Genomic DNA, 57,671 nt, shown 5'->3' with positions numbered 1-57,671 from the left:
ACTGCACCAAAGCAAGACTCCCGCGCCAGGCAGAAAGCGCAAAGGTGCACGTACAAAGCTCACAATCACTCTCCCGAGATCTCCATACACTCAGTGAAAAATTCCGTCAGCTGTCTTCAAAATACCGCAGAGAAGCGACGATGATTGATGAAGCGCGCCACATAAACCAACCAGCAAACGATGCATCAAACTGAAATCACCATTAGATTCTCTCACTCGTTCGACTGGACTTTTCCGATAAATATGCTCAATCCCATTCATAATATTCTAAGAACTCGTTAATCAAAGCTTTATCAATAGGTTGTAAAAGTAATGTGCTATCTATCAACAATGAAGTTCAATTTCCGACCAATGCAAGCGAGTATGTGAGATATTCATCACAAAATAGATTTACAAACGCCAGAAAATTGTTATCATGAATCTTCATATAACTTAATAACAAGAAACATTTTGGCTAGGTAATATGCAAAAGACTATGGCTTTCAACTGCTTGAGTAACACGGAATGGACTGCAGAGATAAGAGGTAAACTTTTATCTGTAGCTAAACACATGGAAGAGTTCGGTTCAGTAAGTGAGCTAGAGCTATGTAAGATATTTGGAGAGACAATTTGGAATGACGGCGTGGATTATCATTCACATGCTTTTTCATTCAGAATTAATGCACAAACTGGGGATTGTTCAATCTCTAACTTTAAGTATCACTAAGTTTTGCACCTATCATATACGGAGTACCTTTCACGAGGTGCTCCGTTTTTTATTGCCTGAAGCCTGACACTTAATGGATGATTTTTGATATTGACCGCGCTTCTACTTCAGGAGTAAACCATTTCGTTTTCAGCTCATTCTGCCTTCGTGTTACTGCTCAGAGTTTGGCTTAATCGGTATAAATTGGCAGTGGTGCATTGCCTTTTACTTGTCTTATCGCAAGGTGGGTATGAATATCTTTCACGTTAGAGAGCCTTTGAAGTTTTCTTGTAAATGCCTCGTAGGCCATCAAGTTCGGGCTAACCACTTCTAGCAAATAGTCATAAGCCCCAGATACAACGTGGCAACTGATCACCTCTTCCATCTCTACAACAGCCGCCTCAAACTTATCTATCGACACTTCTTGGTGGTTGTTTAGGCTCACCTCAACAAACACACTCATTGCGATGCCGACTTGTTCTCGTGACAAGCTCACACGATAACCGTCAATAATGCCCTTTTCTTCTAGCCTTTTGACTCGTCTTGCACAAGGCGAAGGTGATAAACCCACTTCATCAGCAAGTTCAGCCGTGGTTAACCTGCCATCTTTTTGTAGCAGTTCGAGAAGATGCCTATCAATTCTATCCATAGTAAATGCCAAACATTAGTTAAATCCGTTAATTATTTGGTGAATATTAGCAGAAATCATCAACGATAGTTCAAGTTTAGCCAAAACTTGCCAACCTGTGGCACACCAACTGTTCCATAATGAGTCATCACCCACTCTCCTTCTATATTATGAATCTTGGCTACTTATCTATTACTGTCACCCTACTCATTTGGGCGAGCTTTTTTCTTTCTCTTAAAGGCGGCGCAAATTCAGATTTAACACCTGCCGATATCGCTCTCACAAGATTTCTCATACCGGCTTTGGTGTTATTGCCTTTGATGTGGAAAGCACGCAGCGCAATTGCCGTCGTCCCTAAACGGTATCTAACGGGTATGTTCGTAGGTAGCGGATTACCTTATCTGCTTGTTGCCGGAACGGCCATGCAGTTTGTTCCGGTATCTCATGGCAGTGCTCTTGTTCCGGGCACGCTTCCTCTGTTCGTTACAGGAATTGCGGTACTCTTTTTTAAGCAGCCACTCAGCCGACATCGTGTTGTTGGTTTAGGTTTGGTTTTGCTCGGCATACTGTTGTTTTTAGGGAGTAGCTTAAGCAGCTTCAACTTCGAATACACCAAAGGTCATTTGTTGTTTTTATGCGGAAGCTTAATGTGGGCGATGTTCACCATCTCAGCCCGTGTCGCTAATCTTAATGCGTTAGTCAGTGCCGGTTTTATTTCTCTCTGTTCTACTTTGCTTTTACTCGTCCTAATCCTGACTGGAACCCTCCCAAGCCACCTAATGGACACACCAATCGCTAATTGGCCCTTCACGGAGCTTGCCGTTCATTCAACAGTGCAAGGCGTTGGGGCGGGTTTAATCGCTGCGTTCACTTACCTTTATGCGGTGAATACCTTAGGGGCTGAACGCTCTGCCGCTTTTGGCAGTGCAACACCCGCAGTGGCGACCTTGTTGGCGATCCCACTATTCAACGAGATTCCTGATGCGATGACTTGGCTCGCCCTTGGTTCTATTTGCATCGGCAGTTTGGTCGCGAGCAACATATTCATGAGAAACGACCAGTCGATGCAGTACCAACCGCCAAGCCATAGCAAAGCCTGATACTGCGTTCAAACCTAAATACAGTTCCCCTAAGCATCGATTTTAGGGCTTGTAGTACACAGATAAGCCTGCCAACGCAGGCTTATCTAAAATCTGCTTTTTCTAAACTCGCTTCTCCATTAAACTGTCCGACCTTTTTGCAGATCCAAGAGAACACCATGCAACGCGACTACACCTTAAATTGCTTAATCACCATGCCTCGCCATGAACTAGAAGAATTTAGTTTAAGAATGATTCATCGCCTTGTACCTGAAGATGCAATGACGGAATTGTTTACGTTCGAGCAAGAAGAAGTCACCAGCGAAGAACGCATGCAATCAGCGAAATTTGACGCAATGCTTCGAATGACAGCTATCGCGCTTGGTGAAGTAAACCTAGCCTTCTCAGAGTCGGATAACTCGCAACAGAACATCGAGCGAATGACTCGCCTACTGCTTTGGCACTTCTACTCAATTTCTTTCAACCTTGAAGAAGCAATCGCAATCGAAGTGCACTGTGAGAAAGTAGAAAAGATCTTAAAGAATGCACCTAAAGATGCGTTTGGCTGGGTTAAAGAATTAACTGAGCTACTTCACTTCTACGCGAAAGTGAACGAAGGCAACGAAGACAGAAAAGACGCTTAACGTTAGTTCTACGTAAGTATACATCGAGCTAAACGAAGGCAGACAGAGCTATACCGAAGGCAAATAAAAGCTTTGCTGAAAGGAGTTCTCTGCCTTTGTTGTTTCTAGCACGCTGTGATGTAACATCAGTATCGACTGCGCGATCTTGGTTCCTATTCCCAAAGAACCATTCGGCGCTTCCAGTTCAACCTCATTATGAATCACCACCTTCACCCGTTTGGAATCCGCTTCAAAACCAACATCTAACGACACCACAGTGCCACTTGGGCTATGCCTCAATGCATTATCTAACAGATTCAAAATCAACCTCTCAAGCAGATCACTGTCACCCACAGCCTTGATTCCAATAGGCATATTAATGTTCAACTCAACATTTTTATGGCGATATTTGCTTTGTATCGTTTCTAAGCATTCGCTCATCAGCCCATTGAAATCGATTGAAGCGTATTGATGTGTGGGTACCGGGTTATCTTTCTTGGCGCTATCTAACAGCGAATGGAGCTGTTCAGATAACTTGTTGCCATTGCGATATGCCACATCTATGAGTGGATCCGAATGTGGGTTTTGAATCCTCCACGTTTCTAGATACCCCAATACACTCGACAATGGCGTTTTCAAATCATGACTGAGCTGTAATAAGCTTTGTCTTCGATGTGACGACTGATATTCAAGTTGCAAAAATTGCTGTTGAATGTGCTTCGCCATCAACTGATACGAGCGTGCAATCGGCACCAATTCTGGTACTTGATGAATGAAGTTCGGGTCCAATCGAAAATCTTGCTCTGCTTGTTGTTGCAGCTTGTTTGTAACTTCTTCGATAGGGTTTAAGAGGCTGCGCTTCACGAGCAGGTAAGCCCCAATCGCAAAACCTAAGATAGAGATCAGCATAAGTCCTGCTAGCGCCATATAAGGTGTGTCGACTTGCGAATTAGCAATCACGGTATGGCGATTACTGCCAATCAACACATACAGATAGCCAACGGTCGAACCTAGCTCTTCAATCGCTGCCACGGAAAATACCTTGCGAGCCCCCGGATTTATCGGATCTTCCCCCAGAATGGGATAAGGCTCGTCGTTTAAAAACTGTTGAATGGGTGCTAAGTCTATCTGGTTGGCTAACACAGTGCCTTCTGGCGCAGCGTGCGTCGTGATATTTCCTTGGCTGTCGAGAAAATAAATGTCGAAATCGGGACCAATCAACATCAAGGTATGAAATATGGATTTAAGGGCTTTGGGGTTGTAGTCAGTCCCTATCATCAGAGGGTTATCATCGCGCATATGAACCGCGAGCTCTTTGTGTAAGCTCTGCTTAGTTCTTTGTTCTATGGTCTCTTTTTGCCAATTATAGGTATAAGCAATCACCACACTCACGAGCAGAAACCACAAACTGGTGAACAACACTAAACGCGATTTGAAACTCATGTTCTCTCCTCGATGGCTCTTAGGTCTTACTGGCCTTTTAGTAAACTTCGGACGCGACACATAGGCCTAAGCTTTCGACTCAAACTTATAACCAACACCCCAAACGGTTTTAATGAAATCATCATCACTATTCGGCATCGCAAGCTTGGTTCTTAGACGGTTGACTGTGCTACACACGGTATGGTGATAGCCAGAGTGATGAGTATTCCAAACATGATCGAGCAGCTCGTCTTTGCTATACACACGCCCCGGGCGGGTTGCTAAGAAATGAAGTAAGGTAAACTCGGTAGCTGTCAGCGGTACGTCTTGGTTATTGAGTGACACCTGATGGCGTTCAGGTTGAATAGTGAGCACACCAAAATTCATAATCGATTCTGCTGTCACAACCTCTTGAGTCGCTGATTCGACATGGCTTAAACGGCGAAGCACGTTCCTCACTCTTGCTTGAAACTCGAGAACGCTGAAAGGTTTCGTTATGTAGTCATCAACACCGGCTTCTAAGCCTGACACCTTATCTAACTCAGCGTCTCTTGCGGTTAGCATGAGTACTGGCGTCCAATCCTCTTGCTGACGCAACATTCGACAGAAATCGAGTCCGTCACCGTCTGGTAAGCCACGATCCAGTACGATCAAATCGAAATGACCCTCTTTATAGAGCGCCTGAGCCTTTTCAATCACATTAGCTCTGATTACGTTATGCCCTTGGAACTTAAGATGCATCTGCACCAGTTCAGCCAAGTCATCATCGTCTTCAACCAACAATATGTTTGCCATCAAATTTACCGCAGCACTATTCATGATCCCTGCTCTATTCTGAGTCTGCCCACCTTTCAATTGACCGGAACAGAGCAGGAATTCTTTCATCGTACTTTGACCCTGTTACTCAGTTCGAGTAATGGTGATTCTTGCTCCGGGGTTAAGGAAACGATGATTGGCACTTAAAGTAGAAGTCGTAAGGCCGTCATCTTGGCTAATTACGCCAGAGTGGAAACTCACTACATCTGTGTCGTCTCGTGTGGTATTAAAACCTTCACCACCGCCTGCTGGTCCCGGAATGGTTGCAGCAAGCTCATCGTTCAGCTCAGTTCCCGAATCCCAAACATTCATGTTCATGGTAAAGGTATCACCCACCGCTAATGACTTGAGTGATAATCCGGATTCGCCGACAAACGCATCATTGGTGTTCACCAACATCGAAGCAACTGAGATATACCCTTCTTGATTTGGGTCGACACGAATCGACACCGTGTCTTGCTCACCTGAAAGAATCAGTCCATTGCCTGAGATGCCTTGATAAACATTGGCGTCACTGTCACTGAGCGCAAGCAATTGTGCATTACTACCCCCTTCCGCCAAGTATTCCAGATCGACAGAGGCACTTTGCCCAACTTCAAACAGATCAAAATTCGTATTGTGAGTCAACACCGCGAGTGGTGACATTGGTTGATTGGGGGTGAGGTTAGTAACACTCACATCATAGCGATAGTAATCGTCGTCATCGTCCGGACAACCCGCTAACACAGCTACTGATGCAGCGATAAATAGAATTCTAGCTTTCATACATCCCCCTTACTTCACAACAATGGTGATAGTTGCAACAGGGTTTAACCATCGATGGCTACTGCTATCGAGGTCACTGATGCCGCCCGCCGCATCACCATCACCAATGTTACCTGGATGAATATGAACCTTAGCGTTTGATACTGCCGTTTCTACACCTGTGCCACCAGCGCCAAAGGTAATGAATGGAGAGTTCGGCATACTGCCCGCCAGCTCATCATTGGCTTCTGTGCCTGCGTCATAACCATTTAGAGTCGCTTTGTAGGTGCCCGCTTGAGTTGGGATCTTCCAGCTATCTAGACCAACAAAGCCGTCGTTTGTCGGCAGCAACATTGCACCCAATGATAGGTACTCTAAATCACCAGTACTGATATCAAACGTAGTTGCGACGCCTGGATTGAGGATGCCGGCCGCTGGGTTCTCAACCACCACGCCTCCCGCGTTGGCAATGACACCAGATAAACCTGAAATATCGCCACCTTCGGCCATGGACTCTAGTTCCGAAGAAGCCGTTTCACCCGTTCTAAACATGAACAAGCTTGAGTCATGAGCCGCCGCTAAGATAGGCGTAAAGTAGATCCCTTTCGTTGCATTAGTGACAGTGACTTCAAGCTCAGCAGCCTGAACTTGAGCCGCTCCGAAGGCCAACATAGCCGAGCTGATCACTAAGCTGATTTGAGTACGTTTATTCATTTTGATTCCATCCTTTATCGAGTCCTATCGTTGCCAACAAAACGAATAACAGCGATATACCGTTACCTTTGCCAGAACGAACTGTGGTGTTGTTGACTCTAAGAATGACGATCAAATCTATCAGCAACTTCATTGAATTCTCATAAAACTCTCACAAGTTTATCCAAACTTATTACTGCAAATAAAAATAGCGATAAAGTACTAATATTTAATCGAAAAATATCAATTTATCATTTACGTCAGAAGGGATAGAAAAGAAGATAAAGAATAGAAATGGAACGAATAAAACGCAAAAAGGCCGAATCGATTTAACGATTCGGCCTTTATTCTAGCGTACTGTTGTTACTCTTTCCTAAGCCGTATTTGGCCTTTCAATCGAGCTAACAACACAACATCAAATTAGAACGCGTAGTTTGCGTCAATCAGTTCGCTAACTTCCACTTTGCTTACTTCAGCACGAGCTTCAAGCCATTGAGCAACTTGCAGTTGTTCTGCTTCTGTTACTGAACGGTAGCGCTCAATCGAGCATAAGAAACCTTCAAACAGCTCAAGGCCGCCGCCACCAAAGCACAGACCGATGCTGTCGATGAAATCAATGAACTCATCAATGAACACATCGTATTGATCAAAATCAGTAATCGATGTCTTGCAGCTTACTTCAAAACCCAGAATCGCGAATTCACCTAGGTATAGCTTTTTGCGTAGGCGACGATTTTTGTTTTCGATTTTATCTAATTTCATAACTGCCTCTCTTTTCGTTTGATAAAGCATTTATACACAGTTCCACATCAATCCCCAAGAGTTTTGTATTACACAAGGGTGTTAATGGCAAAAATCGTGCTACAGAAACAAAACCTTAATCAAATCTATAAAAATCTGTCACTTAACTGCTTCACGATTAGTCACACATTGACCCAACTTATTAACCAATTAGTTAGTAGGTGGGTAAGTCATGAATAACGCATAATAAAATCAGCCAATAGGAAGCAGTAAAGATGAGCAAGGAAACATTTGATAGCACTCGTTTTAATAAGAGCAAAAACAAACCCTTCGAAGAAGTTTTAGATGCGAACCTTTCAAGAAGAAATGTTCTCAAAGGCGGTTTAGGCATCAGTGCAATGACGGCGTTTGGTGCTTTTGGTTTAGCAGGCCACAGCACAGCGCACGCGGCGACAGCATCATCTAGCGCACCGCAAAAAAGCACTGCTACACTTGCATTCGAATCGGTTAAAGGTTCACTGACAGACAGTGTCGTTGTGCCAAAAGGCTATACAGCACAAGTATTGGTTCCTTGGGGTACTCCACTTAACAAGCAAGGCAATGCTTGGTTAAAAGATGGAACCAACAACGCACAAGATCAAGCAAACTCACTGGGCATGCACCACGACGGCATGCACTTCTTCCCGCTTAATGGCAACAGCAACGACGGTTTGTTGGTGATTAATCACGAATACATCGACCAAAAAGCACTGCACGCTAATGGTCCTACATACGATGAAGGCAACCGCCCTAGCCTTGATGAAGTACGTAAAGAGATCAACGCACACGGCGTGAGTGTGGTTCGTGTAAAACTTGAAGGCAACCAATGGGTGATGGTCGATAACGATCCACTTAACCGCCGCTACACAGGCGCGACCGTAATGGATCTGTCTGGTCCTGTTGCACACAGTGAATTTACCAAAACCAAGTTCTCACAAGACGGCAGCCAAGCTCGTGGCACGTTGAACAACTGTGGTAATGGCTACACACCATGGGGCACTTACCTAACGTGTGAAGAAAACTGGCCGGGTTATTTCGTTAACAAAGGCGAGACAACACCAGCGCAAGAACGTATTGGTATCGCTACCGACAAAACACGTTACGGTTGGGACACGCTTTCTGGTGACAAACAAGAACGCCTAGACGAATTTGCTCGCTTTGACGTAACACCAACAGGTGAGTCAGCAATGGACGATTACCGTAACGAAGCACACGGTCACGGCTACATTGTTGAAATCGACCCATACACAGCAAACTCTCGCGCTAAGAAACGTTCTGCACTGGGTTGTTTCCGTCACGAAGGCTGTACGTTTGGTAAGTTGACCGAAGGCGAGCCGATCGTATTCTACTCTGGTCACGATTCTCGCTTTGAATACCTATACAAATTCGTTTCTGAAGAGAAATGGGACCCGCGTGACGCAGAGCCGAGTAATCGCCTAAGTGCGGGTGACAAGTACATGGATAAAGGCACGCTGTATGTGGCTAAGTTCAACGATGACGGTTCAGGTACGTGGCTACCACTAACGTTGGGCAGCAAGACTACAAACGGCGGCAAGCTAGGTGATTCATTTGACTCTCAAGCAGCGCTTATCATCAATACAGCGGGCGCTGCCGACCTTGTTGGTGCAACGCCAATGGATCGCCCTGAATGGTGCTCTGTTGACCCAATGACGGGTACGGCTTACCTAACGCTGACTAATAACAACAAGCGTAAAGAAGCGAACTCTGCAAACCCTCGCGTAGACAACAAGTTCGGTCATGTTATCCGTTGGGATGAAGGCAAAACGGCAGGCGAGTTCGATTGGGATATCTTCGTATTTGGTTCACCAGCAGTGGAAGACAAGTCTATTAACCGCTCTGGTCTAACAGACATGAACCAGTTCGCGAGCCCTGACGGCTTAGCGTTTGATGCTCGTGGTATTTTATGGATTCAGACAGATAATGGCGCAGACGAAGTCACTGGCTACACCAATGACCAAATGCTGGCAGTGGTTCCATCTCAATTAACGGATGACCAAGGCAACAGCGCGGTAATTGATGCAAACAATCAAGCGCAGCTAAAGCGTTTCTTTGTGGGACCAAACGGATGTGAAGTAACAGGCTTTACCATCAGCCCAGATTTCAAGTCACTGTTTGTGAACATTCAACACCCGGCAAACTGGCCATCGTCTGAAGATGCAACCGCACAAACTCAAGGCAAAGTCCGCCCAAGAGCATCTACGGTTGTGATTCGTCGAGAAGACGGCGGTGAAATCGCGGTTTAAATATACAACGCAGGCTAATCAGAAACATTTCTGTTATCTAGTCTCTGTTCGCTAGCTAAGTAAAATCAAAAAGAGCGATAAGGCCAAATGCCCTATCGCTCTTTTTATATTCTATGCATTCTTCGGTTTAAGTAAGAATCCGAATTTTCAAAACTCACCGTAATCCTAAGTCGTCATCATCCCACGTACGCGTCACCCTCGAGAAGGAGGAACGACTGAGTCGGGGATCTCTGCTCGTTGTAGGCTAACCAGAATTAGCTCACGAACAACCAAACACCAACGCCCATCATCAACGTACCTGCAATGCGGTTCATCAACTTAACATTGTCGGCTTTGCCCAGCATATGCTTTAAGCTCTTTCCGCCTGTCGCGTATAAGGTCATGCAAACAAACTCAGAAACCAGAATGATTGACACGAGAATGAACAACTGCGGTGCTAAGTCTTTATTGCTGTTAATAAAAGGAGGCAGCAAAGAAATCATAAACGCCCAGCCTTTTGGGTTCGCAATTGCAGTGACAAAACCTTGAACCACCAAGTCCCAATCATTGCTGACTTTTGTTGTTTGGTTGTCAGTACTGATCGCCAGTTTGCCTCTCGAACGCCACATCTGAACGCCTAAATAAAACAGGTAACCCGCACCAACAAATTTAAAGCCCGTAAATAGCCATGGGTAATTCAACATGATCGAAGCGATACCCAATACCGCGGCAATAGAAACCACAGCGACACCAGCCAGTTCACCGATCATCATCCATAATGTACGCTTGTATCCAACACTCATTCCAAGTGTCAACGCCAAAGTCATACACATACCGGGCGTGATTGACACGAAGAAAAACGTGGGAATAAAAGCCCAAAGTAGTGCGCTATCCATATTATTACCTTATCGACTTATTTTTATTTAATAGTTCTTGTTTCTTGATCGGGCTTGAAATGAAGCGAGGTTGAAACGAAGCAGTAATGACAATAAACAATATTGCGATCAATACAAACAAAAAGAGCCACATAACAGTGGCTCTTTTTCATTACCAACCGTAATTTTACTTACGACGGTTTTTAATTCGCTTCATCATAGTCAAACGACGTTCAGCGCTTGCTTGATCTTGCGTCTCTTCGTTCGCGTTGTTCTTACGACCTTGGCGGTTTTTGTAAGCCGATTTAGTGTTCAGCTTCTCGATGTAAGCATCACGTTTCTTCGGTTCATAACCCGGTTGTTCAACACGACGAATGCGCTGTTGAATCAGTTTTTCAACTTGAACGACAGTCAACTCTTCTTCGCGGTTAACGAAAGAGACAGCGTGACCTTGCTTACCGGCACGACCTGTACGGCCAATACGGTGAACATAGTCTTCCGCTAGGAAAGGCATGTCGTAGTTAATTACGTGTGGTAAGTCTTCGATATCAAGACCACGAGCCGCAACGTCGGTTGCTACCATTACACGCGCTTTACCTTCTTTAAAATCGTCTAGAGCACGACGACGAGCACTTTGCGCTTTATCACCGTGACACAATACTGCTTTAATGCCGTCTAGCTTAAGCTCTTTAACTACATCGTTCGCTGTTTCTTTGTAGTTAACAAAAACAAGCACTTGGCGCCAGTTTTTACGACCAATCAGCTCAGAAAGCAGTTCTGTTTTACGCTCTTGATCCACTGGGTAAACCACGTGGCCGACAGTAGCAGCCGTTGAGTTTTCGCGCTCAACACTAATACGTTTTGGTTTACGCAGAATATCAACAGACAGTTGGTTTAACTGAGTAGAAGTCGTTGCAGAGAACATCATGATTTGCGGTGATGTTTCTACATCCAACATGATCTTACGAACGGCATTGATAAAGCCCATATCAAGGATACGGTCAGCTTCATCAAATACTAGAAATTCTAGGTTAGCAATAGACACGTTACCCGCTTCTAAGTGCTCTTCTAAACGGCCAGGTGTTGCAACCAAAATATCCACACCCAGTTCTAGTTGACGAACTTGTGAAGACATCTTGTTACCACCGTAAACCGCAGAAACACTTAGATCTGTGTATTTAACGTAGTCTTTAATGTTTTGAGCGATCTGCGCAGCAAGCTCACGAGTTGGAGCAAGAATAAGGCCGCGAGCCGTTCCTCTAGACGCCTTTTTACCGCTGTTCAAAAGGTGTTGGATAACAGGCAATGAAAATGCCGCTGTTTTACCCGTACCGGTTTGAGCAGTAGCAAAAATATCATGGCCTTTACGAGCCATTGGAATCGCTTTTTGTTGAATTGGAGTGAGTTTTTCATAACCACACTCAGTCAACGCTTTGACTAATTCAGGAGCAAAACCTTGAGAGGAAAATGACATTGTTACGGGTTCCTTAAGCAGACAGCCTACATTCTTATTTCAGCCGAGCACTATAAAGTAATTAGAGTGATTTATCTCACATTTATCGTGATATAACGCAAACTTTCTCATTTAATCTGGTGTTTATCCCGCCTTCAACGAGGTAAACACCAAGATCCTTGGTTCAAACAGCAAAAACAGGGCTATTTGATGCCACACAGCTTGAGTAGAATCTGCTCGAGATCGCCCCATGGCATGAGCTGCGAGTCGATCACTTCCAGTCGAGATTCAAAGCCATCAAGCGTAATTTCGTTCACAGACACGACTTGATTCGCCACATTGAATGCGTAGCAACCTTGGTCGGTGTTCACGACAGCTTTTACACGCTCGGCCGTTAGATCTGACAACATAGAGAATAGCGCATCGAAGTCGAACTTATGCTCTGCGCCAAACAACCAACCACAACTGAAATAGCCCTGTCCTTTATTCTCTTTACGGATGAAAGCTTCACCAGGAGGAAGTTGGAATTGAGGCTCTTGTTCAGCGTGATCGTGATGATGCGCTTCAATATGAGATGAAGCACTGCCGTATACTCTTTCAATGTCTAACACTTCCAATGGCACTTCACCATCGTGAATTAGCCTATGGAAGACTTTTGCTGGCGTTTGATCCGTCACCCAATCATTGAACACATCGATGTCTTCAGAATGAACAAGGTCAACCTTAGTACCAAGAATCACATCTGCACTATTTAGTTGATCATTAAAATTCTGATTCGAGGTGTACTTTTCATTAGACAGATTTCGTGGGTCAACCAAACCAAGCGTCGCTTTTAAATCGACATATGGCGTGTACTGATCGGAAGTCAGTGTCGCTATAACCTGTTTAGGGTGACCAAGCCCTGTCGGCTCAATCAATAAACGGTCTGGCTTTTGGCGAAGTAAGGCATTAATACCCACTGACATAGGCACGCCCGCAGTACAGCACATGCATCCACCCGGCACTTCTTTAATCAAAGCGCCTTGATCTGTCATTAATGCACCGTCAATACCGATTTCCCCGAACTCATTAACCAGAACAGCCCAGTTTTCATTCTCAGGTTTATTATTTAGCAGGTTCAAGATGGCTGTCGTTTTACCAACACCCAAGAAACCCGTAATGATGTTCGTAGGAACTTTTTTAGTCATATCAGTTCTCCTTTTTAAGGGAGTATATACTCAATCACCAAAAAGTTGACCCCAATCGATTGTTTACACTGAGATTCGTTAATAGAGGTTGGCGCGAAAATAATCAGAAGAGATAAACAGTAGAGGCAGAATGTGGAAATGGGATGCTCCAGACGAACTAAAGGCGTACTTACTCAGTACGCCTCACCCTCGTTACTCAATCGTGAGTTCGCGAATCAGGAAGCCTTAAATATCGACCTGAACATTTAACGAGGAACTAAAACTTTGTTTCTGAATCCATCCAAATTGTGTGTAAAACCTCACTTCTCCTTGCGGTTCGTTATGTTGCTTTACGATTTAACTATGGTTCATTTTTGGGGATATTCAAGCCGCCGCCAGAGAATCGATCAAAACTGTGACGGTGATTCCACTATTGACCATAGATTCCATTTATGTAACACGCACATTCCATAAATGAAATTCAACTTTTCATCTTTGTTGCTATAGGATATGCAGAGGAAGCGTATAATTTAATGCAACCCCGCCTTAACTCATTCAGGAAACTTATTTCTATGACCAGAAGAGAGAAAATTAAGCAGTCCTTACTAGCAAAAATGCCAAGGGATGCTATCAATCAATTTCTCTCAAGAGATAAGACCCCAGCCTCCGTTCTCTTTCTTTCTTGTATTGTGGGTGTACTTGCGGGCGTTGTGGGTACTTATTTCGAAGTTGCGGTTCATTTCATCACAGAAACTCGTACCGATTGGCTGAAAGATGAAATCGGTAGCCATTTACCATTGTGGCTTGCTGCTTTCCTTATTAGTGCGGCATTTGCCTTTATTGGCTATTTCCTCGTTCACCGATTTGCTCCAGAAGCTGCTGGCTCAGGTATCCCTGAAATCGAAGGTGCAATGGACGGCATGCGTCCTGTTCGATGGTGGAGAGTATTACCCGTAAAATTCTTTGGCGGCATGGGCGCGTTAGGCTCTGGTATGGTTTTAGGCCGCGAAGGGCCAACCGTTCAAATGGGCGGCAGTATCGGTCGTATGGTCACTGATATCTTTCGAGTCAAAGATGATGACACTCGCCACTCACTGTTGGCTTCAGGTGCCGCTGGTGGCTTAGCCGCCGCATTCAACGCACCACTGGCAGGCATCATGTTTGTAGTCGAGGAGATGAGACCGCAGTTTCGCTACTCACTCATATCAATCAAAGCCGTCATCATCTCAGCAGTTTCAGCCAACATTGTATTTCGTTCTATCAATGGCCAATCTGCCGTTATCACAATGCCTCAGTACCAGCCGCCTGAACTCGACGCACTTTGGTTATTCTTATTATTAGGTGTGTTGTTCGGCCTGTTTGGTGTGATTTTCAATAAACTGATTACGCTTTCCCAAGACCTGTTTGTGGCGATCCACAAGAATGACCGTAAACGCTACTTGATGACAGGCACCCTACTTGGCGGTTGCTTTGGCTTGTTGCTCCTTTATATACCTGAATTAACTGGTGGTGGTATTGGTATCATCCCGAACATCACGAATGGCAGCTACAGCGCCAATGTGTTGTTGTTGATTTTCTTAGGCCGAGTCCTCACTACCCTGCTTTGTTTCGGCTCTGGTGCGCCAGGCGGTATCTTTGCACCAATGCTTGCGCTAGGAACACTCTTTGGTTATGCGTTCGGGCTTATCGCAGCGGCATTCTTTCCCGAACTGAATATTGAACCGGGTATGTTTGCAATTGCTGGCATGGGAGCATTATTTGCCGCCACCGTGCGAGCGCCTATCACTGGCATACTGTTGGTTATCGAAATGACCAATAACTACTACCTGATCCTGCCGTTGATCATCACCTGCTTAGGTGCGGTAATCATTGCTCAAATGTTAGGTGGGCAGCCAATTTACAGTCAACTGCTTAACCGTACGCTGAAAAACGAAAAACTAAGACAACAAGATCTCCCTCAACAAGAGGAAGTACGTTAATTACAAATGACTCATGAAACAAAAGCACACATTCAACGTGCTTAATCTCCCGATTCCGTATCAAAATCAAAAAAGCAAACGTTAAACTTGGTATCATCCACTAAAAATTAGTTGAGTGCCCTCAAAATATATTGATGGAAGACCTACACACTCTAACTAAGGCAAATAGTCCAATATTCTGTAATTAACTAAGTCGGAGCAAGTCGTTGAACTGGAGAAGATTAACCCAAGTAAAAAATGTGCCGCCATCTCAGGCGTCTTTAGCACTTGGCGTTATTGGGTTAGGACAAGCTTGGGCGTTATATATCCCGGGCATTGGTGAGATAATTCGTCCCTACCTCGCTGCATTCGGCGCGCTATTATTGCTGCCTGTTTTACTGCGCTATTTAACGAGCTTTAATACCTTCCTTAATGATATTCGCCACCCGTTAAGCGGAAGCTTGATGGCACCAATGAGCATGGCTTTACTGATTCTGTGCGACTATTTAGCCGAGATATCGCCAGCTATCGCCTACCCAGTTTGGTTCTGCGCGCTATTGCTTCACTTTACCATGATGGTGTTGTTCTTCAGTTTTCAGATCATCAACTTCAAAATGTCGAACATTGTACCGAGTTGGTTTCTGTATCCGGTCGGTTTGATCAGCAGTTCCTTAGCTGGCACACAGTTCGGGCACACCGTATTTTCAGAAACACTTGCGGTCACTTGTATTGGTATCTATTTCCTTATGTTGCCAGTGGTGTTGTACCGCTTGGTGTTCGAAGGCAATCTTCCTCGCCGAGCAAGACCAACACTCGCTATCATGGCAGCTCCGGTTAACTTATCTTTAGCCGCTTACTTGGTTAACTTCGACAACCCAGACCCGATTCTAACAGGTGCATTGGCGGGCATTGCCATCACCATGACTTTGTTGATTTACTTGTGTTACATCCGCCTGATGCGTTTGAAGTTCCAACCTTCGATTGCTGCCGTCACCTTCCCATCTGTGATCAGCGCTATTGCCATGCATCGTCTAACTACATTTTTCGGCGCGGAATACCCACAATGGTATTGGCTACACAAGTTTGGTTTCTTTGAGCTAACCATCGCCACCATTCTAGTGATTTGGGTTGCCGGTGGTTACGTAAAAATGTACTGGCCTGAGTTTTTCGATTCCGACTACATGTCCAAGAAGATGAAACGTTCTTAGATAGAAGCGAAAAGATCTTAGCTGAACCATCGTGTTCTGCAGTAGTCGATGATGTCAGACAAAACCAACCAAACCCAAAAAGGCCTCACACTGTGAGGCCTTTGAATAGGCAAGGTATTAATAGTTCAGGCGAGTGTTACTAGAAATGCCGAGACCTATTAGAAGTTAGCGTGAGGGCCGAATACTTCGTAGTGAACGCGTGAACGGTCAACTTTCATTGCATCTAGCTGCTCTACGATGTTCTTCATGAAACCAACAGGACCACAGATGTAGAAATCGCTCTCTTCAAAGCCTTTAGTATCAGAGATAGACGCTAGATCCATTTGACCTTGATGCGTGTTTTCACATGCAGATTCATCTTTGTTCATGTACCACGTTTTCGCTTCCCAACCTTTGTCGGCAACAATATCTTTAACACGAGTCGTGAAAGAGTGTTGGCCTACGTTCTCACAAGCGTGAAGGTAAAGTACTGGCTCGTTTTTATCTTCCGTGTTTAGGAACTCAAGCATAGACTGCATTGGCGTTACACCAACACCTGCAGAGATAAGTGTTACTGGCTTGCTGCGCTCTTGATACATGAAGTCACCCGCTGGTGCGTATAGGCTAACCTCATCACCAACAGCAACCGTATCGTGTAGGTGGTTAGATACAACGCCTTGTGTCTCTTGGCCTTGTCCTTCACGTTTAACAGAAATACGGTATTGCTTGCCATTTGGCTTATCAGACAGTGAGTATTGACGAATCTCGCTGTATTGAGAGCCTTCTGGTTTCACTTCGATACCGATGTATTGACCTGGTGTGTAATCCAGAACTTCACCGCCGTCTTTTGGCTGAAGGATAAAGCTTGTTACTAGCGCTGACTCTTCGATTTTGTCTGCAATCACAAACGCACGCGCTGCTTCCCAACCACCAACAGCTTGCTTACGCTGTAGGTAAAGTTCAGCTTCACGATCGATGAATACTTGCGCCAAGAATAGGTAAGCGGCTGTCCATGCTTCTTCCACTTCTGGAGTAAAGGCGTCAGCAGCTAGTTCACGTAATGTCTCAATCAGGTGCAAACCAACAATTTGGTAGTGCTCTGGTTGAATGTTAAAGCTTGTGTGTTTCTGAGCAATACGTTCAACGGCAGTTGTTAACGCTGCTAGATTTTCAATGTTCTTTGCATATGCCGCGATAGCTTCAAACAGTGCTACGCCTTGGCGACCTGTTCTTTGGTGAGTCATATTGAAGATATCTTTCAACTCAGGGTTATGCGTGAACATACGTTGATAAAAATGCTGAGTTAAAGCTGGGCCTGCGCTCTCAAGTAGAGGAATAGTAGATTTGATGATTTCGATATGTGCATTGTTAAGCATGAATTTACTCCGAACACTGAGCCTTATGACCTATATGTCATTTTGACTACTAAAAATTAAGAATGACTTATCGATTTTCTGAAACCTTAGTTATTTTTAGAAACTGAGTTATTTTGACTCGTTTTCATTTCAAAAAATCGCGAAACCTGATTAATGCAACCTGATTGATTGAAATCAAGAATAGTCTGTTTAATCAGCGCTATAATTGGGCTTCTCTGTATCTTCTGCACAATCAGTGCCAACTTTATCAATCCCCGTCATTACTGGTTTTCTTCTCAAAACTCATCTTATAAAAATGTCAAAAAGACCTTTTTTTTAAGTCAATAAGACTCTATTATGTAGATAAACACACACAGTTAGAGTTTTTTATGCAAGATATCTCCGCATCTACCCTCATGGAAATGACCATTGGCCTCGCAAGTGGTGTCAACGATCAAGATCGTTTCAATCGCCTAATCGATGCCATTCGCAAAACCATAACGTGTGATTGTGTCGCGCTTTTAAGCCTTCAAGGCGACACGCTAGTACCTATCGCAATGCAAGGGCTCAGCCGAGATACGTTCGGTCGTCGCTTTATCATTTCAGAACACCCACGGTTTGAAGAGATCTGCGCGTCTCGCTCTCCTGTTCGTTTCGATGCTGACAGCTCCTTACCCGATCCTTTCGATGGTTTGCTTATTGACCATGATGGCGATTTACCAATGCATGCTTGTATGGGCTTGCCTTTGCTATTTGGCGATAAGCTCTTAGGTATTCTGACTCTAGACAGCTTGAAACCTGATGTCTTCGCGAATATTCCGGCGCGTAACCTTGAAGTACTGGCAGCTATTGCAGCCTCAACCATGCAGATGGCACTGACCTTCTCGCAACTTGAGCATCAAGCAAAACAGTCAAAGCAATTACTCGAAGAATTGAACGTAGAAGCGTGGGAACGTGACGGCGGCGAGTTGATTGGTAACAGTGACACCATGGTCGCACTTAAGAACGACATCGCTGTTGTCGCGCCGTCTGAATTCAACATCCTGATTCATGGTGACACCGGGGTTGGTAAAGAGCTCGTGGCTCGCACCCTGCACCACCAATCTCAACGTAAACGTAACCCACTCGTCTACGTAAACTGTGCTGCAATTCCTGAAAACTTAGTAGAGAGTGAACTGTTTGGTCACGTTCGTGGCGCGTTCACTGGCGCAGACAAAAACCGCTTAGGTAAGTTTGCTTTAGCCGATGGTGGCACACTGTTCCTTGATGAGATTGGTGAGTTGCCTTTGGCTGCTCAAAGTAAGCTCCTACGTGCGCTGCAAAACAACGAAATCCAACCTGTTGGCCAAGACAACATTCAAACTATTGATGTTCGAGTATTGGCAGCGACAAACCGAGATCTAAAACAAGAAGTTGAAGACGGTCGATTCAGAGCCGATTTGTACCACCGATTGAGTGTATACCCTATCGCGGTGCCAGCACTGAAAGATCGTGGTGACGACATCAGCCTATTAGCGGGTTTCTTCTTAGAACAAGCACGTCGTAAGCTTGGTATCAACCAAGTTAAGTTCCGCTCCGACGTTCTTTCTTTCCTAAACCGTTATGGTTGGCCGGGTAACGTGCGTGAACTTGAGCATGTGATCAGTCGTTCAGCATTGAAAGCGTTAGCGCGCAGCACCAATAAAAACCTGGTGACAATTACCAAGGAAGATTGTGGTCCACTCGACCAAGATCAGCCTATTGCGACGACACAGGTGAAGAACACACCGTTATCGACACCAACGATCGACCTTTCTGCAGGGCTACGTGGTGCAACGGACGATTTTCAACGCAGTATCATTACTGAGGTGTTGGAAGATGCCAACTTTAACTGGGCACAAGCAGGGCGAGTTCTGAAAACAGACCGAGCAAACCTGACTCGACTGTCTAAGCGTTTAGGGCTAAATGTGGCTAAGTCTCACACGATCGAACGGACAAAATAGATATTAGCGGTTTGTTGCGAGCATCTGACAAAACTTGTGTATATAATGCTGCAAATTGTAACGCTAATTTTAAATATGTAGAGAGAGTTATGAAGTTTATCCGTTGGTTCTTAGGTCGTGTCATCTTGTTATTGAATTTTGTTTTCAGCCCACGTGGTGTGAAGCGTTCTCAAGAAGAACAAAGCAAAGTAAATGAGCAAGCAAAAACGCACACGTTATACCAATTCGAAGCGTGCCCATTTTGTGTGAAAGTGCGCCGCGCGATGAAACGTCAGTCGGTTCAATTTGAACTTCGTGATGCAAAAAACAACGAGCAACACCGTGCTGAGCTTGAAGCTGGCGGCGGTCGTGTGAAAGTGCCTTGTCTACGTATCGAAAAAGACGGTAAAACTGAGTGGATGTACGAATCTTCAGATATCGTGACTTACTTAGAAAAGCAGTTTGCATAAGCAATAAAGCAACAAAAGTCAGATACAAAAAATCCCTCGAATGTGAGGGATTTTTTATGTCTGTTATTTGGCGTTAATCGCTTCAAATTGGGCGCGAAAGTTCAAACGACTACTTCGTGACAATCAGCATCAATTCAACACGGCGGTTACACGCCTTGCCTTGCGCAGAAGCGTTCGTACAAGCTGGAACATACTCACCGAAGCCACGAGTATAGATGGAACGACTTGATACGTAGTTACTCTCTAATCGAGCCTTCACTTCTTTTGCTCGCTGCTCTGAAAGCGGATCATTGATTCGATCTGTGCCCGTGTTATCGGTGTGCCCTTCAATCACCACATCAATATCTTGGCGTTGAGCAAGGTAGCTGCCTAGCGTATCTAGCCATTGATTATACGCTGGCTCAGGGAATGCTGAACCTGTTTTAAAGTTCACGTGCTGCTCAAGCTTTACCATCACATGGTTACCCGGCAACACTTCAAAATCGATGCGGTTTTGTCTTAAAAAGACTTCCAGTGGGTCGTTAGTCGAAACGCCACGTCCGTAGTTGGTCGTGATGGTTCTGTGTTGATGAGTGCTACTCTGGATAGAGTACCCACGATTGCTTGCTACATGAGTCGTTTGAACCACACCCCATTCAGGATGCATCAAGTCGTAATCGGTTTGTGGTGCAGTCTCTAGCATGTCACCGCCAAGTAAGTCAGTTGGTGACGTGGCTTCACACCCAGCCAAAGCTATGCTTAACATTATCGCTAAATATCTCATTACTTCACCAACCACTCATGCAGATAAACCATTCACTAATGTCTATATCGGCACCGAGGGAAAAACTTTAGACGAAAAGAAAGCAGAACCCAAAAAAGTGCTGTTGATCACAGTTAACCGTCTACTAGCTTGTGTTCAGCCGCTAGTTCGAACTGTTTGCATTTATTTACCTTATAATTGTTTTCCAATTCGTACTAAATAGTTAGAATCTCACGACTTCTCAACGCTAGAGCAAACATTATGTTTAAACCATTTACTAAATTCATCACAGCACTCGCTGCCGTACTCATTATCGCGGGTTGTAGTGAAACAGACGAGCCACAAAAAGGCGTTCAATACGAAGCGCTTCCTACTGCTCTAACAGAATTTAACTTGTCTCCGATCACTGAAATCTTCTCTCTTAACTGTGGTCACTGCCGTCAAATGGAAAGTGCCATTCCAGAGATTGAATCTCTAACAGACCAAACTATTGGCAAGATGCACGTGACGTTCAACGAAAGCGCTCAAATCAGCGCAATGATCTACTACACAGCAGTGATGCAGCTTGATGCGACGCCTGACCACGCATTCATGGACGACCTATTTGGTGCCGTTCAAATGGGTGCAGATGCAACACCTGAACAGCGTCAACAAGCACTAGAGACAGCGTTTACTTCTCGTGGTTTGGTTAGCCCATACCAGCTGAATAAAGAACAGCAAGTCGCTCTTTTCGACTACGTTAAGCAAGCAGAAGAGATCTCAGTAAAAGGTCAGATCAACTCAGTACCAACCTTTATCATCAACGGTAAATACCAAGTACTAACAGCAGGTCACCAAGACGTTGCTGGCATTGCAAAAACGATCAACTACCTTTTGACTCAACCATAATCACGGCTTTAGTCAACTGATTAACACATTTTGTATTAACTACGAAATTCAGCACTCAATATAAATAGGTTTTACTATGTCTAAATTTGTCATCCCGGTCATTGTCTTTCTTTTGGCGGGTTTCATGATTTACCGTACTTGGACGAATCATAAGTCTGGCGGAGAAAACTTCGAACAAGGCCAACAATTTCTAATTGAAAACGGCACTAAAGAAGGCGTGATTACGACTGAAAGCGGTCTTCAATACCTTGTTCTTGAAGAAGGTACAGGCACAGAGCACCCAACTAAGAACAGCAAAGTAACGGTTCACTACCACGGTACGCTAATCGACGGCACTGTTTTCGACAGCTCTGTTGAGCGCGGCGAGCCAATCTCATTTGCTCTTAAGCAAGTAATTAAAGGCTGGCAAGAAGGTTTGACTTACATGGTTGAAGGCCAAAAAGTTCGTCTATTTATTCCAAGCACTCTAGCTTACGGTAAAGGCGGTTCAGGCCCTATCCCACCATCATCGACTCTGATTTTTGATGTAGAACTCATCTCTATCAAATAATCGAAGTTACTGATTTAAGCCCCAACATACGCGCTATGTCGGGGCTTTTTTATATCTGAACATTTGAAGCCTCTTTAGATATTGAGCTATTTAGCTACTGTAACAACGACCAAATATACCCTCGAAAACCGACCACTAGACGACTGGTCTAATTTAACTTATAGTACCGCCCATGAACGAAAAAACGAATGACACACGCCTGCATGTTTTAGATGTTGGCTACCAATTAATAGTGAACAACGGCTTTAACGGCGTTGGCTTATCGCAATTGCTTAAAGAAGCGGACGTGCCGAAAGGGTCGTTTTACCACTACTTTAAATCGAAAGAGCAATTTGGCGAGGCTCTGATCCAGCACTATTTTGAGACCTACATCAGCAGAGTTGAAACTATTTTGGTTCATGGTGAAGGCAACCATTACCAGAGAATTGTCAGTTATTTCACTCGATGGTCACAGATTGAAAACGGCACCTGCAATGCTCATAAATGCTTGGTCGTTAAACTCAGCGCGGAAGTTTCTGATCTTTCTGATCCTATGCGCCAAGCGCTATTAAAGGGTGCAGAAAAAGTGACGAATACCATCGAACAGTGCATTGTCGGCGGTATTGAAGATGGCTCCATAAAGGTTGAAGAGAGCCAAGAAGCAGCTCAGAACCTATACTCAATGTGGTTAGGCGCCAGCTTATTGAGCAAGCTGAGCCAAAGCTCACATAGCTTACAGTCAGTTTTGAGCCTTACCGAACGAATTTTAAAAGGTGAAAGCTAATAACGCGCAGCGCGCTTTATTGGCTTTAACTTAAAAAAATCACCCGCCCTCTTATCAATTTGATGACGGCGGGATTTTTAGACAACAAGACTAGACGACTGGTCTAATTCTAAATGTATAAAATACACAATTAAGGACATCCAATGACTCAACAAGACAATCGCCGAATCGTATTGGCTTCTCGCCCAGTTGGCGCACCGACTCAAGACAACTTCCGTTTAGAGACAATAGCTGCGCCAAGCATCAAAGACGGCGAGATGTTACTTCGCTCAGTTTACCTTTCTCTAGACCCATACATGCGTGGTCGTATGAGCGATGCTAAATCCTACGCAGATCCCGTTGCGATTGATGAAGTGATGGTAGGCGCAACCGTATGTCAGGTTGAAGAATCAAACCACGCTGATTACGAAATTGGCGAGTGGGTACTGGCTTACACAGGTTGGCAAGATCTTGGTGTGTCTAACGGTGAAGGCCTTATCAAACTAGGTAAAGAACCAACGCACCCTTCTTACGCGCTTGGCATCATGGGTATGCCTGGTTTTACTGCTTACATGGGCTTGCTTGATATCGGCCAACCTAAAGAAGGCGACACGCTAGTCGTTGCAGCAGCAACAGGTGCTGTAGGCGCAACCGTTGGACAAATCGGCAAACTAAAAGGCTGTCGTGTTATCGGCGTTGCAGGCGGTCAAGAGAAGTGTCAGTACGCGAAAGAGATTCTTGGCTTTGATGAATGCATCGACCACAAAGCTGACGACTTCGCGGAGCAATTGGCTAAAGCGTGTGACAACGGCATCGACGTTTACTTTGAAAACGTTGGCGGCAAGGTATTCGATGCAGTAATGCCTCTGCTTAACACAGGTGCTCGTATTCCTGTGTGTGGCCTTATCTCTCAATACAATGCGACTTCACTGCCTGAAGGACCAGATCGTATGTCTAGCCTGATGGGTATGCTGCTTGTTAAAAGAATTAAGATGCAAGGTTTCATCATCTTTGATGACTACGCACACCGTTACAACGAATTTGCTGTTCAAATGACAGAATGGTTGTCTCAAGGCAAGATGCACTATCGTGAGCACCTGGTTGAAGGTCTAGAAAATGCGCCACAAGCATTCATGGGCCTATTGGAAGGTCAGAACTTCGGTAAGCTTGTTATCAAAACGAACGAAGCTAAATAAATTCAATAAACTGAACCCGTTAACTAGGTAGAATCATGATTACTTTGCATCACCTGAATAAGTCGCGCTCAAAGCGCATCATCTGGCTATTGGAAGAGCTTGGGGTAGATTACCAAATCAAACCCTACCAACGAGACAGTGTCACTTTTCTTGCACCACCAGAACTCAAATCCATTCACCCATTGGGTAAATCTCCTGTCATTGAAGACGATGGCGTCGTGATCACTGAATCTGGTGCTATCACGGAATACCTAATCGACAAATACGGTCAGGGTAAGTTCGCACCTACACGCGGCACCGCAAACTACGTTGAGTATTCGCAATGGCTTCACTTCGCTGAGAGTTCAGGTATTTTGCCAATGTTACTTAAGATCTTTGTGATGAAAGACGGCTGCGAAACTAACTTCCTAGGCGGTTATGCAGACGATGAAAACCAAAAGATCCTCACTTACGTGAATAATGCACTTGAAGGTAAAACCTACTTGGTTGCAGACACACTAACAGGTGCAGATTTTATGATGTCGTTCATCGTAGAAATCGTGGGTAACTTTGGTGCAACTGCGCTTTACCCTAACATCGCTAAATACGGTGAACTTTTAAAGAGCCACCCTGCTTACCAAAAAGCTGAGCAAGTAGAGCTAGAACACTCGAACTGATCGAGTTTCACTCAAACACGTACTTGCTAGAGTAAACACAAGAAACTAAATGAAGCCAAAGCCGATTTATCTTCTGCTTTGGCTTCTCATTTGTCTTCATTTCGACAACAATACCGAACTCTAACTGAACAGCCATAGAGTTTGATCTTAATGCCAACAAACCTCGCTCAATACACACCTCTGCACCTAGCAAACACGAATGTCGATTTAGCGCTACCGACTCGTTTTACGTTTCCGTATTACTATACCCCGCACCCTGTGTGTGAATTCGCTATGCTGCAGCTTCAGCAATCACTTGTCGACTGTGGTGTGAATGAAACCTCGCAAGGTAATCTCTACGCTGTGCTTCTTGTTCAGAATCCAACCACACAAGGGTTAGGTTACCTTTCTGCGTTTTCAGGCTTGCAGTTAGATCCGGCTTTGGTCTCTCAGTTAAACAACATTCACTTTGTTCCACCAGCCTTCGATTCAAAACAGTTTCAATCTCAAAACAGTGCGAACCTTGCTCGACAATTGCAGCTCTCGGACGACATTGAAAAGCTGCAACAGTCGCACAATCTAGACACATTATTGGCCGAGCTTGAAGGGTTAAAAAGCGAATCAGCAAAAGCTATCGAAGCCTTTCAGTTAGCAATGGCCGCAAACAAAGCTCAGCGTAACGAACTCAGAGAACAAGCCAATCAAGAAAAAGCATTAGGGAATCTAGAGTCAGCGGCGAATTTGCTCAAACAACTGGGTAATCAAAGTAGCCAAGAGAAACGTGACCTAAAAGCACTTCGTATTGAGTGGAAACAGAAGATCGCAGAGCGCCAATCACAAATTGATTTGATTGAAAGCGAACTGAAAAACCGTAAGCAAGATCACCAAGCAGTTTCACAACAGTTGGAAACTCAACGCCTCTCTCACTATCGCTTTATCAATCAAGCCAAGCAATCTAAGAATTTACTCGAGTTGCTCGATGGTAAAGACGCGCTTGAAGGCTCTGGTGACTGCTGCCTACCTAAGTTGCTTAACTTTGCGTTTGAACACGGGTTCAAGCCGTTAGCATTATCTGAGTTTTGGTGGGGATTACCGCCTACAGACATCATTCGACAACACGCAAACCTCTACCCTGTTTGTCAGAGTAAAAGCTTTGAGATCCTCGAACACCAGTTAAGTGGCATAGAGCTAGAAGATAACCCGCTTATCGTGAACCCTGCGGTTGGTAAGTCTTTTAATATTGTTTATGAAGACGATGAAATCGTAGTCGTCAATAAGCCTGAAGAGTTCTTGTCGGTTCCCGGTAAGTTCATCGAAGATTCAGTTTATACCCGCATAAAAGCGCGTTACCCGGATGCGACTGGTCCTTTGATTATCCATAGGTTGGATATGTCGACGTCAGGTTTGTTGATCTTGGCGCTCACGGCGGAATCAAACAAGCATATTCAGAAGCAGTTCATTAATAGAACCGTAGAGAAACGCTACACCGCTTTGTTAGATGGCGAGATAACGGGCGAATCTGGCAATATCAGCCTTCCTTTGCGCGGCGACATCACGGACAGACCAAGACAACTGGTTTGTCACCAACACGGCCGAAATGCAGAGACCCATTGGCAAGTGGTTAGCACTCACAATGGCAAAACCAAGGTTCACTTGTACCCTAAAACAGGGCGAACCCACCAGCTGCGAGTGCACTGTGCTCATCCATTAGGGCTTGCTATACCTATTCGTGGTGACGACTTATACGGATACAAACGCGAGCGCTTACACCTGCACGCTGGCTACTTAAAGTTGATTCACCCGACAACCGGTGAATGGATGGAGTTTGAAGTGCCTTCCGAGTTCTAAACTCTAACTTATCGAGCTAAGACTCTTATCTCACTCAATATTTGATCTCATAAAACGCATCAAGGTTCTACAACTGCTTAAGGTATAGAACCCTGATATTTAATTTTAATGTGATTATCACAGTTCATTAGCGTACTTTAGTTACTGAGTTCAATACTGCAGACGCCTAGCCCATCACATCTTTGCGCTGGTCAACACATTCGAAAGAGCCCATTTCGAACTCGCGACAGATCCATGGTCGGTTTTCGTAGATAGTACACATCAGTGTTTCTCTATCTACCGCAGAACACCAGCCGTCGTCTAAGCGCTTCATGGTTTCACCGCCCCATTCATCATAAGCGATGTGCTCTTCAGGTACGCCCGTATCTGTGATGATCATAACCTCTAAACGACAACAGCATGCCTGACAATTTGCACAGGTTACTTCGGGTTCGGTTACGTTCTTTATATCTATCGTCATAAGTGACTACACTGCTAAATTTTGCGTATAGTAATCGAAACCGCCCGCTACGGCTAATAAAGATAGTGCGGCGCGGCGTTTTCATTGATGTAGAAATAACAAAGGGCGCTGTGATTCACTCACAACACCCATAATATTTCGACTTTTCAGCGCGGCTTATCGCCACAGGCTCTATTTAGAACAGGCTCGCGAAGAACAGCTTAACGTAGTCTATTAAACGTTTGAACAAACCGCCCTGTTCAACCGCTTCAAGCGCGATCAAAGGCTGAGTTTGAACATCTTCGCCATCAACGGTGTAATGAACCACACCTAGAGTTTGACCTTCTGCAATTGGCGCTTTCAGTTCAGAGTTAAGCTCGATAGATGCAGTCAGCTTTTTACTGTCTGACTTAGGCAACGTAATGAACGTGTCTTCTGCCACACCTAATTTCAATGTGTCTTGCTCACCAAACCATACCTTCTCTTCAGCCACTTGATCGCCGCCTTTATGCGGGTTTAGTGTATCGAAGAAACGGAAACCGTAGCTCAACAGCTGTTTGCTGTCTGATTCACGGCTCTTAACGCTTGATGCGCCCATCACAACCGCGATAAGTCTCATCTCACCTTGTGTCGCTGAACTCGCCAAACTGTAGCCAGCACCAGAGGTGTAGCCCGTTTTCATGCCATCAACGGTTAAGCTTCTATCACGCAACAAGCCATTACGGTTATGTTGAGTGATGCCGTTGTAACTGAAAGAGCGTTCGCTGTATAAGCCATACACATCCGGTAAATCACGAATAATGGCACGACCGAGTAACGCGATATCGTAAGGAGTCGAATAGAGGTCGTCTGCATCCAAACCATGTGCATTGGCAAAATGGGTGTTTTCTAGCTTCAGAGAGGTAGCCCAAGAGTTCATCAGGTCAACGAATGCATCTTGTGAGCCTGCAACATGCTCTGCAATCGCAACGCTAGCATCATTACCGGATTGAATAATCAAGCCACGATAAAGATCCATCATTGCTACATCGGTGTTTACTTCGATGAACATTTTTGAAGAGTCTGGGAAGTTCTTCGCCCACGCGTTCTCACTGATTCGTACCTGATCATCAGCAGAGATGTTGCCTCGCTTCATCTCTTGACCTGCCACATAGCTGGTCATCAGTTTGGTCAAGCTTGCTGGGTTTAACTTCGTATGTGCGTTTTTTTCTACCAGCACATCACCAGAATTAAAATCAATTAACACATACCCTTTTGCGCCTAGGCTAGGTGGGCTTGGTACTATAGAAGGTGCTGCGATAGCTGCATTACTTACCATCGCGGCGTTACTTACAATGAATATACTTAATAGAGGGAGAGAGTATTTGGAAAACAGTTTCATTGAATCAAACCTAAGTTAACGTTTTGAGCAGTATAGACAAATGCTAGCAAAAGAAGCGCGAACTTTACGTTGCTTTACGTATTTGTACCATTCGTTACAAATAAAAAAGTATAATCTGCGATCTGACCATATTTTCCACAACTAATATTTACTCCACGAATGCATTCAACGCCTAATGCTATCGCTCAGGCATGCGTCTAAATAACATTTCAACAAAGCCAGTAATACGCTGTTTGCTCTCGCTTGGCTCTAAATCAGGTTGGATGCCAGACTGTGCTAATGCTTGCCATTGTACGACCTCTGAGTTAGGTACGAAAAACGCAATGTACAACGACCCTTTCTCCGCGACTTTACCTTCACCATCGTAAAATGGCACACCAGTAGATAGCTTAATCGCATCGAAGATAGACTCATCGTTCAGTTCCGATTCTTCCGCTAATCCAAAGCCTACAACAACATCACCGACACCATCCTGCTTTAACTGATAACCTTTACTTGAGAGCTGTTCTTGAATCGAATCACGCACTAAATCGGTTACCACGGTTTCATCGTATTTTTGAGAAAGGTAAACCTTTTCTGACTCAGGGTGCCAGGAGTACGTCATCACGCCGTGTTTCATGAAACCAAAGTCACCGCTAGTGACCACACCATAATTGTGTGTGGGTGGTATTTCTTGCGTAGAGCATGCGGTCAGCCCAATAGCCATCAAAGCCAATAGTGCTGCTTTTTTTATGCTTTTTGTTGCACAAATGGATCGTTTTATCATTCGAGGCTTCCTTACCTATATAAGAATAACTATCAATTCAACCTCCAACATAAATAGTAATTATGTTAATAGAAAGGTCATTAAACGTTTGCGTAATCGCTAACCTTCACCTCTGTCTGTTTTGGGGGTTTAATCACAAAAACAGAGTTGGTATAGTTCTCCCCGTTAAACAAAACCAGACCATTCGAGGCACGGAGCTTCCTCAATCATCTCATGAAGAGAAGAATTGGTACCGACAAAGTATCGGCAAATTTAAGAGGGTCAAACAATGGAATTCAATATGGTTGAAATTTTAGGTTACGCTGCGTCTATTATGGTCGCAATTTCATTAACAATGAAAGATATCGTTCGTCTGCGTGTCCTTAACTTTATTGGCTGTGCACTCTTCACAGCATACGGCATCATGATTGACGCATGGCCAGTTGCAGCCACCAACGGCTTTATCGCTTGTGTAAACATCTACTTCCTTGCAAAAATGCAAAAGGAAAAAAAAACGGAAGCGATGAAAGCAGCGAAAGCTTAAATTAACGATTAGCCTTTCAAATAATTCTGAAAAAGCCCAAATAGAGCGATCTATTTGGGCTTTTTTGTGTTTGTCGTTCTCAAGAGCTCGATTTGTGTGAACAAAACTTTTCAATTCAATGAGGCTTTCAACCGATCACATGTAAGCAACGTGATATTCGTTCTCTCGATACGCTTGAGTGTTGTTACGTCCACTCTCTTTTGCTTGATAAAGCGCTTTGTCGGCTTTATCGATAGCGGTTTCAATGTCAGTCAGTGCTTGAGCATGGCAACAACCAGCGCTGATTGTTACTGGCGACACTAAGCCTTGAAGTTGCTCAACACATAACCGTAACGCCTCTGATAATTCGAATAACTCATGTTCATCACAATCAAACGTCACCAAAATAAACTCTTCACCGCCATAGCGTGCAATCAAACGACGACGGTTAACAAATCTCTTCAGTGATTTTGCGACCTCACAGATAACCCTATCGCCTTGAGCATGACCATATTGATCGTTCACCCGCTTGAAATGGTCAATATCCAGCAAAATGACACCGACATTTGTTAGCGGATAAGGCGACCTTTGAGTAATTTTCAGTTTTAGCTGCTCGATAAAACTCCGTCGGCTAGGAAGGCCTGTGAGGTAATCGAGGCTCGCAACATCCAATATTTTGAGATGACGATGCCGCAGGTAAAGCACCAGAACAACAATGATACTCAGTAGACTAACAACCAACGTCATCAAACTTGCCAACAATAAGCTGTGGTTCTTGTTGAGCTCTTGTTCTAAGACACCAGCAGAAATAACCCAATTAAGATACGGATAAAACTTGTAGAAGATGTTTTTACTCGTCGTGCCATCTGCCGTAGAGATAGAGTAACTAAAGTGACCTTCAGGTTCATCGACGACTTTATCGATAAGCAACTCTGAAGAGTCATCAATCAAGGTTTTTAAGTGCTCGTGTTCAAAGTTAGGTTGAAGGACTAACGTGCCTTGTAAATCAACGATATATACATAGCCACTATCGCCATACGAGTACTTTCTCAATTTGTCTTTAAGTGCTTCGAGATCAACCAGGTACATCAGTTCATCTTTATAGGTGGTCGCCACCAATGTATTGCCACTCGGTAGCCTCACTGAATATGCGACCTTCGCACGCTTGCCAACTTCATTTGGATTGGCGTGCGAGTATTGGGTCATTCCAGACTGTAAGCTCAGTTGTTGTTGAATATGGGTTAAATGCGCGCGATTTTTCCCTTGTAAAAACGGGTGATATAGATGAATACCTTGTGGTGACATCAGGTAGATATAACCAGACTCTCCAATCACCAATTCGTTGGCAATTCGAATGACTTCTTCAACTTCTTGTTCTGGAGAGACACGCAGTGCGTGAGAGGCGACGGTATCAGTCACACCTTTAAGATATGTCTTTATCGCCTCATTAACTGTGGTGTCGACAATATCGTAACTCGCGTTCACAATAGTACGAAAAAACAGTTGGTTAGATTCCAACAATGACCTTTCAGTTCGATTAAATTGAAAGGCAGAAAGAATCATCGACACGACGGCGAGCGCAATTGAAAAATTAAGAATGTATTTACGTCTGACTTTCAAGATTACCCCGTAGATTTATAATTTCAGGTAACGCTGTGACTTCTCTTATATACAGACTGTTTTATATCATGTTTTTATTTTTTACTGAACGAGTGTCGATATTTTTAAGGGTTTCTATACGTAATCTGTGACTTATAACAAAAACGCCGAACTGGATTCAGTTCGGCTTTTTGATTTTACGTCTAGATTGATTACTTAATTGATACTAATTCCTGATAAATAGACTTAAAAGCATTTGTGTTTATTACCTATTACTACACTCTATTGTCTATAAATAGTTTGCTTAGAATTAAATTAAGAACAAACTTGAGTCCAGCTACCATCGCTACCCGGTTCAGAACTTGTCCACCAGTTTGCTTGGTAAATACTGCCGTTGTGAACCACTTGGTCACCTGTGTTTGCATGGCTTGGATTACCCGCCCAATCTTTCTGAGGTAAGTCTGGGTAAACCGCTAAACCAGCTGTATCACATGTACCTGGGTTTGTGCCACCATCGCCAGGGTTACCGCCACCCGAACTGATATCACCTAATGGTAGGTCTGGTTGCTCAAAGCTAAAGGCATAATCGACACCATTCACGCTTACTGCATAGTTAGCAGGGCCCGAGATTGGCAAGTAATACACCATATCTAGCTCATACACACCACCAGCTGGAAGCTCTTCCCATGTCGGCAACGTAAACGCCACTCGGTGCATGGTTCCATCTAGTCCACCGATGTTATCCGCGCGAGTATGACCTGAAGCAATCACGGTCAAACCACCACCCGATTGATCTTTCGCGTTATCAGGTGCAGATACTGGGATATCGAATTGGAACTCAGTTCCACCCGGAAGAGCTTGCCCTGTGTTGTTCGTGAACGTGATCTTAGGGTTGATTGGGTAGTTTTGGTCACCGACTTTGAAGCCACCAACCGATACCGCGATATCTAGCGCTTCTGTTGGAATAGCACCCGTCGCTACTTTGTTTCCATATGGTGTTGCAGACTTAAACTTATCGTAGATAGCTTTCGTCATGGTGTTACCCATGTGGAACTCACCGTTACCGCTGTTACACGCTTGCTCAGTCGTATCGATAGAGCTTCGGTTGCCATTCGCATCGAGAACATAACAGTTATAATCCCCTGCTAGTTCCCAGAACATAATGCCGCCGATCTCTTTGTCGATAACGTAGTCCGCTTTCACGTCGATAGACTGTTTATCTTCTGTTGAAAGGAATACGCCCTTCTCTGCGTTCCACAACCAAGGGGCAACCGCCACACTGTCGTAGTTTCTCGTGTAAGTGCCCGTTAGAACATCTGAAGGATCATTCACAGGATCAAGCTTGTAAGCTTCAGCGTAAGAGCCCCAAATACCCTTCTCTAGGTTCTTCGCGTGCCACATAGGGTTAGAACCCGCGCCCATTTCGTTACCTTTTGGATCGGTATCGTGCCACATGTTGTCGATACCAATAGCGCCATGGCCACAGTTGTTTTTCTCGCCTTCACCCGTACCCGCTGAACATTCAGATTGGTTTGGCAGTGCTGCTCGGCCCCAAAGACCATTCTCACCACCCGTTACGCCTTGCCAACCACGAGTGTAGTAAGGCACACCGATGTTAATACGGCCTGCTGGCATAGAACCACGGAAGTAATGGTAAGCCCAATCCGTGTTCAGATAACCAATACCACCGTAAGCCGCCGTGTCGTATACGTTCCACTGCGCTAGCTCTGAATCTTTACCCGTATCAAACAAGGCTGCGTTATGACCTACGTGATCGTTCCACGCACCGTGAAGGTCGTAAGACATGATGTTTACGTAATCGAGGTACTTGGTTACATCGAATGTTTCCATACCGCGTAATAGGTAACCAGAAGAAGGCGCTGCGATCGTTAACATGTAGTGATTGCCATCTTGCGCAGACGCCGCATCGAGCTTCTCACGTAGCACTTTCATCAACACTTGGTACGACGCCCACAGGTATTGACGACGCGGCTCCATGAAGTCTTTGTCGTATGGGTTACCTGCGCCAGCCATAGAAGTTGGGTATTCGTAATCGATATCTAGACCATCGAACTGGTACTTACGCAGCATTTCGACCGCTGAAGTCGCGAATGTTTCGATACCTTGATGGTTGATAGAACCATCAGCATTGGTCGTCATGGTGTAGAAACCACCATCAGCCACGCGGCTGCCATCAGTCGCGAAGTGACCACCTGTTTCAGCCCAACCACCGATTGAGATTAACGTTTTCACGCCGTGTTTTTTCTTCGCTGTCGCTAATGCACCGAAGTGACCTTTGAAGCCTAATGCCGGATCAACTTCCACACCCGGCCACTCTTTACCAACCGCTGCGTTATTTGGATCGTTTACATCACCGACGTTTACTTTGCCATCTGAACCGATGCTCACGAAAGCGTAGTTAATGTGTGTGAGTTGTTCCCAAGGAATATCATTTACTAGGTAAGCAGCTTGTGGGTCATCCCCTGCACGCCAACTTGTGAAGTAACCAATGACACGACGGGGATGGTCTGCGCCCATTTTCTCACGGCCTTCATCATCGTAAATTGTACAGTAAGGAACATCGACACCTTGAGTTTGATATAAGCCATCAGGGCGACATGTGCTCACTGTTGGAGCGCCGTTCACGGTCAAAGATGCCAACGCAGAATCTGCAGTCGCACCTTGGTCGTCTGTTGCTTTCGCGTAAACCGCTAAAGAACCCGCTTGAGTTGTTGTGTAATCTAACGTGTAAGGGCTCGTTGCAGCAGTGCCCACAAGAGCACCCGCTACGTAGAAATCAACCTTATCAACCGTGCCATCGCTATCTGCTGCCGTTGCTGTCAGTGTGACTACACCACCAACATCAACAGATGTCACTGAAAGTGCAACTGAAACTGTCGGTGCTTCATTCCCTGGTTGTGCTGAATCAACAGAAACAGAAACCGCACTTGCAACACTTGCTGCGCCTTCATTATCCGTTGCAACAACAGAAACCTGATGATTACCCGACGTTGCAGCCCAAGTCGCTTCGAAAGGTGCCGCTGTGACTACCGCAACAGATGCGCCATCAACAAAGAACTCAACCGAAGCCACACTGCCATCAGAATCTAGTGCTGTTGCACTCAATACAACATTATCGCCTTCAGTAATCACGTCAGAAGCAGAGGGTGCCGTTAATGAAGCCGTTGGTACTTCATTTGGCGTACCGCCACCTCCGCCACCACTACACACATCAATCTTTTTCCATTGTGCATAGTCACCCTCAAATTGGCTCGGGTTGTTATTTTGATTCCAGTAATTCGCTGAGTACGCGCTGCCGTCATGTGAAACCTGATCACCACCGGTGTACACCGTGGCGGAATCCCACGCTTCTAACGTTGAACAATCCACAGCCGCGTAGCTGTTGAACGCCATTAAGCATGACGCGGTGAGAGTACTGAGTGTAAAAACTTTCTTGGCCACTCTTCCTTGGTTTAGGTGCATGTTAGCTGTCCCTTAAGTTATTGTTTCAAGATGCTTAATTTAAGTGTCATATTTCTCATCACTTAAATCTCTTCGCAAAACAACTGTAGGTAACAGTGCCAATTTAACACCTAAAATATTCGATATTTATAAAATGACTCGCATTAATTTGTTTATAGCATGCAATGAGTCGACACTTATTTTGCACGAACAACTAATATTAAATTTATTTCGGTACGCTAAAAAATATCGCCTAATTCGTATCCTTAATTACAAAACTCTATTCATATCTGCTTTATTTGTTCGTTCTGAAATTTCGTTTTAAAACTAACCAAAAGGGATTGATTTCGCCGTAGAACTGATTTCTTTTCTAAATTTGCCCACTTTTTCTTAACAATTGTGGTAGTATCGCGGATTTTTTTGACGAACCTCACATTTCCAATGCAAGTGTGGGAGAAATACATAGGCTCGAAAGAGCCAAATATAGCGAAGAAATAATGTCCAACTTGACGCAAGTCGCCAACGAAAACATCAACGCAGAATCTACTTCTATCGATTTCAATAAAGCTCAATCTTTGGGTGAAAAACTGGAACTCGGAAACCCAGTCTTTTGGCTTAGTGGCAGTTTTTTAACCCTCTTTGTCATCCTAGCCTTCACCAACACCTCCGTGTTGTCCGAACTTGTAAACATCGGCTTTAGTTATTCAACTAAGTGGTTCGGTGCTTTCTGGCAAGTCCTACTACTTCTCAACTTCATTATCGGTTTAGTGCTTGCACTAGGTCGCACCGGCCACGTTCGCTTAGGAACGCTTGCCCTACCTGAAATGACCACCTTTAAATGGATGTCTATCGTCCTATGTACGCTGCTAGCCGGCGGTGGTGTGTTCTGGGCAGCCGCAGAGCCTATCGCTCACTTTGTTTCAGCTCCGCCACTGTATGGCAACGCAGATCCTCAAGCGATGGCGTTCAATGCTCTATCACAATCTTTCATGCACTGGGGTTTCCTTGCATGGGCAATCTTAGGCGGTTTGTCTTCCATCGTGTTAATGCACTTGCATTACGACAAAGGCCTTCCTCTTAAGCCTCGCACTCTGCTTTACCCAGTACTTGGCGACAAAGCGATTAACAGTTGGGTTGGTAACGTTGTCGACGCATGCAGCATCGTGGCTGTAGCCGCAGGTACTATCGGCCCTATCGGCTTCCTTGGCCTACAAATCAGCTACGCACTGAGCGAACTGTTTGGCATTTCAGACAGCTTTGCAACTCAAAGTGTTGTTATTATCTTTGCTATCGCAATGTACACGCTTTCTGCTTTGAGCGGCGTGAACAAAGGTATCCAACTGGTAAGCCGTTACAACATCATCTTGTCTGTGTGTCTAATCGGCTACATCCTTCTTGTTGGCCCAACGAGCTTCATCGTTGATGGCTACCTGCAAGGTATGGGCGAAATGGTTGATAACTTCATCCCAATGGCGCTATACCGCCAAGATACAGCGTGGCTAGGTGGTTGGACGGTATTCTTCTGGGGTTGGTTCTTAGGTTATGGCCCAATGATGGCTATCTTCATTGCTCGCATCTCACGTGGCCGTACTATTCGCCAAATGATCGTTTCTATCAGCATCGTTGCACCGCTTGTAACGTGTTTCTGGTTTAGCATCGTTGGTGGTAGTGGTCTAGCGTTTGAATTAGAGAACCCAGGTGTGATTTCTAGTGCGTTCGAAGGCTTCAACCTTCCGGCGGTTCTTCTAGCAATTACCGCGCAACTGCCGTTCCCAACTCTGATTGCAATTCTGTTCCTGATCCTGACGACCACGTTCATCGTGACAACAGGTGACTCAATGACTTACACCATCAGTGTGGTAATGACGGGTACGACAGAGCCAAACGCAGCGGTACGTACTTTCTGGGGTATCATCATGGGTGCGGTAGCGATCGCACTTATCTCAATGGGTTCAGGCGGCATCTCCGCTCTACAGTCGTTCATTGTAATCACAGCGGTTCCGGTATCGTTTATCTTGCTCCCGTGTCTATGGCACGCGCCGAAGATCGCGAAGCAGATGGCAAGAGATCAAGGTATCGCTTAATACCTGACCCGATTTAGTTTCGGGTAGCGTAGAACACTAAAAAGCCACTCAAGTGATTCACCTGAGTGGCTTTGTTTTATCTGTTCGTTACTTCTATCTACGAAGCTTATTTCAATCGATAGTTCGGCTTATTGAAACTTTTCACCCGCAGCAACCATAAACGACATCTCAACCAGTAGCTCAGGATTAGCAAGTTCTGCTTTCACGCATGCACGGCTTGGCGCGCAGCCTTCAGGGAACCACGCTTCCCAAACTTCATTGAGTGCATCAAAGTTAGCGAAATCCGTGAGATAAATAGTCACTGACAATACGCGAGATTTGTCGCTGTCTACCAAACTCATCATTTCTTCGGCTTGTTCGAAGATTTGCTGAACCTGACTCTTAATTCCTGCTGTTGTATCCGTCTCTGCCACTTCCACAAAGCTTGCAATACCGTTAAAAACAGTTACATCAGACCAACGTTTGGTCGGGTTAATTCTATGAATTTTCACTGGTTATACTCTTCTTATAATTAGGGTGAACATCAGCGTAATCTAATCCAAATCGCGAATATTGAAAACAAAAATTGGAAAACTCGCGGTACCTTTTGAACAGCACTATCGCTTCCCCATTGCTTTGGTTCTCAACATCACTAGCCTTTAAGCCCCTATCGAGACAATAAGTCGCCACGTGTCAAATCTCTAGATAAATATATTAATTATTATTCTCAATGCGAAATTTAATCTGAGCTATTGCGGTCATATTCAGGGAGTTTATTAAATTGAGTACTTTTATGCATGTTCAAACCTATGATTTAAAACAGAGTAATGTGGGATATAACCTAGGCGTGATTGGCGTAGCGTTGGTGTTAGCTTGGATTGGTATTTACAAGTTTACGCCAACCGAAGCAATGCTTATCGAGCCTTTAATCGCAAACCATCCTGCAATGAACTGGCTTTACAATCTGTTCTCAGTACAAGCTGTGTCTAACATGGTGGGTGGCGCGGAGATCATCGTCGCGATTGGATTGATCGTTGGATTTAAGAAGCCGACAGTAGCTTTCTACTCAGGCATTGCTGCATCGGCTATCTTTGTTGTGACACTTAGCTTCCTGGTTACAACGCCAAACGCTTGGAAAGTATCGGATGGCATCTTAGTCACTAACTTCTTCCTAGTGAAAGATATCCTGTTTTTGGCTATCGCGATTAGCGTAATCGAACATAACAAACCTCAGAAGTAACCGTAAATCTAGAAGTGGCCAAACCTAGAAGTAACCTTAAACCTTTAAATAAAAAGACTCGAAGCTGGCTAGAAGGACGCTGCCAGCTTCTAATGTATAAGGCACTGATAGTCACCTAGTCAGCTAAAACCTTACGATAAAAATTAGCATCTTGATGTTCTCCTTTAAACACCGCGTAGCTCTCAACATACTCGACCAATTCAAAACCGGTATTGGATAAGATTTTGTTGGAACCGATATTGCCCACTAACGCATAGGCATCAACATATTTAAGGTTGGTCTGTTCCTCCAAATAGAGTAGAAACTGCTTTACTGCGTTAGACGCAATGCCTTTTGAAGCAAAGGAACGACCTACTCGATACCCTAGCTCTCCACTATGGGCGATCTGGTCGATATCGCGGATGTTGATTCTTCCACAGACAGTGCCATTGGCATCTTTGATCAACATAGGAATCATCTCACCATTCTCGTATTCAGTTAGAAAGCTGGTGATTTGCTCGGTCACACCTGCATTTGAATAGAAGCTATCACCCCTAACTGGAATAAATTGCTCAAACCACTTTCGATTTTCGACCTCAAAATCCAAAAGCGCACTCGCGTCATTCGGTTGAAGTAAGTGTAAAAATACATCCATGACAAATACTCTAATGTTTCCCTAAAAAGCCGCACCTTATGATTCATGAACCACGGCTTATTAATACGGTTACGGTAAACCTCTCAATTTCTTGGCTGGGTTACCTGCGTAGATACCTTTTTCGGTGATGTCTTTCGTTACCACACTGCCCGCGCCGATTACTGCACCTTCGCAAATGCTGACAGACAGAACCGTAGCGTTAGAACCGATCGTGACGTTGTCAGCTATCAAGGTACGCCCCCAACTTTCAGGATTAGGATCTGGCTTGCCCTCTTTGAATAAGTCGTTGGCAAACATGACTCCGTGACCAACAAAGCAGTCACTTCCAATGGTCACATACTCACAGATAAAGGTGTGAGATTGAATCTTGCTTCTCGCACCTATCACGGTGTTCTTTTGAATCTCAACAAAGGGGCCAACGAACACATCATCTTTAAGCTCACAGCCATAAACGTTACTTGGCTCGATGATAGTGACATTCTCGCCACAGGTAATATCAGTAATCTGTGACTTTAATACTCTTGGACTTGCCATACTTCACTTCCTCTCGACATTAGCGTCACAATTCAACCTAAGAGATTGTGCCGTAGCCATTAAAGTGCAGCAAATAGATATGTTGAGAGTTGGCAATGGATCAGAAATTCTGCATAAATTAAAACAGTCCTACCAGCACAACTGACAACAGCACCCCACCGATAAAACTTGGGGCGTGGAATGGCTGAGCTTTAGATCTAACGTACTCTTTTTGAAGGTCTTCTTGGTAAGTTTTAACGGCGAGTTCTTTTACGTAGTTATTTTGCATAATAAGCTCCTTCTTAATCAGTAAGAGAAGCTTAAGACTTGAAGTTAGGTTGAGGTAAAGCAAAAAATCAGATTAATTGAACACTTTATTTTTGTTACTCGAGGATTACCCTGAACACATCGTTATTCACGCCGCCAACATCTACTAACTCTCCCGGTTTCATTAGAAGCGAGGTGTTAAGCTGTCGTGTTGAACGTGGCTCTTTTGTTTCTCGAATCACTAACATATCGACAAAATAGCCAGAGTCTTTCTTTGATATTGAGCCCGAAAACGTAACGCTTTCAACCCTATCGGTAAGGACTGAATTGAATGTTTTATCCTCTAAAACACCTGCGGCGATGGATGTATCACCATAAAATAGCGTGATGGTTGTTGGGTCGGGTACCAACTCTTGATTGGACGAACACCCTATTAGGGTAAGGCATAGCAGTAAAATGGCTCGAAATTGCATAAACTGGTTTTCTTTATTACGTTAAGCGTCCGTTTTTCATATTAAAACACTTCAACCTTATAAATACCATGTTTACGGGATAAGCTTAGGTGTGTCGCTTCGATGGACTTGAGTAATGAAGTGAACGGATCAGATCTCGGCCTGTTGAGTTTGCTCCCTATTTGGAAGCTAAACCGAGATCTGATCGATATTATCGAGAAGGGTTCAATTGATTTATGCAACAACGTCTTGTGGAGGTGTCCCTTCACAGTTAGAAACGACAGCATCAATTTGTACTAAAGCATTCATTGGGATTTCTGAAACCCCGACTACCGTTCTTGCAGGCAGCTCAGCATTAAAGAATGTGGTGTAGACTTCGTTTACCACATCAATATCTGAAATATCCTTAAGTTGAATATTAATTTTCACCGTATCGTCCATGCTATGGTCAACGCTTTCAATTATCGCCTTAATATTGTTTAAACATTGTTCCGCTTGTTCTTTTACCCCGCCAGCAACGATTTCATTTGTTTTCGGATCTAAAGGTAATTGGGCTGAAATATGATTGTAGTGAGAGAAAGCAACAGTATGCGAATAGGGCATGAATGGTGCAGCAACAGTATTATTAGCTTCAATAACCAGTAAGCGAGTGTCTTCTGGTAATTGCGGCGGTGTACCGTCACCATGTGAAACGGATGTATCAATTTGAATTAAAGCGCCCATTGGTAGTTCAGCGGCGTTAACAACGGTACGAGCAGGAACGTAGCTTGGGAAGAATTTAGCACATACTTCATTTACCACTTCCGCATCTGCGATATTTTTCACGTAGATAGTCGTTTTAACCACATCATTCATGACATGACCGATACTCTCTAGAACCGCTTTAATGTTTGATAGACATTGTGCTGTTTGCGCTTCGATACCACCATCAACCAACTCACCTGTATTTACATCGATAGGCAATTGAGCCGAAAGGTTGTTGTAGTGAGAAAAAGCCGCAGTCTGCGTCGATACAGTACTTTGAGGCGCGTTATCTGTATTTCTTGATACCTTAACTAGCGCGCAAGGTGCTTGTGGTTTAGTGCCTTCACCGTTAGAAATGAGAGCATCCATTTGAACCAGCGCATCGCTGCTTGGCAGTGCAGTGACACCCACGACAGTGCGTGTTGGAAGGCTGTTGTGGAAGAAGTTTTTGTAAACTTCATCAATAGCATCGATATCAGAAATATTCTTAACGAAAACATTAATCTTCACGACATCATCCATAACATGGTCGATGCTTTCAACAATCGCTTTAATATTATTCAAACATTGTGCTGCTTGATCTTTAATATCACCGATGACTATTTCACCCGTTTTAGGGTCAATCGGAAGTTGAGCAGAAAAGTTATTATAATGAGAAAAAGCGACCGTTTGTGTAGATACAGAATTAATTGGTGCGTTTTCAGTGTTTCTTGAAATTTTAATGATATCGCTACTCATCGGTATTATCCTTTTAATAAAATAGGTATACGTATTTATATTTAACAATCGTATTTGGAAGAATGATTAAAGTAGCGCCATGTTAAGTGAATTATTTTAGGGTAAACGTGATACCCGTCAGACTCTAAGGTGACTATAAATCAGCAAGTTACAGAATAATTAGTCATCACACGACTAAATATCCGTCACATTTGGCTTTATCAACTGCTAAATTCTCTTTAATTTTTAAACTATTCAATAATCCTGAATACTCTCTCAAGTAGTGTGATAAGTAATTTACGAAATTTAGATGCAGTTTGATAGGTTGTTCACAATAAAATCCCCTTAACCAGTGAGTTTCTAACTTACCGACTTATATCAATGCATAAATTTTTAAGCTAGTTAACTAATTATTTTTGATGAGTGGCTTTATAAAACACACGTTAATAATATGTTTAATGAAAAACACCAATAAGTTAGTAACACTTAAAATTATATACATTTCCTCACATAATCAAACAACTGTGAGACTCGATACAACAGCGTGAGGAAGGTGGTTTGATATTAAGAAGCTAGGCTTTTGGGTATGAAGATGACGTCAACGTTTGACTATTGACTATTGACTATTGACGCCATACTCATGAGTTATTTTTAATTTGAATAACAAGATTTAATAGATGATAAAAGCAAAAACAGTTTGAGGCAGTCTGTTTGGGTATACGGTGTCTCCCTACGACCGTGAACTGATACATGCCGATTTAACAAGGTATCGCATTCATTACTATCAAAATTCACCTTAGAAAACAGAGCTTCCGTAACGTTTGCAATATCGTTTAGCTTATATCTTAGGGAGTAATGGCACTGCTCTGAATTAACTCTGTTCCTTATCCCTGTTACGTAGCGAAGACTTTTGTAGTCACCTCTATTGGCAAGATACATAAGGGATGCTTCAATAATGCTAAACAAACTAGGTATACAAACGTTATAAAAACCTAACTCAAAAGCCTTAATACATTCTTTCAACATATCGCTGTGAGGTGAAATTATTAACTCAGTTTCTCTTTCCAGTTCCAACAAAATTAGAGTATCGAACCTTTGTTTTAAAAGTATTTCTATCGCCTCAAGATCAGTTAATCCACTTTCGCGTACGAACATGAATAGCTCATCTTCTATAAGGTCTGAAGTAATACACCAACCATGATTTTTTAGATTTTCGCTGCCCAACCATAGAGCGCGCTCTATGATATTCTGAACAAGTTCAAGTCTATCTTTATCCATATTAATTCCGTCGTTTCCAACTAAATATTTAACAACCTATCAGACAGAGAGCACTTTTCAGCCATTCGTATAAAGGAACACTAAACAGCTCTTGGGGTGGTATTGAAGTGGCGCTTAAATTCGCGGCTAAATTGAGATGGGCTGGAGTAACCGACTCGACGTGCAGCATCACTAATACGAAGGCCTTCTAGTTGAATCAGCTCTTTGGCTTTATTAAGTCTAACCTTTTTCAAGTATTGAAGAGGTGATTCAAAGGTGACATTACGGAATGCATTGTGGAAGGCAGACACGCTCATGTTGGCTTCGTCAGCAAGCGATTGAACGGTGATGGTTTGGTCGTACTCTTCATGCACTTTAGACAGCGCTTTGGCAACACGTGCGTAATGGCCATCATGATGAGCTAAATCAAACAGCACACGCCCTTCTGAACCGGTTAATGCGCGGTAGACAATCTCCGTTACCATGGCATCGCCCAATATGTTGGCCTCAATGTCGCAATGCAGCGTTTTCACCAATCGGGTAAAGCTCTCTAGCATTTGCTCTTCCATTGGCGTCGATTCTAAGCCACTCGAGTTCTGTTTGTGCTTGTTGCAGTAGCTCTCTAAGAAGCCTTGATCTTCGAGCTTTTTGACTAAGCTATGCAAGCGTTGAGAATCAATGCTAATCGACAAGCCAAGCAATGGTTCACCATTAACAGGCAAGGCTTCGCACTCTAACGGCATTGGCACACCCACCACAAGATAATCACCTGCAGCGTAAGTCACTGGCCTTTCGCCAATGTAGATGTTCTTTTTACCCTGTCCGAGCATGATAATGCCAGACTGGTAAGTAAATGGCTGACGCTGATTCCCTCCACTGCTTCTATACAACCACACACCGCTAATTTCAGTTTCTCTGATCCCTTCAAGGTCATCCCAACCTTTGTGTTCTACATAAGACTGTAACAACTGCGCGAGTGTTTTCATAAGTGGCGACTTTCCATTCCAAGTGCTAAGAGTAAGTAAGCTAAAGCAGAGAAAGAATATCAATTTTGTAGAAATAGGCAATTTATTTGGAGGATCAGCTCTTCATCACCCTAGATTACTGTACTAATATGCAAATATAGAAATTGAGCAATCAAATAAAATAACAAATTGAGCTTTACACAAGGAATCTCTAATGCAATTCACTTACGTTAACCCTACAGTTATCCACTTCGGCCAAGGCCAAATCAACGCTATCAGCCAAGCGGTTGATACTTCGAAGAAAGTACTAGTCATCTACGGTGGCGGTTCAATCAAAAGCAACGGTGTTTACGACCAAGTTGTCGCTTCTCTCAAGGATCACGCTTGGATCGAGTTCGCTGGTGTTGAAGCTAACCCAACGAAAGAGACGCTAGATAAAGCCGTCGCTCTTGTTAAAGAAGAAAACGTAGAATTCATTATCGCCGTTGGCGGTGGTTCAGTAATCGACGGTTCTAAATACGTTGCTGCAGCGGCTAAATACGACGGCGACGGTTGGGATATCCTAGCGGGCAAACACCAAGTTACTGAAGCAACTCCTATTGGTGCGGTACTGACACTTCCTGCGACAGGTTCTGAATCTAACATGGGTGCTGTAATCACTCGTAAAGAGACTCAAGAGAAACTGGCGTTCATGAACCCTGCAGTACAACCTAAGTTCGCGGTTATGGATCCAGATGTAATGAAGTCTCTACCTGAACGCCAGCTGATCAACGGATTAGTTGATGCGTGGGTTCACGTATGTGAGCAATACATCACGATGCCAACAGACGCAATGGTTCAAGACGGTTACGCAGAAACACTGCTTAAGAACCTACTTGTACTGGGTAAGCAATACGACGAGCGTGACAACGATGCATGGCGTGCAAACCTAATGTGGACAGCAAACCAAGCGCTTAACGGCCTGATTGGTACAGGTGTTCCTCAAGATTGGGCAACTCACATGATTGGCCACGAATTCACTGCACTATGGCACGTAGACCACGCACGTTCGCTTGCGATTGTTCAACCTTCACTACTTCGTAACCAAATCGAAGCGAAACGTGGCAAGCTAGAGCAAATGGGTCGTAACGTATTTGGCTTAGAAGCGGGTGCTGATTTAGCAGAACGCACAATCGCTGCAATCGAAGCGTTCTACCACAGCCTAGACGTAGCAACCATGTTCGACGGCTACGAAACAAACAAAGCAACGGCGATTGACAATGTTGTTGCTCAACTTGAATCACACGGCTACCTACAACTTGGTGAGAACCAAGCAATCACGCCAGAGAAAACACGTGAGATTCTAGAGTCTGCGATTCACTAAGAATCGGGAAAATAGAGAGAAAGTAAAGATATTGGTCATACAACGATGAATTTTCACATCTGACTGAACCCATTACTTTTTTCTTTCGTACAACAGAAGCAGCGTTCATTTTGGGCGCTGCTTTTTAATTTGCCCTACAAGATGCTATTAAATTCTCATAAGTCCCTAATTTTATGTGCAATCATATTTCTATATTGTTAAGGTAAACCTGTCTCTTTACTAGGTATGAACAACGATTTGAACAATCTCAAGGAAATGGTTAAGTTTAAGTCACTTAACAAGTGGTATGGTGATTTTCATGCCCTAAAGGATATCGATTTAAATATTGAACAAGGAGAGATAGTGGTGATTTGCGGGCCGTCTGGTTCGGGTAAATCAACCTTGATCCGTTGTATCAATCAGCTAGAACCTTTCGAAAGTGGCGAACTTTCCGTGCTAGAAAAAGTACTCCCGGGTAAGTTCAACACACCGGGCCAAGTCGGAATGGTGTTTCAGCACTTTCATTTATTCCCCCATCTTACCGTGCTTGAGAACCTTACTCTTTCTCCAATTCGTACGCTTAAAAAAAGCAAACAAGAAGCCGAAAAGATAGCAATGCACTATCTCGAGCGTGTGCACATTGCAGAACAAGCCAACAAATACCCAGTGCAACTTTCTGGCGGCCAGCAACAACGTGTGGCTATCGCCCGTTCTCTGTGTATGAAGCCGGAATTACTCTTGTTCGATGAACCCACTTCAGCGCTTGATCCGGAGATGATCAACGAAGTACTCGATGTGATGGTTGAACTGGCGAGCGAAGGCATCACCATGGTGTGTGTCACCCACGAAATGGGCTTTGCAAAACAAGTGGCCGACCGCGTTATCTTCATGGATGAAGGACAAATTGTGGAATCGAATACCCCACAAGCGCTCTTTGAAAACCCTCAACATGAACGTACTCAAGCGTTCCTAAATCAGATCCTGACTTATTGATGTTGATTCGAATTATTAAACCAGCCCTTTCCGCTCTAATACAAATTGTTGTACTAGTGGCCGCTGTTGTCTGGATTCTCGATTCTGGTGCACAAACCATGGGATACAGCTGGCAATGGGAGCGCGTGCCGGACTATATTGCTTTCTATGAAGATGGCGAATGGTGGCCTGCAGAGTTAGTTGAAGGGCTACTGGTTACCATCAATATCTCTCTGATTTCTTTGGTCGCGACACTGATCATCGGCTTAACGACGGCGCTATTGAGAAACTCAAATTCTGTGGTTGGACGCACCTTGGCCACCAGCTATGTTGAGTTGATTCGTAACACGCCGTTATTAGTACAAATTTATTTGCTCTATTTTGTGTTTGGCCCCGTGTTAGGGCTGGATCGTTTTAGCACTGCCGTTTTGGCCTTGGCACTTTTCCAAGGTGCTTACACCGCCGAAATCTTCCGTGCTGGTTTAAATGGTATTGCGAGAGGACAATTTGAAGCAGCTCAATCTTTGGGTTTATCAAAGACCTATACTTACTGGGATGTGATTCTTCCTCAGGTGGTGCAACGCACCTTGCCACCTTTGACTAATGAAGTGATCTCTCTTATCAAAAACTCTTCGATTGTGAGTGTCATGGCTATCTTTGACCTAACAACCGAAGCCAGAAACATAGTTTCTGAAACCGCGATGCCATTTGAGATTTGGTTCTCTGTGGCGATCATTTACCTTGCACTTACACTTTCACTTTCTGCCGTTGCAGCTTGGCTTGAGCATAAGCTCGGAGCTAACTGGCGAACACAATAAGGATTTATCAGCATGAAGCTATTTAAAACCGCAATTACAGCCCTACTTGCGCTTGCCGTCAGTTTGCCTGCACTTGCTTCTGAAACGCCTAACCTAGACAAAATAAACGAACGTGGCTCTCTACGCGTTGGTATGTCGACATTTGTTCCTTGGGCGATGCGTAACAAACAAGGCGATCTTGTTGGCTTTGAAATCGATGTAGCAAAACGTCTTGCTGAAGATTCTGGCTGGAAAGTTGAATTCGTACCGACGGCATGGGATGGCATTATTCCTTCTCTACTTTCGAACAAGTTTGATGTAATCATTGGCGGTATGTCTATCACTGAAGCTCGCGCTAAAAGCGTATTGTTCACTGAACCTTACTCGCACTCTGGCGTTCAACTGGCAGCGAATAAAGAGCTAGCAGAAGGTTTTACACAAATCTCTGATTTTGATTCTCGCCGTGTAAAAATTGCAGCGCGTCGTGGTGCATTCACAGTGCAAGTAGCTCGTGAAACCTTCCCTAAAGCGAAAGTTCTACAGTTCGATGACGATGCTCAAGCATTCCAAGAAGTATTAAACGGCAACGCACACGCGGTTATCGCGTCTAGCCCGAAACCAGAACACGAAGCGATTAAAAACGCAGACACGCTATTTATTCCATTCGAAGAACGCCTATCAAAAGGTAATGAAGCATTTGCAGTTCGCCTAGGTGAAACTGACAAGACAGAATTCTTCAACGAGTGGATCAAAGCACGTACTGAAGACGGTTGGTTGAAAGAGCGTTACGAGTACTGGTTCTCTACTCTAGATTGGCAAGACCAGATTGCTCAAGGTCAGTAATCAGAACTTTTGCTAGTGAATCGAGGCAGTGCATTGTTTGCGCTGCCTTGTTAAAAACAACGAGATAGCTATGACCTCATAGCCACCTCTCACAACACATCAATTATTATCGTTTAAACAGGAATGACGTGAGTAGTACTAGCGCATTAACAACACCTAAGCCCAACGTTCATATGAAGCCTTGGTATCAACGCCTTAACCTTTTAGATGGCGTGTTACTAGCTGTCATTTGTGTGTTTGCAGGCTGGCTTTATTATCGTTCCGCTGTTGGTATTAACTACCAGTGGCGCTGGGAAGATGCGTTTACCCTGATTTTCATTCCGCCTTCTCAAGGCAATATTCCTTACTTTTTCCAAGGCTTGATCGCGACACTGCGCTTGAGTGTTTGGAGTATGGTGTTAGCACTCTCTTTTGGTACATTACTTGGCGTTGCAAGGCACTCTAAAATCACTTTCTTTCGTACCCCTGCACTGATTTTTATCCAGTTGGTTCGAAATATTCCGCCGCTGGTGTTTGTCTTCATATTCTATTTTTTCGTTTCAAACCAACTGATTCCATTACTTGGTTTAGAAAGTATCTTGCGTGAACACAACGGCGATATTAACGCTGTTCAAGCCTTTCTGTTTGGTCCTGCTAACCTTTGGGAAAACTTGGCGTCTGGTGTTATCTGTATCGGTTTGCTCTCTTCGGCTTACATCGCAGAAGTGATTCGAGCTGGCTTAGAAAGTATTCCAAAAGGCCAATGGGAAGCGGCCGATTCACTCGGCTTATCGGCATTGTCTAAGTATCGATTTGTGGTTGGCCCGCAAGTATTAACGGCCATCACACCGCCATTGGCTGGCCAAGCAATCTCTTTGGTTAAAGACACGTCGATTGTGTCTCTGATTTCTATCCAAGAGATGACTTTCGTTGGTACTGAAATGGCAAACTCGTCAGGTTTGATCTTCGAGATCTGGCTGATTGTAGGCTTCGTATATTTTGCTTTATGCTTTGTGCTTTCGCGTCTGTTCAAAGTGATTGAGCAACGTTCTAGTGCTTACCTTAACCATCAGTAACGTCATTAATAAGAAGTACCGACTCGCCCAGCTATTCATCACCCTTACCCATTTCACCTGATTGATTTAAGTTATTGATCAGTCGGGATTTATTCCTTCATATTTCTTCTTAGAAACACAGCAAAATGCTCGGCTAATCACTATACTTAACGTATCGAACTACGTTGATTCATCTCAAGGACATCGCTCAACATGGACAATCATAAAGAAAGAGCTTTTTACGCCGTTGTCGGCGCATTAGTTGGAGACGCTGCTTCAATGGGGCTGCACTGGCTATATGACCAAGAGAGGATCTTACACGTAGCAGGTTTTGAGCCAGAATTTCGCTCACCGAATCAGTTCGATTATCAAGACAAGGGCTACTTTGCTCACCAAGGAAAAACCGCAGGTGAACAATCACAGTATGGTGCTCAGCTATTGGCGATGGTCGACAGTTTAGTCGACAACCAACAGTACGATGAAGCGAGCTACATCAAGCACTTCCGATTCTGGTTTGATTTTGGTGGTAGTTGGCGAGGCTATATTGATAAAGCGACTCGTATGAGCTTGCTGAACATACATAAACTAGAGCTAACAGAAGCTCCAATCACAGCCTGTGGCGCTGATGACACCCAGCTCCCCGCAGTCTCAAAGATCATTCCATTAGTGGCGTGTACTTACACCTCTCACACCTTACCTGCAATGGTAGAGAGTGCGGTACGAGTCACTAATAATAATGATAAAGCGGTAGAGTGGGCACAAGCCATCACCCTACTGATTCAAGCCGCGATACAAGGCAATTCACCATTACAATCAGTAGAGATGGTACGACAAACCTGCAGCAAGTTTATACACGATCAAATCGATGAAGCCCTCTCAGCGCCTGAGCTTTCAATAACAGATGCCGCGAAAAAGTTCGGGTTGCATTGCGAATTGAGTGCCGCGTTCCCGCTGCTGATTCGCATCATTGCTGGCGCTCAGAGCTTTAAACAAGGTATCCGCGACAACATTTTATGTGGGGGCGATAGCTGCGGGCGTGCGATCGTGATTGGCGCGGTATTAGCGGCTTGCTTCTATGAAGAAGCCGGAGCGATTCCAACAGAATGGTTAAACCAAGTCGAACTCAATGGCGGCGTGCTGTCTTTACCTATTGAGTGATTTCCACAATAACGAACTAGAGTCTGACATAAGACAAGTAAACTTCTAGGTCGAAGACTGTCATTCCTTTAAGGTTGGAACACACTGCGATAACTCATTTTTCAGCCAAACCACAAACGGGCTTTCTGGCTCATCGCGCTTGTTATCTTGTGTGAGCAATATGTACTGATGACCGGAAGGCACAAAGCCGAACGGTGCGATTAAGTTGCCTCTATTCAAATCATCAACCACCAATGGATAAGAACCAAGAGCCGCTCCTAGCCCATCAACAGCCGCTTGAAAGCAGAAATAGAAGTGTGCAAAGGTCTGGTTTGATATAGTTTGTGACACCAATCGGCGATCAAATTCACTATCTTTGGTGATGGATGCCCAGTGGCTCCAAGCGTTTGGTCGCGTGCTGCTGTGCAGTAATTTTACATCGGCTAGCTTGTCTTTGACCTGTTGCCAGTAATCAGGCGAGAACACAGGGCCAACCCACTCTTCAACTAACGGTATCTGTTTGTAATGCTCGGTTACGTTGAAGTCGTCTCGGCGAATCGCCATATCTAATCCAGTTGCGCCTAATGTCACAGGCCCACCTGCGGTAGACAATCGAACATCAATTCCGGATTCGTTATAGAAATCACCGAGTCGAGGCATTAACCAACGCATGGTCAATGTGGGTTCGCATGAAACTTCCAACGCTTGATGATTCAGCTGATTAAGCTTATGGACTCCAGTGTCCAAGGCTTGGAACGCTTGCTCTGTGTAACCTTTGAGTAATTCCCCTTCTTTGGTGAGACACACATTCCTGCCCTGTTTGTAGAACAAAACTTGGGATAAGTGATTTTCCAATACCTTGATCTGCTTACTCACCGCGCCATGTGTGATATTGAGTTTATCCGCCGCTTCACTGTAACTACTCGAATGCGCTGCTACGTGGAAAATATGAAATGCTTTCAAATGTCTCATGTGTGATTTTTTCTCACAGATAGGTAGAATTCATTTCGATTATAGGCAGCAATAAAAAACCATACAATGCTGGCTCATCAAATATAAAGAGTTGGAGTCATTATGGAGTGGTTAAGCCTAGCAGTATTGGGACTATTGATTGTTATCAGCCCAGGCGCTGATTTCGTTTTAGTTTTGAAAAACAGTGTCAACCAAGGAAGACAAGCAGGGATTTGGACTGCAATCGGTGTGAGTTTAGCGATTTGTGCTCACATCAGTTATTCAATGCTTGGGATCAGTTACTTAATCTCACAGAATGAGCAGCTGTTTGACATGATTAGATACGCAGGTGCAACCTACCTTATTTATCTAGGGCTAAAAGGTATCTTGAGTGCAGACAACAAGCTTGCACCGATGGAAGATGCAAAGCAAAGCACCAGTGTTTGGCGCTATTTAGCCCAAGGCTTCTTATGTAACGTGCTCAACCCAAAAACCATGTTGTTCTTTTTGAGCATCTTCAGCCAAGTCATCTCACCTGATGCAGAAAACCAGCATGTCGCGCTCGGCTATGGGCTTTACATGATCGTTCTTCACGGTTTATGGTTTGGCGTTGTCGCTATGCTGTTTACTTCGAATACATTGCAAAAGCATCTATTGAGAGCAAAGAAAAGGCTTAATCAAGCATGTGGATTTGGCTTAGTGACGTTCGGAGCACTGTTGGCGATTAAATCGTAAACAAGCGAGTCACAAATAGAGAGCGATTCAAACGACTGAATCGCATCTAACTGGGTCTTGGTAAAACTCTAAACAAGATTCATCGGTCTAATATCGGCACTATCAGGGAAGATAGCGTTGAGTTGTTTCACTTCTATCGATAAATGTCGGTTGAGCACACCCTTGATAACCGAACGCATATCAGTCGTTGGACTAAGGTCTCGGCCTTCATATAGCTGGCTTTGGCTCAAGCCCGGCCAATTGGTAATAACCTTACCACCCGCTCCTTTCAACGATGGCAGCGCACCACCCGCAACAAACATGACGTTGCCGGTGCCATGGTCGGTTCCTTTAGTGCCATTTTCTTTTGCTGTTCGACCAAATTCACTGGCCGCGATGATCACTGTCTTCTGCCAACGCTCACCTAGTGAAGCTTTGAGAGCCGCTAACCCAACATCCAAAGTTTTAAGCTGATTACTCAACCGTCCATTTACGTTGCCTTGATTGGCGTGAGTGTCCCACCCACCGAGTTCTAACGCTGCGATGTTTGGTCCGTTATCAGCCGACAATATGTCGCCTGTTTTACCCATCAATGATTTAAACTGTTTGCCGACACCTTGGTCTCCCACCAGTTGATCTATCTTCATGACACTTTCAAAGTTTGAAGACAGCATTTGGTCACTTTGAAACAACTCTTCCAGCAATTCCGTTTGTTTATCGCGTGTTTTTAAGCGGTTTGGGTACCAACTTGCCACGGTCGATTCGCCCTGCATGATGAGTGGTAAGCCCGAATCAATCGCAATTCCATCGTATTTTTCTGAGCTCAACGTGAGTAAACGGTTAATCCACCCTACGGTGTTAAACGGGTCGGAAGTACCATTCTCTAATATCTTCTGTCCATCAAAATGTGAACGCTCACGATAAGCGGTTGAACAAGCGTGTACAAAGCTGAGTTCGTTACTCTCATACCATTGATGGCACTGCTTTAGAGATGGATGAAGCCCAAAGAAATCATCCAACTTCACTAGCTGTTCAGGTTTTAATCCGATGTTGGGTCTCAAATTAGAGTAATCCGGATCGGCATGCGGCACTACAACATTTAAACCATCCATCGCGCCACGCAGTGATACCCAAATGAAGATATTGTCTGAACCTGTTTTGGCAAAGCTTGGAGATGGCAGCATCGCACTGACGCCAACAGCCGCCGCAATACCCATGAACTGGCGGCGGTTAATACTATGTGGCGCTTTATTCTGAGAACAATTTGACTTTTTCATACCCACTCCTAACGATATTGAAACTGCGGACTTAGCCACAACAGGGAAAGTTGCATTGCAGCGCTGTCGGCTTTGTTCAATACAATTTGGGTGTGTTCATCAATAGCATCGCCATATAAACCCGCGATCACTTTATCCACTACCGCTTTCGGCTTAACTCCTGACGCTTTAGCCGATTTTATTGCAGCAGACGCAAGCCTATTCGCAACTTGCATACGTTGAGTCAACGCCGAAGGGCTATTGTAGTCTCTGTCTTGATCCGACCAGCCTGCAGGTGAACCCGGTTTAAAAGGAGGCTGCCCTAAATTGTTGAGTGCATTGAATGCCTGTTTCTCGTTTAAAGAAATATCGGCACTACGAAGAACGGCAAACAGCCACTCCTTCGGCGGTCTAAAACGATTAGGGTTAGGTTTACTCGCCTCAGCACTGTTCAATAACAAGCGATAAACAGGCAGTAAATTCCCCTCGCCTCTCAGATATTCAGCAACCATTTGCTCTGAGAGTTCTTTAGGTATGTCGCCAATGAAATGCTGGCACAGCTTACCAACCAAGTACGCAGCAGTGTCTTTGTGGGTCGCTAAGGTTTTTAAACACGACTCTCCTTGCGAGACGCCGGATTGAGAATAAGCCTTTCCAAGCAGTGTGATACTTCCTGGCTCATGCAGGTTATTAGCAAATCGAAACCCAGCATCAGGAGATTTGAATTTAATGCCCCAGCCTGAAATCGCTTTTGCTAAGGCAATGACGTCTTGCTGAGTGTAAGAACCGTCAACGCCAAGAGTGTGGAGTTCTAAGATCTCACGAGCGAGGTTCTCATTGAGCCCCTTATTACGGCGCTTTCCGACTTTTGAATTGGGACCAATCGAGAGTTGATTGTCGAGATACAGAAGCATCGCAGGATGTTTAGAAGAAGCCATCAGCATCTCGCCAAAGTTACCATTCCAATGCTGGCGAACCACATCGTTTTCAATGCTGGCGGCCAAGGGCATCAGTTTTCGATTATCGACCGAGATGGCGAAGTGATTGCTCCAAAACTGAATGATGCGCTCTTGAAAACCATAAGGAGTTTCAACACTTTGTAGGTGGCGAGCTTGAGCTTGTTGTCGATACTGCGTTCGAAGAAAAGACTGCGCTTCTTTCTTCGTGGCTTGCATCTGTTGTTCGTCACCCTTGGCCTTCATTCGTTGTACACGATTCTCTCCTACTTTAATCAGAGTAGATTCAGTACTCGGTAAGTCTTGTATAGCTTGGTGAACGAATGGCTTTTTATCCAACTGTTCTACAGGAGAATAATAGGTTGTTTGACCTAGTTTTGGCCCAAAGCCAAACCTTTGTTCACCCACGATTTTTGAAGTCGGGTAATAATTCATTGCACACTCCCTTACGCTCGATCTTTTCTAAGTGTAATCGCTTAGTCATCAAGCATAGGGAGCTTTACAAGGTTTTACGTTAGATAAGTGTCAGGTGCCTATCAAGTTACCGACACGGTGTGATCATTTTGAATGAGTGTCTATTTACGCCACATATAGACAAACTGCTCGTTTTGCGAGGTGATTTCAAAGCCAAACCTCAAGTACAACTCCCCAACTCGATTACCTTGCAGGTAACAAAGTTCGACGGGTTTATTGAGGCTGTCAGCCTTAGTAAGCAATCTTTCAGTACTTGGCTGCCGATGCCCTTTCCATGATACTCAGGCAATAAGAAGAATCGGCAAAAATAGAAGTACTCGCCTTTGTCTTGCAACAACACACTGCCAATCGCTTGACCTTGATATTCAATGATTTCAGGCCGTTCTTCTGCCCACTCTTCAGCGTGTATATCTCGTTGAACCTGCTCATCCCAGCCAAATACGGCCTTGATAGGTTCGAACTCAGCGGCCCTCTTGAGCTCAAACAGAAATTCATAATCTGATGACTGAGCCGGTCTTGTTGAATACTTCAAAATACCTCCAACAATAATTGGCTATGGTTTCATTTTCGTTTAAGCCGGAATTCAGAGCCCCAGACACAACCAAAAATGCCACGCTTAAATGTTCATTTTGGTTCTAGTTGGTAACGTAAGACTTCGTGTTTATCTTGCTCTGAATAAAAGGTATTCAGGAATTGTCCACCGCACTTCTCTATCACCTTTTGCGAAGCAATATTGCCCCTCTCACACGTAATAATAGCGCTTTCGGTCAATACGTGTCGTTGAACCCAAGACAACATATGACTTGCGATACCCCGCCCTCTGGCTTGTGGCAGCGTCTCATATCCGATATGTCCAATAACATCGTGAATGTGCGGACTGGTACCATGACGAACTCTTATGACACCAAGGATTTGACCAGAGTCGATACAAAAATACGTAGAAGCAGGCGTCCACCCTTCTGGCAAACCCTCGCCTTTTGAATAAGCAATTCGTCTTTCTAAATAGGCATCACTGCCATCGGAAATCCCCGTGTAAATATCTACCCCATCCTCAGCGCAAGCGTTCACATAGTAATGAAAGGCCGTTGAATGTGAAAGAGCAGCTTTAACCATGTCCATATGATGTTGATTCTCCAACGGCTTCTACGCTATTTAGTTCAGGAGCGACTCGCAATTTTGACCTATTATCGACTACTGCTTCTTAACGTACTTCGCCGTAACCAGCATTTCACCGCCACCATCCAGCTTGCAATCTAGTTGGTGATCTTTGCCTTCATTGATGCGTCGAATCACAGCTTTAGTACCAATTTTCAATACGCTAGAACTGCCTTTAATTTTTAGATCTTTAATGAAGGTAACTTTATCGCCACTTTCCAATACAACGCCATTCACGTCCTTAACACGCGCGGCTTCTCTTTCTAAACGCTCTTCTTCTGGGTTCCATTCGTAGGCGCACTCAGGGCAGATTAGGTTGTTTTGGTCTGGGTAAACATATTCAGATTGGCATTGCGGGCAAGGAGGTAGAGACATACGTTAATACTTAATTTAAATAGAATTTGTTCCATTTTAATGGCTCTTGTCAGGCTTAGCGAGCATAAATCTAACAAGTTTTACGGAGAGCTAATTGTCTTCAAAAAGAGCAGCACCTAAAACGAACAAACACAGCCGCTAAGCTGTGTTTGTTTAAAGGTTTGAAAAGCGGAACGGCTTAACGTTCGACTTTTGGTGAGTAAATCGAGTAAGCGGTAATTTGCCCTGCCACGATTGCCGAGAACATGAATAACGCCGATAAACCAATACTCGGGATAGGCAAAATCGATTGTTCAAACACCGACTGGCTGGCACTCACTAATACTCGGCTACCCGGAACCAAGATGATGATCCCTTGCACGATATAAATAGAACCCGTGAGCTCCATCTTCTTGGCAATCCAAGTTCCGTACAAAGTAATAAGAACCGTCGTCACCCAAGTGCCGACAACCCAACCACTATCAAAACCTAGATAGAATGGGCCCCACATACCGAGAACGGCAACTGGCAAACCAAGTAAGATGTCTTTAGGGCGAGCATTGAACATCACACCGATAGACACAGAGATCAGCACCAAGCCAGATATGTGCATCCACATCGGTACCGCGTTGGTATAGTCGATGGAGACCGCTTGTCCCCATATCGCTTCACCGATGTTGAGCCCCATGATAATCCCGACAAACAGCTTAATCAGGGTTAAGGCGCTCTGCCCTAGCAAGCTGGTACCAGAAACCAAGTCATTAAACGCCAAACATTCTAATGCGTTAGCTATGGATAACCCGGGGACAAACAAGACAATCGAGGCGATACACAACGCCCACACCGGAATCGGCAACCCTGTGCTCGCCAGAAACGCCACGAAGATACCAGTTAGCAGTGCCGAGATGAACTCAACCGCGATAGCACGACGTGAATGAAGAACTTGCTGACATACCCACACCATCAAACCCAATAACGCAGAAAAGCCCACCGCTTCCAACGTACTGCCCACCAGCATCAAATACGCTGGCGGAATTCCCATATTGGCAAGTGCAGTCACAAATTTTGAGTAACCGACAGGTTCTGGTACAGGCTCACTGCTTGGCTGGTTAATACGAATGATCGTATTGGCCAACAAACTCAGGTTAATTGACGCAGGCTTTAGACGCTTAAGAATAACGGCGTTGTTATCGTCTGGAAATTGATAGTTAATCGCAGTTGGCGTTGCTTGGATCATCACATCCACACCATGCTTTTTTGCATAGAATTGAGTGTATTTCTCTAGCTTGTAAGGAGCACAGCCACTGCGGTGAAGAGTGTCACCAATTTCAACAATTTTGTTAATTCGGAACTGAGAAGGCATGGGAATTTTAGGGGAGACAAAATGTGCGGCAAATGTACCAAACGATAGACGGAATGACGAGACTTTTGCGTGAATTATCAACTGAACTCGTTACTTTTTTCTGCAAAGGCTTAGAAGTGCCTATAACTCTACTCATTTGGGATTAGTTTACTGAATGTTTTGACTGGCTGATAAGTTAAATTTATGCATTCTGATTGTTATTAACGGACGCCAAAACACGATTAAAAATCAGTTTATATTAACACTCAAAGTTCCTTAATTTACATGGATTTTATGACAAGCTAACACCAACAAACTGGTTTATAAATCAAACCAAATTTGTCACAGAAATAGCGGGGGATTTTCCATTGTTTCTCGCCCTCCGTTTAGCGAGAGTTTAGTCACATTTTATTCACTGTGAAAACGCCGAACATGATTGAAAAACTAGCGGTGTGGTGGTTATGCGAGCACTTAGAATAAAAATGAAAGAAAAAGGTTTCGTTTTCAGTTAGATGTGGCATTATCACTCTCGTTAAGACGATGTGCGTACATCGTATAATGGCTATTACCTCAGCCTTCCAAGCTGATGATGCGGGTTCGATTC

The 57,671-nt window shown here is 44.3% G+C and carries 56 protein-coding genes and 1 pseudogene (1 of these 57 running past the window's edge); 25 read left to right on the top strand and 32 right to left on the bottom strand.

What is annotated here, in order from left to right:
- Window positions 1-194 carry the 3' end of a hypothetical protein gene (locus ACED41_RS16445; RefSeq protein WP_371725296.1) on the top strand. Its footprint begins 382 nt before the window's first position, so only the last 194 of its 576 coding nucleotides appear in the window; the start codon falls outside the window, past its left edge; its stop codon occupies window positions 192-194.
- Window positions 195-463: 269 nt separating this feature from the next.
- A complete protein-coding gene (locus ACED41_RS16440; protein WP_017062621.1) occupies window positions 464-706 on the top strand; it encodes a hypothetical protein in 243 nt (80 codons plus the stop codon).
- 169 nt (window positions 707-875) lie between these two features.
- On the opposite strand, the gene ACED41_RS16435 is transcribed toward ACED41_RS16440, so the two are convergent.
- Window positions 876-1,334: an Lrp/AsnC family transcriptional regulator gene (locus ACED41_RS16435; protein ID WP_017062622.1), complete on the bottom strand. Its 459-nt coding sequence runs from the start codon at window positions 1,332-1,334 to the stop codon at window positions 876-878.
- 149 nt (window positions 1,335-1,483) lie between these two features.
- Between ACED41_RS16435 and ACED41_RS16430 the strand changes: the two genes are divergently transcribed.
- Entirely contained in the window at window positions 1,484-2,413 is a 930-nt protein-coding gene (locus ACED41_RS16430; RefSeq protein ID WP_017064490.1) for a DMT family transporter, read from the top strand.
- Window positions 2,414-2,571: 158 nt separating this feature from the next.
- Window positions 2,572-3,036, top strand: a complete 465-nt coding sequence (locus tag ACED41_RS16425) for a hypothetical protein (protein ID WP_017064489.1) — start codon at window positions 2,572-2,574, stop codon at window positions 3,034-3,036.
- A gap of 48 nt (window positions 3,037-3,084) precedes the next feature.
- Here the strand turns inward: ACED41_RS16425 and ACED41_RS16420 are convergent, their stop codons facing one another.
- The 6 genes from ACED41_RS16420 to ACED41_RS16395 form a co-directional block, all read right to left on the bottom strand.
- Window positions 3,085-4,458 (bottom strand): HAMP domain-containing sensor histidine kinase, encoded by a 1,374-nt coding sequence (locus ACED41_RS16420; protein ID WP_017067447.1) that lies wholly within the window; start codon window positions 4,456-4,458, stop codon window positions 3,085-3,087.
- A 66-nt stretch (window positions 4,459-4,524) separates the two neighbouring features.
- Window positions 4,525-5,256, bottom strand: coding sequence for a response regulator transcription factor (locus tag ACED41_RS16415; RefSeq protein ID WP_017067448.1), 732 nt, complete (start codon window positions 5,254-5,256; stop codon window positions 4,525-4,527).
- Between the two features lie 81 nt (window positions 5,257-5,337).
- Window positions 5,338-6,018, bottom strand: coding sequence for a spondin domain-containing protein (locus ACED41_RS16410; protein ID WP_017062627.1), 681 nt, complete (start codon window positions 6,016-6,018; stop codon window positions 5,338-5,340).
- A gap of 9 nt (window positions 6,019-6,027) precedes the next feature.
- Complete coding sequence (locus tag ACED41_RS16405; RefSeq protein WP_371725295.1) at window positions 6,028-6,711, bottom strand: spondin domain-containing protein; 684 nt, start codon at window positions 6,709-6,711, stop codon at window positions 6,028-6,030.
- Entirely contained in the window at window positions 6,704-6,844 is a 141-nt protein-coding gene (locus ACED41_RS16400) for a hypothetical protein (RefSeq protein ID WP_017067451.1), read from the bottom strand. Before ACED41_RS16400 ends, ACED41_RS16405 begins: the two co-directional genes overlap by 8 nt.
- A gap of 266 nt (window positions 6,845-7,110) precedes the next feature.
- Window positions 7,111-7,452 (bottom strand): YggL family protein, encoded by a 342-nt coding sequence (locus ACED41_RS16395; protein WP_017062629.1) that lies wholly within the window; start codon window positions 7,450-7,452, stop codon window positions 7,111-7,113.
- A 254-nt stretch (window positions 7,453-7,706) separates the two neighbouring features.
- Between ACED41_RS16395 and ACED41_RS16390 the strand changes: the two genes are divergently transcribed.
- Window positions 7,707-9,734 carry a PhoX family phosphatase gene (locus ACED41_RS16390; RefSeq protein WP_371725294.1) on the top strand — a complete coding sequence of 676 codons (2,028 nt, stop codon included), beginning with the start codon at window positions 7,707-7,709 and terminating at the stop codon, window positions 9,732-9,734.
- A 254-nt stretch (window positions 9,735-9,988) separates the two neighbouring features.
- On the opposite strand, the gene ACED41_RS16385 is transcribed toward ACED41_RS16390, so the two are convergent.
- The 3 genes from ACED41_RS16385 to ACED41_RS16375 form a co-directional block, all read right to left on the bottom strand.
- Window positions 9,989-10,609, bottom strand: a complete 621-nt coding sequence (locus ACED41_RS16385; RefSeq protein ID WP_017064486.1) for a LysE family translocator — start codon at window positions 10,607-10,609, stop codon at window positions 9,989-9,991.
- A gap of 166 nt (window positions 10,610-10,775) precedes the next feature.
- Window positions 10,776-12,062, bottom strand: coding sequence for a DEAD/DEAH box helicase (locus tag ACED41_RS16380; RefSeq protein WP_017069159.1), 1,287 nt, complete (start codon window positions 12,060-12,062; stop codon window positions 10,776-10,778).
- Window positions 12,063-12,244: 182 nt separating this feature from the next.
- Entirely contained in the window at window positions 12,245-13,228 is a 984-nt protein-coding gene (locus ACED41_RS16375; protein WP_371725293.1) for a GTP-binding protein, read from the bottom strand.
- Window positions 13,229-13,779: 551 nt separating this feature from the next.
- Here ACED41_RS16375 and clcA point away from each other — a divergent pair.
- Together clcA and ACED41_RS16365 are read left to right on the top strand one after the other, a co-directional pair.
- A complete protein-coding gene (clcA, locus tag ACED41_RS16370; protein WP_017064484.1) occupies window positions 13,780-15,186 on the top strand; it encodes a H(+)/Cl(-) exchange transporter ClcA in 1,407 nt (468 codons plus the stop codon).
- Window positions 15,187-15,392: 206 nt separating this feature from the next.
- Window positions 15,393-16,373 (top strand): TDT family transporter, encoded by a 981-nt coding sequence (locus ACED41_RS16365; protein WP_104216296.1) that lies wholly within the window; start codon window positions 15,393-15,395, stop codon window positions 16,371-16,373.
- 158 nt (window positions 16,374-16,531) lie between these two features.
- Here ACED41_RS16365 and hmpA read toward each other — a convergent pair whose 3' ends face one another.
- Window positions 16,532-17,728, bottom strand: a complete 1,197-nt coding sequence (gene hmpA, locus ACED41_RS16360) for an NO-inducible flavohemoprotein (RefSeq protein ID WP_017062636.1) — start codon at window positions 17,726-17,728, stop codon at window positions 16,532-16,534.
- A gap of 368 nt (window positions 17,729-18,096) precedes the next feature.
- Here hmpA and norR point away from each other — a divergent pair, with 368 nt between their 5' ends.
- Together norR and ACED41_RS16350 are read left to right on the top strand one after the other, a co-directional pair.
- Window positions 18,097-19,689 (top strand): nitric oxide reductase transcriptional regulator NorR, encoded by a 1,593-nt coding sequence (gene norR, locus ACED41_RS16355; RefSeq protein ID WP_017072223.1) that lies wholly within the window; start codon window positions 18,097-18,099, stop codon window positions 19,687-19,689.
- An 89-nt stretch (window positions 19,690-19,778) separates the two neighbouring features.
- Window positions 19,779-20,138, top strand: a complete 360-nt coding sequence (locus tag ACED41_RS16350) for a glutaredoxin (protein WP_017062638.1) — start codon at window positions 19,779-19,781, stop codon at window positions 20,136-20,138.
- Between the two features lie 109 nt (window positions 20,139-20,247).
- Here the strand turns inward: ACED41_RS16350 and ACED41_RS16345 are convergent, their stop codons facing one another.
- Entirely contained in the window at window positions 20,248-20,883 is a 636-nt protein-coding gene (locus ACED41_RS16345; protein ID WP_029235219.1) for an OmpA family protein, read from the bottom strand.
- Between the two features lie 258 nt (window positions 20,884-21,141).
- Here ACED41_RS16345 and ACED41_RS16340 point away from each other — a divergent pair, with 258 nt between their 5' ends.
- The 6 genes from ACED41_RS16340 (at window position 21,142) to ACED41_RS16315 (ending at window position 26,739) form a co-directional block, all read left to right on the top strand.
- On the top strand, window positions 21,142-21,768 hold the full coding sequence (locus tag ACED41_RS16340; protein WP_017062641.1) for a thioredoxin domain-containing protein: 627 nt from the start codon (window positions 21,142-21,144) through the stop codon (window positions 21,766-21,768).
- A 76-nt stretch (window positions 21,769-21,844) separates the two neighbouring features.
- Window positions 21,845-22,318, top strand: a complete 474-nt coding sequence (locus ACED41_RS16335) for an FKBP-type peptidyl-prolyl cis-trans isomerase (protein ID WP_017062642.1) — start codon at window positions 21,845-21,847, stop codon at window positions 22,316-22,318.
- A 172-nt stretch (window positions 22,319-22,490) separates the two neighbouring features.
- On the top strand, window positions 22,491-23,081 hold the full coding sequence (locus ACED41_RS16330) for a TetR/AcrR family transcriptional regulator (RefSeq protein WP_371725292.1): 591 nt from the start codon (window positions 22,491-22,493) through the stop codon (window positions 23,079-23,081).
- A gap of 143 nt (window positions 23,082-23,224) precedes the next feature.
- The gene (locus tag ACED41_RS16325; RefSeq protein WP_017062644.1) at window positions 23,225-24,256 is read left to right on the top strand and encodes an NADP-dependent oxidoreductase; all 1,032 of its coding nucleotides are present in this window, start codon (window positions 23,225-23,227) and stop codon (window positions 24,254-24,256) included.
- A 35-nt stretch (window positions 24,257-24,291) separates the two neighbouring features.
- On the top strand, window positions 24,292-24,912 hold the full coding sequence (locus tag ACED41_RS16320; RefSeq protein WP_017064479.1) for a glutathione S-transferase family protein: 621 nt from the start codon (window positions 24,292-24,294) through the stop codon (window positions 24,910-24,912).
- Between the two features lie 150 nt (window positions 24,913-25,062).
- Window positions 25,063-26,739: a pseudouridine synthase gene (locus ACED41_RS16315; protein ID WP_371725291.1), complete on the top strand. Its 1,677-nt coding sequence runs from the start codon at window positions 25,063-25,065 to the stop codon at window positions 26,737-26,739.
- Between the two features lie 166 nt (window positions 26,740-26,905).
- Here the strand turns inward: ACED41_RS16315 and ACED41_RS16310 are convergent, their stop codons facing one another.
- The 3 genes from ACED41_RS16310 to ACED41_RS16300 form a co-directional block, all read right to left on the bottom strand.
- The gene (locus ACED41_RS16310) at window positions 26,906-27,199 is read right to left on the bottom strand and encodes a YkgJ family cysteine cluster protein (protein WP_080582263.1); all 294 of its coding nucleotides are present in this window, start codon (window positions 27,197-27,199) and stop codon (window positions 26,906-26,908) included.
- A gap of 175 nt (window positions 27,200-27,374) precedes the next feature.
- The gene (locus ACED41_RS16305) at window positions 27,375-28,559 is read right to left on the bottom strand and encodes a D-alanyl-D-alanine carboxypeptidase family protein (protein ID WP_017064476.1); all 1,185 of its coding nucleotides are present in this window, start codon (window positions 28,557-28,559) and stop codon (window positions 27,375-27,377) included.
- Window positions 28,560-28,737: 178 nt separating this feature from the next.
- The gene (locus ACED41_RS16300) at window positions 28,738-29,325 is read right to left on the bottom strand and encodes a DUF4136 domain-containing protein (protein ID WP_017064475.1); all 588 of its coding nucleotides are present in this window, start codon (window positions 29,323-29,325) and stop codon (window positions 28,738-28,740) included.
- Between the two features lie 268 nt (window positions 29,326-29,593).
- On the opposite strand from ACED41_RS16300, the gene ACED41_RS16295 reads away from it, so the two are divergent.
- On the top strand, window positions 29,594-29,848 hold the full coding sequence (locus tag ACED41_RS16295) for a YgjV family protein (RefSeq protein WP_017068159.1): 255 nt from the start codon (window positions 29,594-29,596) through the stop codon (window positions 29,846-29,848).
- Between the two features lie 135 nt (window positions 29,849-29,983).
- Here the strand turns inward: ACED41_RS16295 and ACED41_RS16290 are convergent, their stop codons facing one another.
- Window positions 29,984-31,447 (bottom strand): diguanylate cyclase domain-containing protein, encoded by a 1,464-nt coding sequence (locus ACED41_RS16290; RefSeq protein WP_371725290.1) that lies wholly within the window; start codon window positions 31,445-31,447, stop codon window positions 29,984-29,986.
- 294 nt (window positions 31,448-31,741) lie between these two features.
- The gene (locus ACED41_RS16285; RefSeq protein WP_371725289.1) at window positions 31,742-34,909 is read right to left on the bottom strand and encodes a chitinase C-terminal domain-containing protein; all 3,168 of its coding nucleotides are present in this window, start codon (window positions 34,907-34,909) and stop codon (window positions 31,742-31,744) included.
- 476 nt (window positions 34,910-35,385) lie between these two features.
- Between ACED41_RS16285 and ACED41_RS16280 the strand changes: the two genes are divergently transcribed.
- Window positions 35,386-36,972: a BCCT family transporter gene (locus tag ACED41_RS16280; protein WP_017072212.1), complete on the top strand. Its 1,587-nt coding sequence runs from the start codon at window positions 35,386-35,388 to the stop codon at window positions 36,970-36,972.
- 128 nt (window positions 36,973-37,100) lie between these two features.
- On the opposite strand, the gene ACED41_RS16275 is transcribed toward ACED41_RS16280, so the two are convergent.
- Window positions 37,101-37,463, bottom strand: coding sequence for a RidA family protein (locus tag ACED41_RS16275; RefSeq protein ID WP_017062654.1), 363 nt, complete (start codon window positions 37,461-37,463; stop codon window positions 37,101-37,103).
- Between the two features lie 281 nt (window positions 37,464-37,744).
- On the opposite strand from ACED41_RS16275, the gene ACED41_RS16270 reads away from it, so the two are divergent.
- On the top strand, window positions 37,745-38,191 hold the full coding sequence (locus ACED41_RS16270) for a DUF417 family protein (protein WP_017062655.1): 447 nt from the start codon (window positions 37,745-37,747) through the stop codon (window positions 38,189-38,191).
- 115 nt (window positions 38,192-38,306) lie between these two features.
- On the opposite strand, the gene ACED41_RS16265 is transcribed toward ACED41_RS16270, so the two are convergent.
- From ACED41_RS16265 to ACED41_RS16235, 7 genes are all read right to left on the bottom strand, one after another.
- Window positions 38,307-38,825, bottom strand: a complete 519-nt coding sequence (locus ACED41_RS16265; RefSeq protein ID WP_371725288.1) for a GNAT family N-acetyltransferase — start codon at window positions 38,823-38,825, stop codon at window positions 38,307-38,309.
- 69 nt (window positions 38,826-38,894) lie between these two features.
- Window positions 38,895-39,359 (bottom strand): acyltransferase, encoded by a 465-nt coding sequence (locus tag ACED41_RS16260; protein WP_017062657.1) that lies wholly within the window; start codon window positions 39,357-39,359, stop codon window positions 38,895-38,897.
- 118 nt (window positions 39,360-39,477) lie between these two features.
- Window positions 39,478-39,627 (bottom strand): hypothetical protein, encoded by a 150-nt coding sequence (locus ACED41_RS16255; protein ID WP_017062658.1) that lies wholly within the window; start codon window positions 39,625-39,627, stop codon window positions 39,478-39,480.
- A gap of 94 nt (window positions 39,628-39,721) precedes the next feature.
- Complete coding sequence (locus tag ACED41_RS16250) at window positions 39,722-40,078, bottom strand: hypothetical protein (RefSeq protein WP_371725287.1); 357 nt, start codon at window positions 40,076-40,078, stop codon at window positions 39,722-39,724.
- Window positions 40,079-40,291: 213 nt separating this feature from the next.
- Window positions 40,292-41,539 carry a RidA family protein gene (locus ACED41_RS16245; RefSeq protein WP_371725286.1) on the bottom strand — a complete coding sequence of 416 codons (1,248 nt, stop codon included), beginning with the start codon at window positions 41,537-41,539 and terminating at the stop codon, window positions 40,292-40,294.
- Between the two features lie 630 nt (window positions 41,540-42,169).
- Window positions 42,170-42,796: a hypothetical protein gene (locus ACED41_RS16240; protein WP_371725285.1), complete on the bottom strand. Its 627-nt coding sequence runs from the start codon at window positions 42,794-42,796 to the stop codon at window positions 42,170-42,172.
- Between the two features lie 80 nt (window positions 42,797-42,876).
- Complete coding sequence (locus tag ACED41_RS16235; protein ID WP_017067592.1) at window positions 42,877-43,761, bottom strand: AraC family transcriptional regulator; 885 nt, start codon at window positions 43,759-43,761, stop codon at window positions 42,877-42,879.
- A 193-nt stretch (window positions 43,762-43,954) separates the two neighbouring features.
- Here ACED41_RS16235 and ACED41_RS16230 point away from each other — a divergent pair, with 193 nt between their 5' ends.
- From ACED41_RS16230 to ACED41_RS16205, 6 genes are all read left to right on the top strand, one after another.
- Complete coding sequence (locus ACED41_RS16230) at window positions 43,955-45,103, top strand: iron-containing alcohol dehydrogenase (protein ID WP_371725284.1); 1,149 nt, start codon at window positions 43,955-43,957, stop codon at window positions 45,101-45,103.
- Window positions 45,104-45,328: 225 nt separating this feature from the next.
- Complete coding sequence (locus ACED41_RS16225) at window positions 45,329-46,075, top strand: amino acid ABC transporter ATP-binding protein (protein ID WP_065583924.1); 747 nt, start codon at window positions 45,329-45,331, stop codon at window positions 46,073-46,075.
- Window positions 46,075-46,872, top strand: a complete 798-nt coding sequence (locus ACED41_RS16220) for an amino acid ABC transporter permease (protein ID WP_017062664.1) — start codon at window positions 46,075-46,077, stop codon at window positions 46,870-46,872. The genes ACED41_RS16225 and ACED41_RS16220 overlap by 1 nt, the downstream gene beginning before the upstream one ends.
- 12 nt (window positions 46,873-46,884) lie before the next feature.
- Entirely contained in the window at window positions 46,885-47,694 is an 810-nt protein-coding gene (locus ACED41_RS16215) for a transporter substrate-binding domain-containing protein (protein ID WP_017067595.1), read from the top strand.
- Between the two features lie 128 nt (window positions 47,695-47,822).
- Complete coding sequence (locus tag ACED41_RS16210) at window positions 47,823-48,749, top strand: amino acid ABC transporter permease (RefSeq protein WP_029235910.1); 927 nt, start codon at window positions 47,823-47,825, stop codon at window positions 48,747-48,749.
- A 192-nt stretch (window positions 48,750-48,941) separates the two neighbouring features.
- A complete protein-coding gene (locus ACED41_RS16205) occupies window positions 48,942-49,886 on the top strand; it encodes an ADP-ribosylglycohydrolase family protein (RefSeq protein WP_371725283.1) in 945 nt (314 codons plus the stop codon).
- Between the two features lie 60 nt (window positions 49,887-49,946).
- Here the strand turns inward: ACED41_RS16205 and ACED41_RS16200 are convergent, their stop codons facing one another.
- On the bottom strand, window positions 49,947-50,837 hold the full coding sequence (locus ACED41_RS16200) for a LysR family transcriptional regulator (protein WP_371725282.1): 891 nt from the start codon (window positions 50,835-50,837) through the stop codon (window positions 49,947-49,949).
- A gap of 102 nt (window positions 50,838-50,939) precedes the next feature.
- On the opposite strand from ACED41_RS16200, the gene ACED41_RS16195 reads away from it, so the two are divergent.
- A complete protein-coding gene (locus ACED41_RS16195; protein WP_371725281.1) occupies window positions 50,940-51,551 on the top strand; it encodes a LysE family translocator in 612 nt (203 codons plus the stop codon).
- 68 nt (window positions 51,552-51,619) lie between these two features.
- On the opposite strand, the gene ACED41_RS16190 is transcribed toward ACED41_RS16195, so the two are convergent.
- From ACED41_RS16190 to ACED41_RS16165, 6 genes and pseudogenes are all read right to left on the bottom strand, one after another.
- On the bottom strand, window positions 51,620-52,807 hold the full coding sequence (locus ACED41_RS16190) for a DUF1501 domain-containing protein (RefSeq protein WP_371725280.1): 1,188 nt from the start codon (window positions 52,805-52,807) through the stop codon (window positions 51,620-51,622).
- Between the two features lie 8 nt (window positions 52,808-52,815).
- A complete protein-coding gene (locus tag ACED41_RS16185; protein ID WP_102320746.1) occupies window positions 52,816-54,177 on the bottom strand; it encodes a DUF1800 family protein in 1,362 nt (453 codons plus the stop codon).
- Window positions 54,178-54,317: 140 nt separating this feature from the next.
- Window positions 54,318-54,748 (bottom strand): annotated as a pseudogene (locus tag ACED41_RS16180) (GNAT family N-acetyltransferase).
- Window positions 54,749-54,840: 92 nt separating this feature from the next.
- Entirely contained in the window at window positions 54,841-55,335 is a 495-nt protein-coding gene (locus tag ACED41_RS16175) for a GNAT family N-acetyltransferase (protein WP_017069746.1), read from the bottom strand.
- Between the two features lie 72 nt (window positions 55,336-55,407).
- Window positions 55,408-55,746, bottom strand: a complete 339-nt coding sequence (locus ACED41_RS16170) for a zinc ribbon domain-containing protein YjdM (protein ID WP_004731484.1) — start codon at window positions 55,744-55,746, stop codon at window positions 55,408-55,410.
- Window positions 55,747-55,924: 178 nt separating this feature from the next.
- Window positions 55,925-57,088 (bottom strand): threonine/serine exporter family protein, encoded by a 1,164-nt coding sequence (locus tag ACED41_RS16165; RefSeq protein WP_004731486.1) that lies wholly within the window; start codon window positions 57,086-57,088, stop codon window positions 55,925-55,927.
- Window positions 57,089-57,671 lie beyond the last annotated feature (583 nt).

Source organism: Vibrio sp. 1F255 (assembly GCF_041439145.1).
GTDB classification, from domain to species: domain Bacteria; phylum Pseudomonadota; class Gammaproteobacteria; order Enterobacterales; family Vibrionaceae; genus Vibrio; species Vibrio crassostreae_C.
Note: the sequence above shows the minus strand (reverse complement) of the source record. Positions and strands in the feature narration are given on the sequence as shown.

Excerpts from the sequence above, each read along its gene's own strand:
- ACED41_RS16440 (WP_017062621.1), top strand. The coding sequence starts at position 464 with ATGCAAAAGACTATGGCTTTCAACTGCTTGAGTAACACGGAATGGACT.
- ACED41_RS16435 (WP_017062622.1), bottom strand. The coding sequence starts at position 1,334 with ATGGATAGAATTGATAGGCATCTTCTCGAACTGCTACAAAAAGATGGC.
- ACED41_RS16430 (WP_017064490.1), top strand. The coding sequence starts at position 1,484 with ATGAATCTTGGCTACTTATCTATTACTGTCACCCTACTCATTTGGGCG.
- ACED41_RS16425 (WP_017064489.1), top strand. The coding sequence starts at position 2,572 with ATGCAACGCGACTACACCTTAAATTGCTTAATCACCATGCCTCGCCAT.
- ACED41_RS16420 (WP_017067447.1), bottom strand. The coding sequence starts at position 4,458 with ATGAGTTTCAAATCGCGTTTAGTGTTGTTCACCAGTTTGTGGTTTCTG.
- ACED41_RS16415 (WP_017067448.1), bottom strand. The coding sequence starts at position 5,256 with ATGAATAGTGCTGCGGTAAATTTGATGGCAAACATATTGTTGGTTGAA.
- ACED41_RS16410 (WP_017062627.1), bottom strand. The coding sequence starts at position 6,018 with ATGAAAGCTAGAATTCTATTTATCGCTGCATCAGTAGCTGTGTTAGCG.
- ACED41_RS16405 (WP_371725295.1), bottom strand. The coding sequence starts at position 6,711 with ATGAATAAACGTACTCAAATCAGCTTAGTGATCAGCTCGGCTATGTTG.
- ACED41_RS16400 (WP_017067451.1), bottom strand. The coding sequence starts at position 6,844 with ATGAAGTTGCTGATAGATTTGATCGTCATTCTTAGAGTCAACAACACC.
- ACED41_RS16395 (WP_017062629.1), bottom strand. The coding sequence starts at position 7,452 with ATGAAATTAGATAAAATCGAAAACAAAAATCGTCGCCTACGCAAAAAG.
- ACED41_RS16390 (WP_371725294.1), top strand. The coding sequence starts at position 7,707 with ATGAGCAAGGAAACATTTGATAGCACTCGTTTTAATAAGAGCAAAAAC.
- ACED41_RS16385 (WP_017064486.1), bottom strand. The coding sequence starts at position 10,609 with ATGGATAGCGCACTACTTTGGGCTTTTATTCCCACGTTTTTCTTCGTG.
- ACED41_RS16380 (WP_017069159.1), bottom strand. The coding sequence starts at position 12,062 with ATGTCATTTTCCTCTCAAGGTTTTGCTCCTGAATTAGTCAAAGCGTTG.
- ACED41_RS16375 (WP_371725293.1), bottom strand. The coding sequence starts at position 13,228 with ATGACTAAAAAAGTTCCTACGAACATCATTACGGGTTTCTTGGGTGTT.
- clcA (WP_017064484.1), top strand. The coding sequence starts at position 13,780 with ATGACCAGAAGAGAGAAAATTAAGCAGTCCTTACTAGCAAAAATGCCA.
- hmpA (WP_017062636.1), bottom strand. The coding sequence starts at position 17,728 with ATGCTTAACAATGCACATATCGAAATCATCAAATCTACTATTCCTCTA.
- norR (WP_017072223.1), top strand. The coding sequence starts at position 18,097 with ATGCAAGATATCTCCGCATCTACCCTCATGGAAATGACCATTGGCCTC.
- ACED41_RS16350 (WP_017062638.1), top strand. The coding sequence starts at position 19,779 with ATGAAGTTTATCCGTTGGTTCTTAGGTCGTGTCATCTTGTTATTGAAT.
- ACED41_RS16345 (WP_029235219.1), bottom strand. The coding sequence starts at position 20,883 with ATGTTAAGCATAGCTTTGGCTGGGTGTGAAGCCACGTCACCAACTGAC.
- ACED41_RS16340 (WP_017062641.1), top strand. The coding sequence starts at position 21,142 with ATGTTTAAACCATTTACTAAATTCATCACAGCACTCGCTGCCGTACTC.
- ACED41_RS16335 (WP_017062642.1), top strand. The coding sequence starts at position 21,845 with ATGTCTAAATTTGTCATCCCGGTCATTGTCTTTCTTTTGGCGGGTTTC.
- ACED41_RS16330 (WP_371725292.1), top strand. The coding sequence starts at position 22,491 with ATGAACGAAAAAACGAATGACACACGCCTGCATGTTTTAGATGTTGGC.
- ACED41_RS16325 (WP_017062644.1), top strand. The coding sequence starts at position 23,225 with ATGACTCAACAAGACAATCGCCGAATCGTATTGGCTTCTCGCCCAGTT.
- ACED41_RS16320 (WP_017064479.1), top strand. The coding sequence starts at position 24,292 with ATGATTACTTTGCATCACCTGAATAAGTCGCGCTCAAAGCGCATCATC.
- ACED41_RS16315 (WP_371725291.1), top strand. The coding sequence starts at position 25,063 with ATGCCAACAAACCTCGCTCAATACACACCTCTGCACCTAGCAAACACG.
- ACED41_RS16310 (WP_080582263.1), bottom strand. The coding sequence starts at position 27,199 with ATGACGATAGATATAAAGAACGTAACCGAACCCGAAGTAACCTGTGCA.
- ACED41_RS16305 (WP_017064476.1), bottom strand. The coding sequence starts at position 28,559 with ATGAAACTGTTTTCCAAATACTCTCTCCCTCTATTAAGTATATTCATT.
- ACED41_RS16300 (WP_017064475.1), bottom strand. The coding sequence starts at position 29,325 with ATGATAAAACGATCCATTTGTGCAACAAAAAGCATAAAAAAAGCAGCA.
- ACED41_RS16295 (WP_017068159.1), top strand. The coding sequence starts at position 29,594 with ATGGAATTCAATATGGTTGAAATTTTAGGTTACGCTGCGTCTATTATG.
- ACED41_RS16285 (WP_371725289.1), bottom strand. The coding sequence starts at position 34,909 with ATGCACCTAAACCAAGGAAGAGTGGCCAAGAAAGTTTTTACACTCAGT.
- ACED41_RS16280 (WP_017072212.1), top strand. The coding sequence starts at position 35,386 with ATGTCCAACTTGACGCAAGTCGCCAACGAAAACATCAACGCAGAATCT.
- ACED41_RS16270 (WP_017062655.1), top strand. The coding sequence starts at position 37,745 with ATGCATGTTCAAACCTATGATTTAAAACAGAGTAATGTGGGATATAAC.
- ACED41_RS16265 (WP_371725288.1), bottom strand. The coding sequence starts at position 38,825 with ATGGATGTATTTTTACACTTACTTCAACCGAATGACGCGAGTGCGCTT.
- ACED41_RS16260 (WP_017062657.1), bottom strand. The coding sequence starts at position 39,359 with ATGGCAAGTCCAAGAGTATTAAAGTCACAGATTACTGATATTACCTGT.
- ACED41_RS16255 (WP_017062658.1), bottom strand. The coding sequence starts at position 39,627 with ATGCAAAATAACTACGTAAAAGAACTCGCCGTTAAAACTTACCAAGAA.
- ACED41_RS16250 (WP_371725287.1), bottom strand. The coding sequence starts at position 40,078 with ATGCAATTTCGAGCCATTTTACTGCTATGCCTTACCCTAATAGGGTGT.
- ACED41_RS16245 (WP_371725286.1), bottom strand. The coding sequence starts at position 41,539 with ATGAGTAGCGATATCATTAAAATTTCAAGAAACACTGAAAACGCACCA.
- ACED41_RS16240 (WP_371725285.1), bottom strand. The coding sequence starts at position 42,796 with ATGGATAAAGATAGACTTGAACTTGTTCAGAATATCATAGAGCGCGCT.
- ACED41_RS16235 (WP_017067592.1), bottom strand. The coding sequence starts at position 43,761 with ATGAAAACACTCGCGCAGTTGTTACAGTCTTATGTAGAACACAAAGGT.
- ACED41_RS16230 (WP_371725284.1), top strand. The coding sequence starts at position 43,955 with ATGCAATTCACTTACGTTAACCCTACAGTTATCCACTTCGGCCAAGGC.
- ACED41_RS16225 (WP_065583924.1), top strand. The coding sequence starts at position 45,329 with ATGAACAACGATTTGAACAATCTCAAGGAAATGGTTAAGTTTAAGTCA.
- ACED41_RS16220 (WP_017062664.1), top strand. The coding sequence starts at position 46,075 with ATGTTGATTCGAATTATTAAACCAGCCCTTTCCGCTCTAATACAAATT.
- ACED41_RS16215 (WP_017067595.1), top strand. The coding sequence starts at position 46,885 with ATGAAGCTATTTAAAACCGCAATTACAGCCCTACTTGCGCTTGCCGTC.
- ACED41_RS16205 (WP_371725283.1), top strand. The coding sequence starts at position 48,942 with ATGGACAATCATAAAGAAAGAGCTTTTTACGCCGTTGTCGGCGCATTA.
- ACED41_RS16200 (WP_371725282.1), bottom strand. The coding sequence starts at position 50,837 with ATGAGACATTTGAAAGCATTTCATATTTTCCACGTAGCAGCGCATTCG.
- ACED41_RS16195 (WP_371725281.1), top strand. The coding sequence starts at position 50,940 with ATGGAGTGGTTAAGCCTAGCAGTATTGGGACTATTGATTGTTATCAGC.
- ACED41_RS16190 (WP_371725280.1), bottom strand. The coding sequence starts at position 52,807 with ATGAAAAAGTCAAATTGTTCTCAGAATAAAGCGCCACATAGTATTAAC.
- ACED41_RS16185 (WP_102320746.1), bottom strand. The coding sequence starts at position 54,177 with ATGAATTATTACCCGACTTCAAAAATCGTGGGTGAACAAAGGTTTGGC.
- ACED41_RS16175 (WP_017069746.1), bottom strand. The coding sequence starts at position 55,335 with ATGGACATGGTTAAAGCTGCTCTTTCACATTCAACGGCCTTTCATTAC.
- ACED41_RS16170 (WP_004731484.1), bottom strand. The coding sequence starts at position 55,746 with ATGTCTCTACCTCCTTGCCCGCAATGCCAATCTGAATATGTTTACCCA.
- ACED41_RS16165 (WP_004731486.1), bottom strand. The coding sequence starts at position 57,088 with ATGCCTTCTCAGTTCCGAATTAACAAAATTGTTGAAATTGGTGACACT.